We start from the raw sequence: 56,422 nt of genomic DNA on the forward strand, positions 1-56,422 counted from the left end.
ACGGACCACCGGTGGCGCCGGCATTGAGGTAGACGTTGTTCGGTGTCGAGCCGGCGGGAACCTCGACGACGATATCCGGCGCCGTCACCGAGCGTGCCTTCAGTTCCAGCGAATACGCCGCCGAACCACTGGCGCCGCGGCTGTCGACGACGGCGATGGTGAAGGAATAGGTATCCGGTGTCGCGTCCGCCGCCAGCGGCCCGGTCAGTTCGCCGGTGGAGACGTTGAGGACCATGCCCTTCGGCAGGGCGCCGCTCTTGACGCTGTAGATCAGCGCACCGACGCCGCCGGTGGCGGAGATCCGCGACGAATAGGCCTCGCCGACCATCGCATCCGGCAGTGCTCCGGCCGACGGGCTGAAGACGAAATTGCTGGAGAGGACGGCGATCTGATAGCTCGCCTGCCCCGTCGCGCCATTGGCGTCGGTCGCCGTCACCGTGAACTGGAAGTCGCCGTCGCCGGCCGGCCGGCCGGAGATGGTCCCGCTCGATGCGTCCAGCGCGAGGCCCCCCGGCAGCGCGCCGGATGTCACCGAATAGGTGAACATGCCAACACCACCACTCGCCGAGATCGACGTGTCCGTATAGGCAACGCCGACAGTACCTGCCGAAAGCGCTGTGCCGCTTGCCGGCGTCAGCACGATCGGCGGAGCGCCGACGCTAATCGTATAGCTGGCTGCAGCCGAACCGCTTGTCGCCGCCGTCGCGGTCACCGTGAAGGTCGCCGTACCGAAACCGGCGGCCGTCGGCGTGCCGGTAATCGCGCCGCTCGACGCGTTGAGGCTCAGGCCCGCCGGCAACGACCCGGATGTCACCGCATAGCTGATCGCACCGACGCCGCCGCTTGCCGCGATCGATGCGTCAGAATAGGGCGTACCCACTATGCCGGCCGAAAGCGCCGTGCCGGTTGCCGGCATGATGACGAAGGCCGGGGCCGTGGTGGCGACGGAATAGCTTGCGGAAGCCGACCCGGTGACGGCCGCAGTCGCAGTTATGGTGAAGTTGGCCGTGCCGAGTGCGGCGGCCGCCGGCGTGCCGGTGATCGCACCGCTGGTGGCGTTCAACGTCAGGCCATCGGGAAGCGCCCCCGCTGTGACCGCGTAGGTAATCGTGCCAGCGCCGCCAATCGCCGCGATCGACGTCTCCGAATAGGGCGCACCGACGATACCCGCGGCGAGCGCCGTGCCGGTCGCCGGCGTCAGCACCAGGGAAGGCGCGCCGACCACGATCGAATAGCTGGCCGAGGCCGAACCGCTGGTTGTCGCCGTCGCCGTCACCGTGAAGGTCGTCGTGCCGTATCCGGCAGCCGTCGGCGTGCCGGTGATCGCGCCGGTCGTTCCGTTGAGCACCAGGCCCGCCGGCAATGTTCCCGATGTTACCGTGTAGCTGAACGCACCAAGACCACCGCTCGCGGCGATCGACGTGTCCGAATAGGACGAGCCGACCATGCCGGCCGAAAGCGTCGCGCCCGTGGCCGGTGCCAATACCACCGGCGGAGCACCCACATTGATCGTGTAGCCGGCCGCAGCCGATCCGGCGGTTGCCGCCGTCGCCGTGACCGTGAAGGTCGCGGCACCAAATCCGGCGGCCGTTGGCGTGCCGGAAATCGCACCGGTTGAAGGATCAAGCGTAAGGCCCGCCGGCAGCGACCCGGATGTCACGGCAAAGCTGATCGCGCCGACCCCGCCTGTTGCCGAGATCGACCTGTCCGAATAGGAGGCGCCGACCGTGCCCGTCACCAAAGCTCCGCCAGCGGGGGCGAGCACCACCGCTGGCGCCGCAATCGTGATCGAATAGTTGACCGAAACCGTCCCGTTAATCGCCGCCGTCGCCGTCAGTGTGAAATTCGCCGTTCCGAGTGCCGCGACCGTCGGCGTGCCGCTGACCGCACCGGTCGACGGATCGAGGCTCAAGCCAGCGGGAAGTACGCCTGACGTCACCGCATAGCTGAGCGCGCCGATACCGCCGCTCGCGGAGAGCGAGGTGTCCGAATAGGGCATGCCGACCGTGCCGGCCGTAAGTGCCGAGCCGGCTGGCGGGTTCAGCACCACCGGCGGTGCAGCCACGACTATCGAATAGTTTGCCGACGCGCTGCCGCTGACCGCGGCCGTTGCCGTTACTATGAAACTCACCTGACCGAGTGCCGCGGCCGTCGGCATGCCGGTGATCGCACCGGTCGATGCGTCGAGGCTGAGCCCGTTCGGAAGTGAACCTGCCGAGATCGCATAGGTGATCGCACCGGCGCCGCCGCCCGCCGAGATCGATGTGTCAGAATAGGAGGAACCGACCGTTGCCACTGCGAGCGTCGCGCCGCTTGCCGGCGTCATGATCACGGATGTCGCCCCAACAGTGATCGAATAGCTGGCGGAAGCTGAGCCCGCAGATGCGGCCGTGGCCGTCACCGTGAAGTTGGATGTGCCGAAACCCGCGGCCGTCGGCGTACCGGAAATCGAACCCGTTGCCGGGTCGAGGACAAGCCCGGCCGGCACGGAGCCGGAAGTGACCGCATAGCTGATCGCGCCGACGCCGCCGGTCGCCGAAATCGACGTATCCGAATAGGACGAACCAACCAGGCCCGATGAAAGTACCGTGCCGCTCGCCGGCGTCAGTATCACCGGCGGCGGCACCACGTTGATCGTGTAGCTTGCGGATGCCGTGCCAGCGGTTGCCGCCGCCGCAGTTACCGTAAATGTCGTCGTCCCCAGTGCCGCGGCACTCGGCGTGCCGGTGATCGCGCCGGTTCCCGAATCGATCGCAAGACCGGCTGGAAGCGAACCGGTAGTGACGCTGTAGGTGAATGGACCCAAACCACCGCTCGCCGAGATCGATGCACCCGGATAGGACGCACCGACCATGCCGGCCGCGAGCACCGTGCCGCTTGCCGGCGCCAACGCCACAGGCGGCGCGCCCACCGCTATAGAATAGCTCGCCGACGCCGAACCGCTGGTCGCGGCAGTCGCCGTGATTGTGAAGCTCGCCGTGCCAAAGGCCATTGCGGTCGGCGTGCCGGTGATTGCGCCGGTCGTAGCGTCGATGACGAGACCATCGGGCAGCGTGCCACTGCTGACCGTGTAGGTGAACGCGCCGGCGCCGCCGGTTGCCGAAATCGTCTGCGAATAGGCCGAACCGATCGTACCGCCAGCAAGTGACGAACCGGTCGTGGGCGTCAGCACCACCGGTGATGCGCCGACGACGATGGAATAGCTGGCCGTCGCCGCACCCGTGACTGCGCCCGTCGCCTGCACCGAGAAGGTCCCCGTGCCGAAGCCGGCGGCCGTGGGCGTGCCGGAAATGGCGCCCGTTGCGGGGTCGAGAGACAGACCGGCCGGAAGCGAGCCTGATACGATCACGTAGCTGATCGTCCCCGCGCCGCCGCTGGCCGAGATCGACGTGTCCGAATAGGACGAACCAACCAGGCCAGGAGACAGCGTCGTACCGCTTGCCGGCGTCAATACCAACGGCGGTGCCAACACGGCGATCGTGTAGTTCGCCGTGGCAAGACCGCTCGTCGCAGCCGTTGCCGTGACTGTGAAATGCGATGTCCCCCAGCCCGAGGCGGCCGGAGTCCCGGTAATCGCACCGGTCGTCGAATCCAAGGTGAGCCCGGCCGGCAGCGCGCCGGCCGTGATGGCATAGGTGATTGCCCCCAACCCGCCGCTCGCAGAGATCGATGCGCCCGAATAGACGCTATCGACCGTGCCATCCGGAAGCGCCGTGCCACTTCCCGGCGTCAGCACGAGGGGCGGCGCCGTGATCACGATCGAATAGTTGGCTGACGTCGAACCCGCGGTGGCGGCTGTCGCCGTCACGGTGAAAGTCGCCGTTCCGAATGCGGCAGCCGTCGGCAAACCGGTGATTGCACCGGTCGACGTGTTGAGGCTGAGGCCCGCCGGCAGTGCGCCCGTCGTCACCGCGTAGGTGATGGCGCCCACCCCTCCGCTAGCCGATATCGAAGTATCAGAGTAGGCAAGCCCCACCGTTCCCCCCAGGAGCGCGCCGCTCGCGGGTGTCAGCACTACAGGCGGAGCAGACACCGCGATCGAATAGCTGGCCGAAGCCGAGCCCACGGTCGCAGCCGTCGCCGTCACCGTGAAGTGCGCGGTACCGACGGCCGCGGCTGTCGGCGTACCGGTGATTGCGCCCGTCGATCCCAGAGTGAGCCCAGCCGGCAACGAGCCCGACGTCACCACATAGGTGATCGGGCCCACGCCGCCGCTGGCCGAGATCGTTTGCGAATAGGCAGTGGCCACCGTGCCACCCGGCAAGGCGCCGGCAGCCGGGCTCAGCACCACTGGCGGCGCAGCCACCGCAATCGAATAGCTGGCCGAGGCCGAGCCCGCCGTCGCCGCCGTTGCCGTCACGGTGAAGTTCGCCGTGCCGATGGCCGCGACCGTCGGCGTGCCAGAGATCACGCCGGTCGCCGGACTGAGACTGAGCCCGTCGGGCAGCGAACCTGATGACACCGCATAGCTGATCGCTCCCGAACCGCCGCTGGCCGAAATAGTTCGCGAATAGGCAGCACCAACAGTACCCGCCACAAGCGGGCCGCCCACTGGATTGATCGTTACGGGGGGATAGGAATTGATGGTAACGGTGACGTTCTGCGTTATGAAATGAACCCCGCCTGTGGAGATCGTGGTGCTGTCCTGGACCTTCAGCCTGAATGTCGCGCTGCCCGCGGCCGTCGGCGTACCAGACAGGAGCCCGCCTGTCGAAAGCGTCAGGCCAGCCGGCAAGGTGCCGGTATCGGGCGTAAACGTGTAGGGTGCCGTGCCGCCGGAGGCGGAAAACTGAAGACTGTAGGGAACGTTCACCCCGCCATCTGGCGGATTGTCCGGGGTCGCATCGATCACCGGTGCGGCGATCGTGACGTTGTAGCCTTTGTCGACCACGATAGGCGTCGGCGCGGTCGAATCCGTCACACGCACGGTGAAATTGTACGGACCGGAGCCGGTCGGCGTTCCCGAAATCACACCCGTAGGCGAAAGCGCGAGGCCCGGCGGCAAGGCTCCGCTGATGCGCGTATAGCTATAGGGCGCAACGCCCCCGGCCGTGCTCAGCGTCTGGCTGTAGGGGCTGCTGATCGCCGGCGTCGGCAAGCTTGCAGGCGTCACTGTCAACGGTGAGCTCGACGGTGCAATGGTCACAGTGAAGGTGACCGGGGTGGCGTCGTCGTCCTTGACGATGAAGGTATCGGACGTCGCGCCATCGCCGTTGTTCGTGTAGACGAGCTGATTGAGGAGAGGGATGTTGAACGTCAGGCTTCCGTGGGAAGGCGACTGGACGGCAGGCTGAATGAAGCCCCAATCGGAACAGGTGATGGTGACACTGCCGCCGGACGGAACCGAAATGCTTTGCGAGGTGCCGCAGAGACCCGCTTGCGCCGAAGAGGCGGGGGCCAACGTTGCCAGGCAGAGCAACACCAGGAAGCCAAAAAAGAAGGCCAGATGGCCACGCACCCGGCGCGCTCGACCTAACGATTGCTGAAACATTGCCCCGCCCCTGTGCGCACTGCGCGCCACATGGATCGAAGTCCATCGTCGCGATCAGTCCGTTCGCTGCCTCACCCACTGACTGACACGAAATTTTGAGTCACACAACCCAAGCTAGTGCGACCTATGCGAGAATTCGGGGTAGGAAGAACACGCAACCGCTCTTCCCAAGATGCTCGTTATGAGAGAAGGTACCGCGCAGGGGCAAATTCAGAGTCGTCAGATTATTGGGGGCAGCGATGACCGAAGTCTATCTCGGGCAGATCATGATGACCGGATTCGGCTTTGCGCCGAAGACCTTTGCGCTCTGCAACGGACAGTTGATGTCCATCAGCCAGAACCAGGCGTTGTTCTCCTTGCTGGGCACCTATTACGGCGGCAACGGTACGACCAACTTCTCCCTGCCGAACCTGCAGGGCCGCACTCCGATATCCTACGGCAATTCGGTGGACCAGAGATGGCAGCCCACCTATGCGATGGCGGAAGTCGGCGGCGCTGAAGCCGTCACTTTGAATTCACAGCAGATTCCCGCCCATTTTCATCAGGCGAACGGCACGACGTCCAATGGCGACCAACGCGCCCCGACGGGTGCGCTCTTCGGCAAGACGGCCCTGGCGATCTATGCGCAGACCGGCGGGCCGCAGGTACCCTTGTCGCCACAGAGTGTGGCGCCCAATGCCGGCGGGCAGCCACACGACAACCTGCAGCCCTTCAACGCCATCAACTTCTGCATTGCGCTTTCGGGCGTATACCCGTCCCGCAGTTGAACCCAGCCACCGGAGGTCAAGGATGAGCACGCCCTATATCGGGGAAATACGGATGTTCGGTTTCCCCCGTGTGCCGACGGGATGGCAGGCCTGCGACGGTTCGCTGATTTCGATAGCCCAATACGAGGCACTCTACATGCTGATCGGCACCACCTATGGCGGTGATGGCCAACAGACATTCCGTGTGCCCGACCTGCGCGGTCGCGTGCCAATGCACTGGGGCACCGGGCCAAGCCTGTCGCCACGTGTACTCGGACAGATTGGCGGCACCGAAAACGTGACGCTGACGAGTGCGCAGCTAGCGGCGCACAGCCATACGATATTTGCGACGACCACGACGGCGGAGGCAACGTCGGTCGGGCCGACTGTCGAGTTCGGTGCGGTGGCGAGCGATACGTTCTATGCCACGGACGTGACCGGCCTCAGCGGGCGTACGACCTCGTCTGCCTCGACCGGCCCTTCAGGGGGCACTCAGCCTCATGACAACACGATGCCCACGCTCACGGTGCAATTCTGCATCGCGCTCGATGGCATCTTCCCGCAGCAAAGCTGATCCGGACCTTCACGATAAGGGGATAGAAATGACAGAGCCTTTCATTGGTGAAATCCAGCTTTTCGGCTTCAACTTCGCACCTTATGGCTGGGCGCTCTGCAACGGCACACTGCTTCCTATCCAGCAAAATACTCCCTTGTTCGCCCTGATTGGCAACTCCTATGGTGGCGACGGACGAAGCAATTTTCAGTTGCCCAATTTTGCCGGCCGCGCCGGTTGCGGTCAGGGCAGTGGTCCAGGCCTAACGCCCCACGCCATCGGGGAGGTCTTCGGATCGGAGAGCGTCACACTGCTCTCCACCGAAATGCCCGCCCACACCCACGCGTTGACGATCTACAACCAGACTGACGTCTCGAAGAGGGCGAGCACGCCGTCTGCCGGGAACTCGCTGACCCTGCCGGCTCAAAATACGGTCATGGCGGCGGTCGCCGCAAAACCGGATGCCCAGTTTGCACCCAGCATGATCGGCCCCACAGGCGGGAACCAGCCGCATGAAAACCGCCAACCTTTCCTCGCCGTCAATTTCTGCATTGCCCTTCAAGGCGCGTTTCCGTCGTTCCCGTGATACCGCACGACATTGCCGCGATCAGCTTTCCGACGCGGCTTGCGCCTGCTCGCCTGTCGGTCACACATTTCGTGCTGCGTCATGCCACATCGGCGGACGTTCCGTTTCTGCTCGGTCTCTATCGCTCGTTTCGGGCAGACGAACTGGCAGCGATACCCTGGCCGGACGAGCAGAAGCATGCCTTTCTCGACCAGCAGTTCGCCTTCCAGCACCGCCACTACATGGCGACCTTTCCCGAAGCGGATTTTCTCGTCGTCGAGCTTGAAAGCAGGCCCGTCGGCCGCCTCTATCTGGATTTCACGCGAGACAACTGGCTCATCATCGATATCGGTCTATTGCCGGAATGGCGCGGATGCGGCAGAGGAAGCGCCATCCTGTCGGCCATTCTCCGGCAGGCACGCCAGTCGGGCGCCGTTTCGGTGACCCTGCATGTCGAACAGCACAATGTCCGCGCGCGAGCGCTCTACCAGCGTCTTGGATTTCGCGTAGAAGCCGATGGCGGATCACATATCCGGATGGGATGGCCTTGCGACGATGTCCGTTGCTGAAAGCTGAGGCTCCGTCAGTTGAAGATCGCCTGATAGACGATGCCCTGTTTGTCGCGGGCGACCGGCACGAGGAAGATCTCCAGAGCGCCGAGCGACGCGTTGTTCAGCTTGTAGATCTGCTGCGGCAGCACCACTGCCGAACTGCTGCGGAACATGAGGGAGAAAGGCGCGCGGCGCATGCCGGGCAGAATCTGGGTCGCACCCGGCGTCGCCTCCGCCAGGGTCAACGGCATCGTGCTTTCGCCAAGAGAGAGATCGAACGCCTGGCCGACGCAACCCGCAAAATGTTGAAGCGTCAACAGTTCCATTCGCCATCCCCTCAGTGATTCCCGCTTAGGTCGATGGCATCATTGCTACATCATTATGGTTGCGCGCAAAAGCGACAAAGGCGGGGCCCAAGGAGAGATCGACACCAACCAGCGCGTGTCGAACGCGGATCGGCGCGGACATCGTATTCGGCCACGCCAATGCAGTGCGGGGCCGGTTCGCTCCGGCCCCGCATGGGTTCAGATTACCATGTCTTGCTGAGCTTGAGCGTGACGGTCCTTGCGTCGCCATAACCGCAGACGAGCACGCCGCTGCAACCGCTCACATACTTCTTGTCGAAAAGGTTGGTGACGTTCAGGGCAGCACCCCAGCCGTCTTTTTCATAACGCAGCCCCGCATCGAAGACCGTCGCGGAGGGCACCTTCGCCGTGTTCTCCTTGTTCGCCCAACTCTCGCCGCGATAGCGAACACCGGCACCGAGGCTGACGCCCTCAAGCGCGCCCTGCCGCACGGTGTAGTCGATCCATAACGAGGCCTGCGTGTCGGGGACGAGATAGGGCGATTTGCCGACCAGTGCCCGGTTCGCGTCCTCGGTCACCTCGATATCCATGAAATCGAGGCCCGCGATCACCTTCCAGCTTTCGTTGAGATTGACCTTGCCCTCAAGCTCGATGCCGCGGGAGCGCACTTCGCCGGTCTGGGTGGATATGCTCGTCAGCGGGTCGGTCACGAGCGCGTTGCGTTTGGTCAGCTGGTAGATGGATGCCGTCAGCATGCCATCGAAGAAGGTCGGCTCGTACTTGACCCCGGCTTCGAACTGCTCGCCTTCCTCCGGCTTGGTGTTGCCGGTGGCTGTCACGGCCACGACCGGATTGAAGAAGGTGGCGACGCTCACATAGGGGGTCAAGCCATTGTCGAATTCATAGGCAAGCCCGGCGCGGCCGCTGACGGCGCCTTCGCTGTAGCCGAAGCTCGAGTTTTGCGTCGGAGCCCAGAAGGTGGGGTCGTTGTTGGTCTTGGTGTCGACATAGTCGTAGCGGCCATTGAGCGTGACGAGCCAACCGTCGCCGAAGCGGATCTGGTCTTGAGCGTAGACGCCAAGCTGCTGCTGGGTGATCACCTGGTTGATATAGATGGCATTGGCCGGCTGCGGCGCGCCGTAGACGGGATCGGTGGCGCTGATCGGCGTTCCCGCCGAGGACGCCTGCACGTGGTCCAGGCGGAAGAGCTTGTAGTCGAGACCGACCAGCAGCGTGTGGCCAAGAGCGCCGGTTTCGAACTCACCTTCGAGGCGATTGTCGACGCCGAATGTATCGACCTTGGAGGTCGCCTCGAAGCCGAGCCGATAGAGCAGATTGTCGGGTGTGGCAGGCGCCGGCGAAACCGGGAAGGGCAGGCCCGGATCGTAATAGCCGTAGGTATAGGGGCCGTTCTCGTGCTTGTAGAGATGGCTGTAGCGCAGGTTCTGGCTGAACTGCCAGCCGCTGTCGAACTCGTGCTTGAACTCGTAGCCGAGCATCTGCTGCACATAGGTGCCGGTATCGATGGCTGGTTCGCCGAAGAAGGCCTTGCGATCGATCTTGCCGAACGGCGCATCGACGACGGTACCGACATAGGGCAGGAAGCCGCCACCGGTGTGGACCTGATCAAGGCCCTGCAGCAGGCCGTACACCGTCAGGCTGGTCGCGTCGTCGGGTTGATAGGTGATCTGCGGCAGGATGAAACCGCGCAGGTCTTCCGAGTGGTCGGTGTAGTTGTTGCCGCCGGAGACCTTGCCGGTGACGCGGTAGTTGATCGCATCGTCCAGCGGCCGGTTCACATCGATGCCGAGGAAGGCATTGCCGTTGTTGTTGATGCCGGTCTCGACATAGGTCGAGGTCTCCTCCGTCGGCCGCTTGCTGATGAGGCTGATGATGCCGCCGGGATTGGCGCCACCATAGAGCACCGAAGCCGGCCCTTTCAGCACCTCGACGCGCTCCAGCATGAAGGGATCGATCTGAAAGCCGCCGAAGCCGTAGGAGAACAGGTTGAGGCCGTCGAGGAAGACGCCGGTCTGCGTCGCATCGAAACCGCGGATATAGAACCAGTCGGTATCCGGATCGACGCCGAAGGGCTCGGCCATCACGCCGGGCGTATAGCGAAGCGCCTCGTCGACCTTGTTGACGCCGCCGCGATCGTCAAGCTCGTCGCGGCCGATGACCGACACGGATTGGGGAATTTCGCTGATCGGGGTCGCCGATTTCGAACCGGTAGTCGTGGCCTTGGCGACGTAGCCTTCGACCGGGCCGGTCGCATCGTCCTTGGTCGTCCCGGCCTGCACCTCGATCATTTCCAGCCGGGTCGCCGGCGCATCCTGCGCCATCGCGGCGCCCGCCGCCAGAATTGCAATGCCGGCTACTCCTCCAGCCAGCCATTCGGCCAAACCCGCCGCCCTGCCACGTACCATCATCTCTTTCATCACCCCGAGCCGCCATCGCGCCAATCCCCCGGGCGATCTGCAGCGTTTAAAAGTAAACATCAGATAAGATGAGTGTTTATATCAACTATTATGCCGGCGCTTGGAGCGATCCACGATAATTGAACGATCCTGGGCTATTCACAGCGAACATTCGCTCGCACGTAGGACGATTTGCTCAGGCCAAGCGGCTCCGCCTCCATTGCGCCGGCGTGGTGCCGACGACCTTGCGGAAGACCCGGGTGAAATGCGCTTGGTCCGCGAACCCGGTTTCGACTGCCGTCGCCGTCAGCGACGCGTCGTTCCTCAGCAGGAGTTGCTTGGCCCGGTCGATACGTGCATTCGTCTGCCACTGATGTGGCGCCATTCCGGTCGAGGCCTTGAAGGCGTGGCTGAAATGCGATTGCGACAATCCCACAAGCGCCGCCAACTCCTCGAGCCGAATGCTTCGGCCGAAGTTCTCCGCGATGTAGTCGGCCACGCGGCGCATTTGCCATGCGGCAAGCGGGCTGCGCTTGCGCGGATCGGTACGGTTAAGCTTCATCAGGTCGATGAACAGCGCGACCGTTAGACCATCACCATATAGATCATGCAACGGCTGCGGATTGAGGCACTCCGCAGCGATGAGCCGGGCGAGTTGCAGGAAACGCTCATCATGAAACATCAGCCGGGGCGCGTCGCAACGGCTGGCGTCGAGATCCTCCATCAGCCGCCGGCTGAGGACCTCGAGATTGAAGTGCAGATCGAGATGGCGGATGTATTGCACGTCGACGACATTGGCCCAGACCTCCACGCCCGCCGGGATGTAGGAAAGTCCCTGTTCGCGGTAGTTCTGCACCGTCCCGGGGCCGCCGGGCGAGAGTTTGACATTACAGCGGCTGCCACCTTGCGCATCGAGCACGATGAACATGCGCGGATCGTCGGACACGTAGTGACCGCTGGCGCGCGCCTCGCACTCGACATCCCAGACGTCGGCTATGATCCCGTTCCATTCGCGACGGTGCAAACCGCCGAGGACCTTGAACCCGGAGATCCTGTTCTGCATCCGTGGCTGGAATGTCATCAATTGCCCAATGCTCGGGAAGCCTGAGGCTGCGCCTCGATCTTTATTCCTTCCTTCTTTACTCATCTTTAATGCGCAGCGGAAGCCCCGATAGGGGCACGCTTTGAAGTCCGCTAACGCAATCGGATCAGGCCGGCGTCGGTGGGGACAAACTTGCAGGCTTCAAGATAGAAATCGCGAAGATGGGGCTCGAAGTCGACATGCAGCCATTCGCAGCCTGATTGCCTTGCGTTTGCCACCGCCTCTTCGACGAGCCGGCGCGCATAGCCCCTTCGCCGCCACGGCGCCGAGACCATGGTGTCGAGCAGAAAGGCGTGCACGCCGCCGTCCCAGGCAACATTGACGAAGCCGGCAAGATTTCCCTCGAGACGCAGGCAAACCCAGCCTAGGCTGAAATTGTTCACCTGTTTCCTCCAATCGTCATCGAGTACGGCGTGTTCGAAGCACTCGGCATGCAGCGCGTTCAGCTCGGCATTCGTGAAGTCGCCACGCCATAGGAAGTGCGGATCGTCAGCGCTATTTTCGGTCGTCATCTCTTCCATCTTGAGGCGGGTGTCTGTCGACCGACATGGCCTGCTCGGCGATTAGCGATAACCTCAGCTTTGCAAACTCGTCCAGCAATGCGCTCTCCGCCTTATCGAAGGCCCGCACCAGGGCGGCATTTGCTGCCCGCTCCACCGGACAGGTGGGATGATCCTCCGAAACACCTGCGGCCAGCACCTCGCCTTCATCCAGCGCCTTCTGGATATCGAGGACGGTGAGATCGTCGAGCGGCCGCAGTAGCACCCATCCGCCGCCTCGCCCTCCCTCGGAACCAACCACGCCCTTGCGCTTCAGGGCTGCCATCGTACGGCGCACGACCACCGGATTGGTGTTCAGCATCTTCGCAATGGTTTCCGAGGTCTCGCGCCCGCCCAGGAGCCCCATATGGATGAGCACATGGATCATCCGCGCCAGCCGGCTGTCTCGTTTCATATGCACCCCTATAGCGTAACTATTAATGTTACACACACTTGACCTCGCCCTATTCTGTAACTTATATGATTACAGAATCAAGGACCCAAGGATGAAAAGACGAACGATGTTGGCCGCTCTGCTGGCGGCCGCATGGCCGGCCCATGCCGCGCCGGGTACCATCCAAGCCACGATATCAAGAGCGGAAGGACCGAGTATGGCTGCTCGCACCATCGAAACGAGAACGATCCGGATGAATGTCGTCGACCAGGGAGAAGGGCCGCTCGTCCTTTTCTGCCACGGCTTTCCGGAAACCTCCCATGTCTGGCGCCACCAGATTGCGGCGCTCGCCAAGGCCGGATTTCGTGCGGTTGCGCCGGACATGCGTGGATACGGGCACACGGAATGCCCCTTGGCGATCGACGAATACACCCTGTTTCACATCGTCGGGGATATGGTCGCACTCCTGGATGCGCTCGGCGCGGAGACGGCCATCATCGTCGGCAACGACTGGGGTGCCTCGGTCGCGTGGCAGGCGGCACAGATGCGGCCGGACCGCTTCCGCGGCGTGGTCGCGATCAGCGTGCCTATGATGGCTCCGCCGCCCGTGCCGCCGACCCGCATCTTCCCGCAGACCGACGAGGCGCAGCTTTACACGCTCTACTTCCAGAAACCCGGCGTCGCCGAAGCGGAACTGGAGCGAGACATTCGACAGACGCTCCGCAAGATCCTCTTTGCGGCTTCGGGAGACGCCGGCCCCCGGCAAGCCGGGGACCAGACGCCAAATCCGTTCGGGATTGTCCCACGGCGAGACGGACTGCTCGCACGCCTCCCCGATCCGAAAGCGATGCCGGACTGGCTGACGGCTGCCGACCTCGACGCCTATGCCGAGGCATTCGCCCGTTCCGGTTTTCGCGGCGGGCTCAACTACTACCGCAACCTCGATCGCAACTGGCAACTGCAAGCATCGCTCGCCGGCGTGACGGTCGATGTGCCGGCCCTGTTCATGGTCGGCGAACGTGACACCGGGCTCAGCATCCCGGGGATGCGCGACATCATCGACGCTATGCCCCGTCTCGCACCGCAACTCATGGGCAAAGTTGTCGTGCCCGGCAGCGGGCACTGGCTCCCACAGGAGCGTGCGGACGTTGTGAGCGATGCGATCATCGATTTCGCCCGCCGCATCTGACGGCGTGAGAGCTGCGCGCCGCACCCGCGGGCGCGCAGCTGTCCATCGGCTCAGTCCGCAAGCGCGCCCGCCAGACGCAAGACGTCCTGGAGCGGAATGAGACCTTTCATCGAACCGTTGCCGGCGGCAGGCTCACCGTCTTCGATCGCCAGCGCGAAGCGGAACGCAGGGTCGGCCTCAATGCGTTGGCGCAGCGCATGGACGCGCGGGTAGTTGCGCGCGTAGTCCTCGGGCGCGATCGCCTCGTGAAAGTCCACCCAGCGTGCGACGCCGACGAACACTGCATCGGCGAGCGTTGGGCGGTTGCCCAGCAGATAGTCACGATCACCCATCATCGCCTCAAGCTGGGCATGGCGCCTGGCGACGAATTCGCGGCCGAAGACGCGTAGCGTCTCACGGTAGTCCTCGGTCGCCTCTTCCGCTTCCAGCGCCACCCACAGGGGGAAGAAGGCTCCGGTGAAGCCGGTATTGAGGAAGGCGATGAACTGGTGCATCCGGTCCGCCTCGTACGTGCCCGGCGCAAAGCTGATGCGACGCTCATGGTCGCGCGCCTCGAGCCATTGGGCGATCGCCATCGTCTCGGTGATGACGCGCCCTTCGCCGGTCACGAGCACAGGCGTTTCCACCCGGCCATTCAGGCGCTGGTAGGCGTCCGTGCGCATTTCTCCGAGCATGTCGACGCGGGTAAGACGGTAGGGCTGGCCGAGCCATTCGAAGGCAGTGACCAGTCCTGCGGAACTACCGAGCGGGAAGCCCGCGGTGAAGATCGGTTCAGCGATAGTGTGCATTTCGGTTCTCCATGGTTGATGCCATGGATGTAGATGAATGGACGCTATCCCTGTAGCCGGCCAGAACAGGACTTATCGTCTATGAATGTGGACGATAACTTCTGACATCGCTCGCTCGGGATCAGATCCTTCCTGAAGGATGGAGGCCACCTTCGTCGGCATCGACCGTGATCGACAAGGTCACGTGCCGGGGACGCGTCAGCGCAAACAGCACGGCGTCGCAGACGTCACGATTGGTCGCCGCCTCGCCCTTCTTTCGCGCGCCGGCTTCGTGCCACGCTTCCACCAGTGGCGAGACGTCATCGAGATAGGGCGGATGAACGACGATCGAGCGCACGGGCGTGCCTGCGAGTTTCTGGCGCAGGCCGTCCGCCAGCGCGGCCTGTGCGCGCTTGGCGGCGTAAAACGGTACGGACACGGTCTGCACCGGCGCATTCGGGAGACCGCTGATCGAACCGATGGTGACGATATCGGGCCGAGGCGATTGGTTGAGCAGCGGCAGCAGGCCTTGGGTCAACAGGAACGTTCCGGTGACCGCCGCATTGACGACGCCGAACACTTCGTCGGCCGAATGATCCACCTCGCTATCCTCGAGCCACATCGCGCCGTTGTTGACGAGGATGTCGACGCAGGCGTTTTCCGCCTTGATGCGCGTAACCGCTGCCGCCACGCTCTCCGCATCGGAAAGATCGAGTTCAACCGTTTGCACGCGCCTTCCGAGATTCTGGATGATCGCCTGGGTCACCTCTCCAAGCGCGTTCGCGCTACGCCCGCAAAGCACGAGATCGCATCCTGCTTCGGCGAGCGTATAGGCCAATGCAGCGCCGAGGCCGCGGCCCGCTCCCGTCACCACGGCAAGGGTTCCATCCATCTGATTCATTTGAATTCCTTTGAAGCATGCGTTGGCGATCTCGCGCGGGCGAGCATCGAACCGTTCATCTAGGGATTGCAGCGCGGCTTTCCTAACAGATGGCTACGCGATCGAACAGATGCGCACCAAAGCAAAGTCACGTGGTCGTCATCATGCATGCTCAGCCAAGCGCGCTAGCACTTTCGGGCTGGAGAAAACCGGGCCGCTACCTATTTCGTAGGAGACCCCATGAAGAAGGCGGCAAGCCTTCAACGCGAAAGGAACACGTTATGGCAAAGAACACGATCTGCCTCTGGTACGACAAGGACGCCGAATCCGCCGCGCGGTTCTACGCCGAGGTCTTTCCCGACAGCCGTCTGACCGCAGTGCACCGGGCACCCGGCGACTACCCGTCCGGCAAGGAGGGCGATGTGCTGACGGTTGAGTTCACCGTTGCCGGCGTCGCCTGTCTCGGACTGAACGGCGGTCCGATGTTCAAGCACAACGAGGCCTTCTCATTCCAGATCGCCACCGACGATCAGGAAGAGACCGACCGCTATTGGAATGCGATCGTCAACGATGGCGGCGAGGAGAGCGCCTGCGGCTGGTGCAAGGACAAGTGGGGGATCTCCTGGCAGATCACGCCTCGCGTTCTGACGGATGCGATGGCGGCTGGCGGCGGCGAGGCAAAGCGCGCCTTCGAGGCCATGATGACCATGCGGAAGATCGACGTGGCTGCGATCGAGGCGGCACGGCGCGGTTGACGCTTCGCCACGACGGGTGATCGACCACCGCCTGTTCTGCGCCGGCCAAAAAGGCGAGTGCGAGCCGAAGGCATTGCGCTTCTTCTGGACTTGCTTGCTAGTGCGTGCGCAGGAAGCGAAACCGTTTTTCTGGAAGGCACGGAAAGGACGGTATAGAACAGCGCGAAGCAGCAGGCCGACACCCAATGTTTGTGGCGTCGCTTGCCCGTTGGACGTGCCCTTTAGACGACAAGGATTGATTTCATGACCGAGAAGTCCCCCGCCGACAGTTTCCCCGCCGGCTATCAACCTCCGAAAGTCTGGAGCTGGGAAAAAGGCAATGGCGGCGCATTTGCCAGCATCAATCGCCCGATCTCCGGGCCGACCCACGACAAGGACCTGCCTGTCGGGAAGCACCCGCTGCAGCTCTACTCGCTCGCAACGCCGAATGGCGTGAAGGTCACGATCATGCTCGAAGAGCTTTTGGCCGCCGGCCATTCGGGCGCCGAGTACGATGCCTGGCCGATCCGTATCGGCGATGGCGACCAGTTCGGTTCCGGCTTCGTCGAGATTAACCCGAACTCAAAGATCCCGGCGCTGACGGACCATAAGCCGAAGGGCGGCGGCGCACCCGTCCGCGTCTTCGAGTCGGCCTCCATCCTCACCTATCTCGCTGAGAAATTCGGCGCCTTCCTGCCGAGCGAGCTTCGCGCCCGCACCGAGACCTTGAACTGGCTGTTCTGGCAGATGGGCTCTGCGCCCTTCCTCGGCGGCGGTTTCGGCCATTTCTACGCCTATGCGCCGATGCACATCAAATACGCCATCGACCGCTACGCCATGGAAGTGAAGCGCCAGCTCGACGTTCTCGACCGTCATCTTGCCGACCACCGGTTCCTGGCCGGCTCCGAATACACCATTGCCGACATGGCCACCTGGCCCTGGTATGGCAACCTGGCACTTGGCCAGGTCTATGGCGACGCCGGTACCTTCCTCGAGGTCCAGAGCTACGAGCACGTCCAGCGCTGGACGGCCGAAATTGCCGCTCGCCCGGCGGTCAAGCGCGGCCGCATGGTCAACCGTCTGAGCGGCGATCCGGCCGAGCAATTGCATGAGCGTCACGACGCCTCCGACTTCGACACGAAGACTGAGGACAAGATCGTCGAGAAGCAGACCGCGTAAGGAGAACAGAATGGCCAAGCTGGCTGATATGACGAAACATCGGGGTTTTCCCTACGCCATGCCGGGCACGGGCATCCAGTTCGTCATCCGTCGGGCCAATCCCAAGGGGGCAACGCCGATCAAAGCGCTGCCTCGCCATGCCCGGCCGGGATCTGGGGCCCACCGCATCGATGCGGCCTTCCTCCACGCTCTCTGGCATCATTTCGGTGCGGAACCGTTCGAGCGCGGCAATCTCGATGCCGCCCGGCTGAACCTCCTGTTCGGGCGCGAAGTGCTACCGGTGGACAAGGATTTCGATCCCGTGTCCTATGAAGCCTTGCTCGTCATCAATGAGAAGGTTGCCCGCCAGAGCTTCCCGGAATCGTTCGAGGACGTCTTCGAGGTATGACCGCTGCGATTGGGCCCTGAGCGTCTGATCGCCTGAGCCCGATCTGCCACCTCCGCCTTTTGGCACTCTTCGTTCCCGTCTTGCTACGCGCTGACGGGAACGCGCCTCTCGGCTCTCCAACTGCAGCGATGTGGCGATCGGATCGCCTGAGAATTTCCTACCCCGACCGACGGGGTGCCGCAGGAAAATCGTTCTTACATAATACACAAAATACATGGATTTTATGTGTATTGTAGTTCTCTTCTGCCGCATGATGCTGAAGCAAGGTCGAAAGGTGCACCCCATCGCCGACCGCCAGAACTCAGATCTCGACGGAGGATCCCATGTCCAGTTCCATTTTCGGCCAGGCCTATCGCCGCCGCAGCGTGCTGAAATCGCTTGCCGCCGTGGGTACCCTGCCCTTCATCACACCGCTTGCTTCCTCGACGGCGCTTGCCTCCGGCAACAAGTACGCCGGGCGCACGATCAATCTCCTGATCATCCAGCCGCATGTCGTCACCGGCAAGAAGATCGCCGAGGACTTCGAGCGGCTGACCGGCGCCAAGGTCAACGTCACGGCGGTGCCCTACGACCAGGTCAGCGTCAAGGCGACACTGGACGTGCAATCGGGCGCAAACCAGTTCGACATCATCGACTACTTCTACACCTACAAGGGCCAGCTTGCCGAAGACGGCGTGATCGAGGACGTGACGGATCTGGTCGAGCGCGACAAGGCCGAGATCCAGCCTGATGATTTCATCCAGACGATCTACGACCAGTACACGCTGCATGACAGCCGCCGTTATGGCCTGCCCTATGACGGCGACAGCCATCTGCTGTTCTATAACCGCGAACTCTTCGACCGCTACGGCCTGAAGGCACCCTCCACCTGGGACGAATACAACGAGAACGCCAAGGTGATCACCGAGGCCGAAGGGAAGAACGGCATCTATGGTGCGGCGGTTCTCGGCGCCAAGATCCCCGTCATCATCCTGTCGACCTATGCCAACCGCCTGACCGGCTTCGGCGGCAATTTCCTGAAGCCTGACGGCACCTCCGCACTCGACAGCACCGAGGCGGTCGAGGCCTTGAAGTCGCTGCTTGCGTCGGCATCCCACGCGCTGCCGACCCCACTCGAAACGCGTTTCGAGGAAGGGCTTCCCGCATTTCTCAACGGCAAGGCGGCGCAGATCGATTTCTGGACTGACCTTGGCGGCTACGCCCAGGATCCCAAGGGTTCGAAGATCGTCGACAAATGGGGCGTGGCCCGCATTCCGACCGGCGGCAGCAACAAGACGCCGCGCCTCGCCTTCAACGCCGGCTTCGGCTTTGCGATCACCAGCGGCTCCAAGAACAAGGAGGTGGCCTGGGACCTGATCAAGCTTGCCACCAGCAGGGATTATCACGAGCAACTGCTGGCCTTGACCGGCTCGGGCATCGACCCGGACCGCCAGTCGGGCCTGAAGTCGGAGAAGTTCAAGGCATTCCAGCCGCTCGTGCAGCCACTGCTCGACGACGGCGCATTGGAAAACAGCCTCGCCTGGCCGACCGCCGTCTATGCGCCGAAGCTCGAAAACGTGCTGACCGACGAGCTGGCACTGGCGCTTGCCGGCAGCAAGAGCGCGGAACAGGCGATCGCCGATGCCCACCAGGCCTGGACCGAAATCATCGAGACCAACGGCTGATTGCTCCGTGGGGGCGCTCGCTTCCTCCCGGCTGCGCCCCCTCCTCTATTCAAAGGTGAAGACCATGACCTCCGAAACCTTACCGAAGCGCAGGCTCGGCCACACCGGCTTCGATATCACCCCCGTCGGCTTCGGCGCCTGGGCAATCGGCGGCCCCGATTGGGGATGGGGCTGGGGAAGCCAGGACGACACGCAGTCGATTGCAGCGATCCGCCATGCGGTTGAGCGCGGCATCAACTGGATCGACACGGCTCCGGTCTACGGCCTCGGTCATTCCGAAGAGATCGTGCGAGAAGCGCTATCGACGATACCGAAATCCGAGCGCCCGCTGATCTTCACCAAGGCCGGACTGGTCTGGGACCCGGACAATCGCAACGCCCTTCCGGCCCGCATCGGCAATGCCCGGTCGCTGCGGCGCGAGGTCGAGGCTTCGCTCAAGCGGCTCGACGTCGAGATCATTGACCTCTACCAGATGCACTGGCCGGCCGATGACGGCACCCCGGTCGAAGACTATTGGGCAACCTTTGCCGACCTCAAGAAAGAGGGCAAGGTCCGGGCGATCGGGCTTTCGAACCATGACCGGGACCTGCTGCAGCGCGCGGCAACGGTCGCGCCCGTCGATGTCGTGCAGCCGCCCTTTTCCGCAATCAAGCGCCAGTTCGCCGAAGCGGACCTGCCCTGGGTTCGGTCGCATGGCGGCGGCGTCATTGCCTACAGCCCGTTGCAGTCGGGCCTGCTCACCGGCGCCTTCACGCCGGCCCGCGCCCGGGCGCTTCCGGCAAACGACTGGCGATCGCGCGACGAGGAGTTTTCCGGCGAGGCGCTGCACCGCAATCTCGCCTTCGCCGAGGGGCTGAGACCGATCGCCGCGCGCCACGACACGACAGTTGCAGCGATCGCTGCCGCCTGGGCGCTCTCCTGGCCCGGCGTGACCGGGGCGATCATCGGCGCGCGACAGCCCACGCATATCGACGGCTGGATCGCTGGAGCAACCGTCGCGCTCACCACCGGCGACCTCGATGATATCGAGGATATGCTGCTTGCCACGCGGGCCGGCAGCGGACCGACGCGCCCGGTTCTGGCAGAGGCGGCATGACCGTCGTCACCCTCGACGCCGTTGGGCCAGACGCCAATCGATTTTCCGCGCGCCGGGGCGACCCATGGGAACGCTTCGGCCGCGCCCTGTGGATCGCCCCCGTCGTGTTCGCACTTGCCGTCACGACGCTCTACCCGACGGTCTTCCTGCTTGGGCTCGCCTTTAGCAAGAGCACGCTTGGAAAGCCGTTCCGCGGCTTCGTCGGCGTCAGGCATTTCGCCACCGCACTGCAGGATCCGATCTTCCTGTCAGCGGTCGGTAGAAGCGTCGCCTATGCGCTTTCGACTTCGCTGCTGCAGCTCGCTCTCGGTTTCCTGATCGCGTTGCTGTTCACGTCGTTGCTGAAGGGCGGCCGGTTCCTGATGAGCCTCGTCCTGCTGCCATTGATGACGCCACCCGTCATGGTCGGCATCGCCTGGAAGCTGATCTTCGCGCCGGCGGGCGGGCTTCTGAACGGCACGTTGATCAACTACGGCGTGATTTCCCAGCCGATTTCCTTTCTTGGCCACCCCCTATTGGCCTGGCTCGCGATCGGCGTCGCCGATCTCTGGCAATGGACGCCCTTTATCGTCATCCTCTGCTTCGCGGCGCTTTCGACGATCCCGGAGGGCGTGAGGGAAGCAGCACTCGTCGATGGGGCCAATGGCTGGCAGCGCTTCTGGCACATCACGCTGCCGCTGGTCGCAGCACCGCTCTCGTCGATCTATCTCCTGAAACTGATCCTCTCGTTCAAGCTCTTCGACCTCGTCTACATCCTCACCTTCGGCGGGCCGGGTTTTGCGACGACATCCGCCGGCTTTGCCATCTATCGCCGTGCGATCGAGCAGTTCGACGTGGGGCGAGCGGCGGCCGAGACGATCGTCTATGCGCTCGTCATCGGGCTCGCCACATTCCCGGTCGTGCGTCTGCACCAGCGTTTCGAAAGGCGCGACATATGAGGTTTGCCGGACGGCATCTCTGGCTGGGCCTGGCGACGGCGCCGATCGTCGGCTTCTTCGCCTTGCCCATCCTCTATCTCCTCGCCGTTTCCCTGAAGACCAAGGACGACGTGCTGAACGGCGCCTTCTGGCCGACGGCACCAACGCTTGCCAACTGGCCGGCGGCCTTCGAGGCGGCCAATGTCGTCGGCTTCATCGTGAATTCCGTGACCGTGTCGCTGCTGGCGGGCTTTCTCACGATCGTGCTCACGCTGCCGTCGGCCTACGCGGTCCTGCGGTTAAAGATCGGCGGCAAATGGCTTTCGGATGTAACGCTCTCAAGCTACATGGCGCCGCCGATCGTGGCGCTCATACCGCTGTTTTTCCTGCTGAAGACGAGTGGACTGCTCGACACGCGGACCGGCCTCGTTCTCATTTACGGGCTTGCCAACGTGCCGGTCGCCTTCTGGCTGCTGACACCGTTCCTGCGCCGGATGCCGCTTGAGATCGAGCAGGCCGCCGCGATAGACGGAGCCGGGCCGTTTCGCATTCTGTTGCAGATCGTGGTTCCGATCATTTCTCCCGGCATCGTGGCGACCTTCATCATCGTCACGGTGCTCGCCTACAACGAGTTCCTTTTCGCCTCGGCCTTTACCTTTTCCGACGCCACCCGAACGTTGCCGGTCGGCATTTCGCTCTTCCAGGGCGACAGGCTGGTGAATTTCGGCCAGATGGCCGCAGCCTCGCTCGCAGGCATCGCCCCGGTCTACCTGATCGCCCTGTTCATGCAGCGCTATCTGGTCAGCGGGCTGGCGCATGGCGCGGTGAAGTAGAAGACCGCCTGCGTTTACTGTGCCTTCTCCACCTGACCGCGGATCTCGCCGTCGGGGAATTTCGCCGTGTGGATGTTGAGATACCATTTTCCGCCTTGCAGATCGGCGAGCTGCTGATCGGTAAGCTCGGCAGAGCCCGACTTCATCGATGTCGTGATGTCGACGACCGGATCGGCTTTCTCGCCCGCGGCTGCCGGGCCGTGGAAATGCGCGGCGGTCGCGTCTCCCGAAGGGCCCGTGGCGGTCACCGTCCAGGTCACCTTCTTCGTCGTCGTGTCGACGGTGAGTTCGCCGGTGCCCTTGCCCGCGCTTTCGTTGGGCGGCACCTCACCCGATCCCGTCATATCCGCCTTGAACTTCAGGGTTTCCGCCGAAACGCCGCCGGCCGCCAGGATAGCAATGGCCGCGAGGCCAGCCAGAAGGGAATTCTTGTGGATCGGTTGCATCTCGCATCCTCCAGAACAGGTGTTGAGCAGACCTTCCAACCCCGGAAACCGGTTTGGGTTCCGATTGCCGGACCCAGACGGAATGTGGGCTCTATCGTTCTCGGAAATCCGGCGCCTCAGGGCGCAGGTTTCGATGCCAGCGACGCCGTCACCAGGCGCTCGACATGCGCCGCATTCGGCGCGCCGCCAAAGAGGATTCGGTACATGATCGGCGCGACGACCCCGTCCATGACGGTCTCGACATCCGGAAAGACTTCGCCACGCTGCTCGGCGCGCTCCGCGATCACCTCGATCTGCTGCCGGGTGAAGTTGCAGCACTGGTAGGCGCCGGTCCCATCCTGTGCTGCAAGCACGTCCCGGATCATTTCGCGGCCCGGCCCCGAGGACATTTCCTCTGCATATTGCTCGGCCCAAGCCAACAGGTCACTGCCGAAGCTTCCGGTGTCCACCGGCACCATGTCCGGCCGCAGCCGCTCGACCGCGACGTCGGCAAGCAGTTCCTGAAGGTCGCCCCAGCGACGATAGATCGTCGAAGGCGTGACACCCGCTTCCGCCGCGATCAGCGGCACCGTGACCTCGGTGCGCTCAAGCGTCGTCAGCAAGGTCTGCACGGCCTTGTGAACCGACGCCTGAACCCGGGCGCTTCGGCCGCCCGGCCGCGGACCTTCCCTTGTCGCCATTCGCTCCAACTCCGTCCTTCTTCGGCCGATCGGCCGATGCTTCAGAAATTCTCACAACAGCATAAAAGCAAATTATTTGCTTTTAGCGCGAAACGTACCTAAATCTGCCAAACGCAACGATTTAGCTTTAAGGGTTATATAGATGTCATCCTCCTCCGAATCCAGAGAGAGCGCGCGCCCGGCAAATCCCATTGTCTTCTACGCCGTCACGCTCGCGACATTCTTCGGCGCGTCCTCGGCGCCAACCCCGCTCTACCGCTTCTATCAAGAGCACTTCGCCGCCAGCCCGGTGGAGATGACGGTCATTTTCGCGGTCTATGCCTTCGCACTTCTGGTGGCATTGCTGATCGCCGGCTCGATCTCGGATCATCTCGGTCGCAAGCCGGTGATTTTCGGAGCGCTGATCGTCGAGATGGCCGCCATGGCGCTGTTCGTCCTTGCCGACGGAACCGGCTGGCTGATCGCGGCACGCATCGTGCAGGGGCTTGCGACCGGCGTTGCCGGCGCGTCGATCGGTGCGGCGCTCGTCGATGTCGATCACGCCAGAGGGCAGCTCGTGAACTCGCTCGCACCGTTGATCGGCCTTGCCGTCGGCGCGCTCGGCACCAGCGCGCTGATCCAGTACGGCCCGTTTCCCCTTCACCTCGTCTATGTGCTCCTCTTCGTCGGTTTCATAGCGCAGGCGGGGACGATCTGGCTTATACCTGAAACCGGCGCGCGCCGTCCCGGCGCCCTGTCCTCGCTCATGCCGCGGGTCGCCATTCCGCAGCGCGCCAAGCGGCCGCTGGCGCTGGTCACGCCCGTGAACATCGCGAACTGGGCGCTTGGTGGCTTTTATCTCTCGCTTGTCCCCTCGCTGGTCGCCGCCACCACGGGCAGCAAGAACCCGCTCACCGGGGGCGCAGTGGTCGCGGCGCTGATGACCGCCGGCGCGCTCGGCGTCTTCTTTCGCCGCGCCCGCGCCCCTCAGGCAAATCTGATGTTCGGCGTCTTGAGCACCACCCTTGGCATGCTAACCGTGGTTGCCGGAACGCACCTCGCCCATGTGCCGGTCCTGATCGTCGGCACGCTGGTAACCGGCGTGGGCTTCGGTACCAGCTTCCTCGCCACGATCGGCTCGGTCATGCCGCTGGCAAAGGCGGATGAGCGCGCCGGTCTGCTCACCACCATCTACATCCAGAGCTACCTGGCCTTCAGCCTTCCCGCGATCCTCGCAGGCTTTCTGGCAAAGGCGCTCGGCTACCAGCTGACGACCGACATTTACGCGGCAGCAATCATCGGCATCGGTATCCTGGGCCTCATTGCCAGCCGGACGTCTCCGGAGAAAGAACCAAGCATGGCCTGACCAGCGGCTAAATCCGCACCCGCGAAAGCCACTCCTCCGTCGTCGTCACCTCCACCTGGACCGAGAAACGGCTGCCGAGGAGGTCGAGCGCGGCATTGTGTGTCTGATCGACCGAACTGCAGACGGCATCCTTCAGCAGGATCACCCGGTAGCCAAGGTCGATCGCTCCGAGAGCGGTCGCCAGCACGCAGACGTCCGTTTCGCCACCCGTCACCACGACGGTTCCGACATCCTGATGGGCGAGCACGCTTTCGAGCTTGCCGCTCAACCAGGGCGAATAGGTGCGCTTGTCGAGAACGCGGGCAGGCGGCACCAGGCGCTGCAGGGGAGGAATGAGATCGACCAGACCCGGATCCAGCCGTGTAGCCGTCATCATTGGCCATTTTTCATAGTAGGGTCGCCACATGCCCGGCATTTCGGCCGGCGTGTGTGGGGGGACGAAGCGGGTAAAGACGGTGCGGTCAGGAACGCGGCTCGCAACCTCGACCACCTGATCAGAGATCGTCGCCATCCAGTCCGTCTGCCACGGCGTTTCTTCGCTGAACATTCGCTGCATGTCGACGCAAATATGAATCCAGCGTTCGGCGTTCATGATCACAATCCACCCGACACATTGGGCCGCCCGACGTATTCGGGTCCGACGAACAAACGCCGCGGGATGAAATGCGGTTCCTTATCCCGACGGTGCTCAATCGACGCATGCATCACCAGCCAAGCCCGGCCCCGGCCCTTCACGAGGGGCTCCCTTCGAAAAGGGCCTTGAGCGCCTCCACCAGTGCGGCACTGGCGAAGGGCTTGGAGAGGATTGGAGCCGCATGATGCGTTCCGCTCAGGGCCGTTTCGCCATAACCGCTCAAGATGAGAAAGGGGATCGATCTTTCATCGCAGGCGTCCGCGACCGGGAGCCCGCTATGCCCCTGGAGGTTCATATCCAGAACGACGGCATCGATTTTCGCCTCGTCCCGCAGAAGCCCCAATGCCTGCCCCACGGTGGGGGCTGGGCCGATCACTTCACCGCCGGCATCGAGCAACGTGTCCTCGATCGACATGGCCACCAGCATCTCGTCTTCGACGACAAGGATCCGGTGCCCCGCCAATATGCCAGACATGCTCACTCCCCCCTGTCGTCCATGCCGGCGTGCTTACCGTCGACGAAGTCCATCCCGATCGTGCAGCTGACACCCTCCGGCTCGAATCGGAGATCGACGGGATGCCCGAGTTCGTTGGCGAGGCCACGATTGAGAACGCGCAGCCCGAAACCCTGGCGGCGAGGGGGCGAAGCCGGTGGCCCGCCGCGCTCTTCCCATCGGACCGAACACACTCCGTCGCAATGCCACGAAAGTCCGACGCGGCCACCGGGGCTCGATAGAGAACCGTATTTGATCGCATTGGTCAGCAACTCGTTGAACGCCATCGAAAGGGCGAGCGCCTGTTTCGGGCTGATGCGGATCGCAGGTCCGTGGAGAGACACACGCCCGTCCTCGATCCAGGCCGCGAGCACCGCCTGAACGATGTCGTTCAGGAACACCGCCTGCCATGCCTCGCGGGTCAGGAGGTCGTGCGCCTTCGCAAGCGCAAGCAGTCGGCTATTGAAGGCTTCGGCAAACGCTTCCGGCGTATCCGCACATTTCAACGTCTGATCGGCAAGGGATTGCACGGTCGCAAGCGTGTTCTTCACACGATGATTGAGCTCGCCGATCAGCAGCTTCTGGCGCTTCTCCGCCCTGCGCTCCTCGGTTCGATCCCTGAAGATCTTGAGGTAGCGATCGGGTCCGCTCTCTTCGACTGGAAGCATGACGCCCGAACCCCAGAAACGGGATCCATCCTTGCAGTAATGCCAGCGTTCGTTGGTTGCGCGGCCCTCTTCTCGCGCCGTTCGCATTTCCTGTTCGGGGACATCAGACGCGCGGTCTTGCGGGCTGAAGAAGATGCCGCCCGGCTGGCCAAGGATCTCGGTGTCGCGATAGCCGAGAAGCCGTTCGGCGCCACTGTTCCAGCTTGCGATCCGCCCGGCACCGTCGAGCGTAATGATTGCGTACTCGCTGGCACTATCGAGGATGACCCGCAGCCGCTCATTGCTGCGGCGAAATCCCTCTTCGGCTCGCTGGTGCGCCTCCTCGATGCGCCTGCGCTCGATGCTGAAGCCCAGTTGCCGCGCGATGGTCAGGGAGAGGACGGCTTCCTCCTCCGTGAAGACGTGCGGGACTTCCCGGTAAGTCATGAACTTTCCGATGACCACGCCGTTGTCAGTCAGGGGGATGAAGGCGAGCGCACGGATACCCTCCCCCCTGATGGTGTCCTTGAGCGCCTGGGGTTCGTCAGCAAACTCGATATCGCTGACGAAGATGGGTGTGGCGTCGCGGTCGCCGGGCCGCCACGGCGAGTGACCGTCGACGGCCCGTCGATAGCCCTCGGAAAGCCCACGTGAGGCAACGAAACGCATCACCCCTGCCTGGTCGAAAAGCAGGATCGAAGCGCGGCTGCAACGCAACGCCCGCTCGATCGCATCGAATGTGGCGTCGAATGTGTCGGCGATCGAATTGGCGCGGTAGAGCGCATCCGTGAACTGGAACAGAGCCGCCAGCTCATCCGCCTTCTTGATCCAGGAACTGTCGACGCCGGATGAGTTTTGCCTCATGTCTGCACCCCGATTCCCGGCGAGAGGTCTGCCGGGATCGACCCCTTGCAAGGTTGCCACCACGAGTCCGCTTGTGAGGTTGGTCCCACGCCGGTGGCCAAAAGAAAACAACTGTGGCGGGGCGCCTCGATTTCAAGCCTGCTGCGGCGGTCGACCGGGCAAATCACGGACAAGTGCAATGAGTAGCCAGCGCGCGCGGCCTGCCGATATCCGCAGCCAGCATCCTTGAATCTGCTCGAAGAATTGCATGCTCATGTTCCTTCTCAACGGTGCGCACCACTGGTTCACCGGCAGGTTATCCAGGTTGACGGCGGGCGCGCGCGTTGATCCGAGCGCCCCAGCACCGCTGAACGCCCGCGTCAGGGCGCCTCGACAAGCGACTTCAGCCGGCCGAGCGCCTTGTCCCAGCCCTCTGCGATCGCCGCGAGGAACGCGCGCGCCTCCTCGATACGATGCGGATCGACAGCGTATAGCACCTCCTTGCCGTGACGCCCGTGCACCACCAGCCGCGCCGCGACCAGCACCTGAAGGTGCTTCACGATCGCCTGCCGGGTGATTGCCTGCCCGTCGGAGAGCGCGGTCGCCGACAGGGCGCCAGCCGCCAGAAGCCGCGTGACCAGCGCAAGGCGGGTCGTATCGCCCAGCGCCGCGAATACGCCCGCCAGTTCCCGCTCAGGCGTGTTCGACATGGCGCTTGATGTTTTCGATCTGGGCGCTCCAGCCGCCGTCATTCATCAGGAAGGCGCGCTTGCGGCGATGCGCCGGCACGGCCTCGAAGCCGGATTCGGTAACCGTCACGCGCGTATCGCCGCCAACCGGTTCCAGCCGGAATTCGACGAGCGTGGTCGGCTCCCGCACCGGATCGCATTCGGCATCGAGACCATAGGGGATCCAACGGAAGCTGAAGAGCCGCGGCGCATCCATCGCCTCGACCGTGCAGAAGACCGCATTCGGCTCGGGCTGGCGGATCGGCGCCGGCTCAAGACCGATCGAGGCCTGATACTTGGCGATGTTTTCTTCCTTGAACTCCCCTTCGAAGGAGCCGGTTATGGCCCGCCCGGGCGCAAAGGGCTCGTTCAGCCTTACACCGAACCACTGCCCGAATTCGGTGACATCGGTAATCGCCCGCCAGACACGCTCGATCGGCGCGCGCAGCAGGATTGCCTTTTCGATACGATCGAATGAGCTCATGTCGCTTTCCTTTCGTGCAACGATTTGGTTGCAATATAGAGGTCGTTGGCGGATGCGCAACCAAATCGTTGCACATCATGCCTATTGCCCCGACGCGGCGGCGTCACTCACTTCGTCGGCGCAACCCGCCACACCTTGTTGCCGACATCGTCGGCGACGAGCAGCGCGCCGTCACGGGCGATCGCGACGCCGACCGGCCGCCCCAGCGCCTTGCCGTCGTCGGTCAGGAAGCCGGTCAGGATATCCCGCGGCGGGCCTGCGGGTTTGCCGTTGGCGAAGGGCACGAAAATAACCTTGTAGCCGCTGCGCGGAATCCGGTTCCACGAGCCGTGCTGCCCCACGAAGGCGCCGTTCCTCATCTCCGGCCCGAACAGGGCAGCGGCGTTGAAAGTCAGGCCGAGCGAGGCGGTATGCGGGCCGAGCGCATAGTCCGGCTTGATCGCGCGCGCCACCAACTCGGGGTTCTGCGGCTTGACCCGTGGGTCGATATGCTGCCCGTACCAGCTGTAGGGCCAGCCGTAGAAGGCACCATCCTTGACCGAGGTCATGTAATCGGGAACGAGATCGGGCCCGAGTTCGTCGCGTTCGTTGACGGCAACCCAGAGCGCGCCGCTATCCGGCTGCCACGAGAGGCCGTTGGGGTTGCGAAGTCCGGAAGCGAACTGCCGCATCTGCCGGGTGGAAAGGTCGATCTCGTGCACGGCGGCCCGTCCCTTCTCCTCGACCATGCCGTTTTCGCCGACATTGGAATTGGAGCCGACGGTGACGTAGAGCTTGGTCCCGTCCGGGTTGGCGATGATGTCCTTCGTCCAATGGTAGTTGCGGCCCGCGGGCAGGTCGACGATCTTCTCCGCCGGCGTCGCAATATCGGTCACACCCTCCCGATAGGGAAAGGCGACGATCGCGTCGGTATTGGCGACGTAGAGCTTGCCGCCGGCCAACGCCATGCCGAAAGGCGAATTGAGCCCGATAATGAAGGGTGTCTTCGTTTCCGCCACACCGTCACCATCAGCGTCGCGCAGCAACGAAATGCGATTGGCGCTCTGGCTTCCGGCGCCCGCCCTGCCCTGGATGAAATGGGCAGCAAACGCGCGAACCGAAAAGCCGGGCTCGGGCTTTGGCGGCGCGTTGCTCTCGGCAACCAGCACATCGCCGTTCGGCAGTACATGCAGCCAGCGCGGATGATCGAGGCCGCCCGCAAATTCCTTGACCGATAGACCCTGTGCGGCCGTCGGCATCGTGCCCGGAGGCCAGGGCGTGGCCTCCGCGACATTCACGGACGGTACGAGCTCCACCTTTGGATCGACCAGAGCCGGATCAGAGCCATAGGTCTTTTCGATCGGCACCGTTGCCTGCTGTCGCGACAGGTAGGCGAAGCTCGCTCCGCCGGCGGCCAAAAGCACGCCGAAGATCAGAAGGACGACGAGAAGCTTTTTCATGCGGTTTCCTTCGATGTCCAAACCTAACGACAGCCGGCTACAGGCGTTCCAATCGCCGGAGGAAAAGTGCTGAAAAATTCACACGGAATCAACGTCGGCGGATCGTCTCCCGGAACGATTGATCGCGGATGCGGGACGACCACGATGAGCGTTGCTGCGCAATTGGCTGCCCGGCGCGAAGCGCCCTGTTGATGCGGCTGAAAAAGCGCTGGACGAACGCCGCTCGCTCAAGCTTTAACGGAGGCCGAGGAGAGCTCCTTCGGGGGCTGCAGTCTACCGATCGGAATACCATGCCAATTCATGAACTCGCCGCGCTTGGCGCCGCGACCTGCTGGGCGCTCACGGGGTTGATCTCGGCCGGGCCGGCCGGCCATCTTGGGGCACCTGCCTTCAACCGCCTCCGGCAGATCTTCGTCACAGGACTTTTGGCGATCTATGTGCTCTCCACCGGGACGTGGCGTGAGCTGGATGCCACAAGCGTCACACCGCTGCTCCTGTCAGGCTTGATCGGCATTTTCATTGGCGACACACTGCTCTTCGCTGCGCTCAACCGGCTCGGTCCGCGCCGCTCCGGCATCCTCTTTGCCCTCAATGCGCCGATCGCCGCGTTTCTCGGCTGGCTGGTGCTCGGCGAAGCGCTTTCGCCCACAGCGGTTGGCGGCATCGCGCTCACGGCCACGGGCGTGTTCCTTGCCATTCTCTTCGGCAAGCGCCGGGCGCAGATGCATGAATGGGAAAAGATCAAGGGACCGCTTTGGATCGGCGTCCTGCTCGGCCTTGGCGCTGCCACCGGCCAGGCGATCGGCTCGATCATCGTCCGCCCGGTCATGGCCTCCGGCATCGATCCTTTTGTCGCCTCCATGCTGCGCGTCGGCATTGCCGCCTTCTGCCTGAGCATCCTGCTCCAGCTCCCCATTCCATCGGTCAAGCCGAGGGCGCCGCTGACCCTCAAGGTCGCGGCAATGACGGCGCTCACCGGGGTACTCGCTCTTGGCATGGGGATGACGCTGCTGCTCTTTGCGCTCTCCGGCGGCAAGGTGGGCATCGTATCGACGTTGTCCGCAACGTCGCCGGTCATGATCCTGCCGATGCTGTGGCTCAGGACAGGCGAACGCCCCGCCGCCGGCGCCTGGGCCGGCGCTGCCCTCGTCGTCTGCGGCATGGCGCTGATCTTCATTCGATAAGGCCTCGCGCCCCCTACCGAGGCGCATGCGAACACGGTGCGCGGCGGTGCGCTATCGCTCAACGCGACGACAACCCTTGCGGTCAGCGGATTTTGCGATGGCGCGCTCCGAATTCGCGGAGTATGGCGTCTCGATCCTTGATCATGCCATTGAATTTATTTTTATATTCTCAGCTTCGACCGCCGATGCTCAAGCGGTGGTAGCGAATCATTAACCATGATTAGATACCCACAGCCTCCTAAACCGCTGGCTGATTCGCGAGCGTTCGTTAGCATCGGCAGCATCCAATGCGAAAATCACCGCTCGCGGTCCACTCCCGACGTCTCGGCCTTTTCACGGCATTGGCCTCTTTCGCACTGACGGTGCCCTCACTTGCCCAGTCCGTCTGGACAGGCAGTGCCGACAATGAATTCAGCAACGGCTCGAACTGGTCTCCCGGCTTGCCCGGCACCGGCGACGCTGCCGAAGTGGAAAATGGTTCGCCGCAAGTTACCAACGACGCTGAGATCCGCACGCTCTACGTCGACGGCGGCAACGTCACGATCTCCAATACCGGCGCGCTGACCGTCGCCAACGGTACTGCGATCAACACGGGCAGCGTCAGCATCAACGCCGGCGGCGCTCTGAACTCCAACGTCGACCTGAACGGCGGCAACCTTTCGGTCGACGGCGATCTCAACGGCAGACTGACGCTGAACAACGGAAACGTATCCGTAAACGGCACGCTCGGCAGCGCCGTCGTCGGTGCGACGACATCGCTCTCCAACAACGGGCAAACCGGCGACCTCGACGTTTCCCAGGGCGGGACCTTCGTCAACAACAGCGGCGCCGAGGCCGGCGCCACCACCAATGCCGGGACCACGTCCAACGCGGGAACGATTGCCTCGCTGACGAACACGGCCGGAAATTTCACCAACAACACCGGCGGCACCGTCACCGGCAAGACGACCGTCTCGGGCGGAACCGTCACCAACAACTTCGTCGTGACCGACGCGGACGTCGCGGCCGCTGCCGCCTTCGTCAACAACAACGGCGCAACCGCTGGAAGCGTCAGGAACTCCGGCACCCTGTCAAACGCCGGCACCATCGCATCCGTCCAGAACGACGCCGGAAGCTTCACGAACAATTTTGGCGGAGAAGTCACCGGTGAAACGACGGTGACCGGCGGCAGCGTAACCAACAACGCGACGCTCGGCTCCGTCACGATCGGCCAAGGCGGTACGTTCGCAAACACCACCGGCGCCAAAGCCGGCGCGGTCACCAATGGCGGCGCCGCATCGAACGCAGGCACGATCGCCTCACTGACGAATACGGCGGACAACTTTGCCAATAATGCCGGCGGCACCATCACCGGGAAGACGACGGTTGCCGGTGGAACCGTGACGAACAACTTCGTCGTGACCGACGTGGACGTCGCGGCCGCCGCCGCCTTCGTCAACAACAATGGCGCCATCTCCGGCAATGTCAGCAACGCCGGCACGGTCTCGAATGCCGGAACCATCGCGTCCCTGGATAACCGGGCCGGTCATTTCACCAACAATGGCGACGGCAAGGTCACCGGTACGACGACGGTCGCCGGCGGTACCGTCGTCAACAATGCCGTGCTCGGGGACGTGCAGATCGGTGCCGAGGGCACGCTGACCAACAACAGCGGCTCCAGCGCCGACAACGTGACGACGGCCGGCAACGGCTCGAACGACGGAACGATCACCTCGCTGAGCGTCAGCGACGGGCGGTTCGCCAACACCGGCACGATCAGCGGGACAGCAACGGTCAGCGGCGGTTTGCTGGTCAATGACGGCACGGTCGGCGGCCGGATCGACGTCTATGACGACGGCCTGCTCTCTGGCAGCGGCGTGGTCGGCGGCCTGACGGTCGGCGCAGGCGGCGTGCTTTCCCCGGGTCCGGGCATTGCGGTCACCACGGTCAACGGAGACGTGACGTTCCGCTCCGGCTCGGTCTACCAGGTGGAGTTGGACGCGACCGGCCTTTCCGATCGCATCTCCGCCTCCGGTGCAGTCACCATAGAGGGCGGCCGGCTGGACATCCTTGCCGGCACCGGCGGCTACGGCCCCGCAACCGACTACAGTATCCTGACCGGCAGCAGCGTCACCGGGACGTTCGAACAGGTGACAAGCAATTTCGCCTTTTTGTCGCCGACGCTGAGCTACGGCCCGACGAGTATCGATCTCCGGCTTGACCGCAATGCTGTTTCCTTCGCCGAACTGGCCGAAACGGCAAACAGCCGGGCAGCGGCCGGTGCCATCGAAGCCCTGGGGCCAACGAACCCTCTTGCCATGGCCGTGCTGTCGCTGGATGCCGATACGGCCGGCCGCGCCTTCGCGCAGTTGAATGGGGAAGTGCATGCCTCGCTGAAGAGCGAAGTCCTGTGGGAGAGCCGTTTTCCGCGGGAGGCAATACTCGACCACACGGCCGCCACACGCACGAGCCGCACCCAAAAACCGGACGACGGCGCGTTCTGGACCTCGGCCTATGGCGCAACGAACCGGCTATCCGGCGATGGCAATGCGGCAGGTGTCGACGCCCATACCGCCGGCGTGGTGTTCGGCGCTGATGCGGAGATCTCCAGCGAATGGCGTCTTGGCGGCATCCTCGGCTACAGCCATCTCACCATGCAGCCGCAAGCCACGGTCGTTTCCTACCACGCCGGCCTCTATATCACCGGCGAAGCCGGGCCGCTCGACCTCACGGGCGGCGCGATCTATTCGCGCAATGAAGTGGCGACGCGGCGCGACATCGCCTTCGGGCAGTTCTCCGATCGGCTGCGGGCCGACTACGAGAGCGATACGGCGCAGGTCTTCGCGGATCTTTCCTGGACGCTGGAAGCCGACCCGCTCAAGCTGCAGCCGTTCGCAAACGTCGCCTATGTGCATCTCGATACCGATGCCTTCCGTGAATCCGGCGGCGCGGCCAAGTTGTCGTCGAGCGATGCATCGGACGAACTGACCCTATCGACAATCGGCATTCGCTGGTGGGCCGACCTTCCGGCCGCCGAGATGCCGGTCGAACTCTCCGGCATGTTGGGTTGGCGACACGCCATCGGCGACCTGTCGCCCTCGGCTCGGCTCGCTTTTGCCGACCCCGGCTTTTTCACGATCGCCGGCGTGCCCTTGCCGCGCGATGCGCTTGTGGTGGAGGCAGGCCTTTCCGCCAGGATTTCGGAAACGGCCTGGTTGGCACTCACCTATGTCGGCGAATTTGCCGACGGCGTTCAGTCGAGCGCCGGACGGGCAAGTCTGCTCGTAAACTTCTGAGCCGCGGCGCACTTCCTTGCCGCCAAACCCCTGCTGCCTCGCGCTTGACGCCTCAGGCTCGGCAAGGGCATTCTCCACAAGCTGCATTCGGAATTGACTGCAACCATTGAGCAAGCACGAATTGCAGTGGCCGAACGTCCGCGGGAGTACTTGTCTGCGGCGTGAATGGATTGCGGACGAACCCTCGACTTGGTGGCGGGCCGGTATCTCGATGGGAACGTTATCGCCAGCTTCGGGAGCGAGGGCGCCATGACTGGAATAGCATCCACGGACAGGGCAAGGGAAAGCACTGGTGCTGCTACCGAGCCCAACATGGCCGCAGCACCGACAAAGATCGCCGAATTTCTCGCCGCGCATGGCGGCCCGTTCTACGAACTTCAAGCCCGGCTGAAGCTGTTGCATGCGAATGCCTTGCAGTCGGGCAGGCGGGCGGTACTCTTCGTTGCCCTTGCCTGGGGCGGGCCGTTTCTGCTTGGTTTGCCGCTAAGCCTGTCGATCGACCAGGGTGCCTACCTCGCCGATCCCGGCGCCTGGGCGAAATTCTTCGTCGCGATTGCCGCCTTCGTGCTGGCGGAGCAACAGGTGGAACGCGGATTGCGCATCAAGCTCGGGCAGTTTACCCGGGCGCCGCTCATTGCGCCGACCTCCATGCCGGCCGCCACCCACGCGGTCTCGGTCGCACTTCAGCGACGCGACTCGTGGCTTGCCGAACTTGTCTGCCTGGCCCTCGCCGCGATCGCCGCGCTGCTGTCCTTCCTCAATTTCCATATGTCCGACGTCTCGTTCTGGGCGGTCGAGCATTCGGCGGAAGGCAACCGGATCACGGCAGCGGGCTGGTGGTCGATCTGCGTCAGCCTGCCGCTGTTCGTTTTCCTGTTCCTGCGCGGCGTCTGGCGGCACTTGGTCTGGGCACAGCTTCTGCGCAAGATCGCACGGCTGGAACTTCGCCTGGTGGCAGCCCATCCGGATGGCAAGGGCGGGCTCGGTTTCCTTTCGCAATACCCGAATGCCTATGTCTTCTTCGTCTTCGGCATGAGTGCGGCGATCGCGGCCGCCGTCATGAAGCATCTGCTGCAGCAGTCGTTGTCGATGACCACGTTCAGCATGATCATGAGCGGCTGGCTCGCAATCGTGATCGCGTTCTTCGCCTATCCCCTGTCGGCCTTTTCCAAACCGCTGGCACGGCTGAAGGAGGCGGGGCTGCTGATGCTCGGTGTGCAGGCGACACGCTTCCACCGTGCCGCCGAACGCAAGGTGCTCGGCCGCAACGTGCTCGCCGACACCGCACCGGAGCCGGACGAGGAGACGGCGGACCCGAGCAAGCTCTTCGATACGACCAACAAGCTCTCTTCCGTCCTCGTCAGCCGTACCTCGGTCGTGCCGGTCGCGGCCGCCGCCCTCATACCCTTCGCATTCGCCGGCGCAACCAGATTGCCTTACAAGGAAGTCTTCTCGGTGCTGAAGAAGCTCCTGCTGCTGTGACCGGCCAATTTCGGGCGCCGCAGTCAAAACGCAGGACCGATGGCGCGGGCTGGCGAAAAACCTACCAGCGCCACCGCGCCGCTCGCCCGACTGCATTTGGCGAGGCCTGCAACACGCGTTCGATGGCGCCGCCGAGCGACAGCACCTCTTCATCGGCATAACGGCGGCCGACGATCTGCAGGCCGACGGGCAGGCCGTCTTCGGCCAGGCCGGCAGGCAGCGAGAGAGCCGGGCACTGCGGCAAAAGGTTGAACGGGCAGGTCATATCCAGCCCGAGAAAACGCCCGTCCGGCATATCGCCGACGTAGTCATTGTCGTCAGCCTCGGCCGCCGGGGCCGTGACCGCGCATGTCGGGCACAGCAGCGCATCGTAGCGGGCAAGGATGGCGGAGAGATCACGCCACATCCCGCTCCGCAGCAGCTCCACCCGCTTGTAGTCGACGGCCTTCATGCCACGTCCACGCTCGATCAGTTCGACCACGATCGGGTCCATGCGGTCGCGATAGCCATCGATCGCGTCACCGAAAAATGCGGCCATGAACACGCACCAGAGATCGTACCACTGGTCGTTGACGGCTCTGGACCAGCCGATATCCACGAGGTCCACGGTGGCGCCCGCCGCGCGAAGCTGCTCGACCGCCGCAAGGATCACGGCCTGCACGGAGGCATCGACGCTGTAGTAGCCAAGATCCAGCGAAAACGCGAAGCGGCGGCCCACAAGGGAGCCTGCCCTTGCCCGCTCAGGTGCAAAGGAGAGCGGCACAGACGAGATATCCGCATCGTCCGGTCCTGTCGTCACGGCCATGAAGGCGATCGCGTCGCCGACGGTGCGCGCGAGCGGACCGAAATGGGAGATGTTGTCGAAGACGCTGGGCAGGATCGTCATCGGGATCCGGCCAAGGCTGGGCTTGAGGCCGACGGCGCCCGAGAGCGCGGCAGGGATACGTATCGATCCGCCCATGTCCGTGCCTTCGGCGAGGGGGACCACCCCGGTCGCGACTGCGACGGCCGATCCACCGGACGAACCGCCGGAGGTACGCTCCGGGTTCCAGGGGTTGCGGGTTACGCCCCAGCGCGGGCTGGCCGTGAAACTGGAATGGGCAAACTCCGGCGTCGTGGTCTTGCCGATGAGGATCGCGCCGGCAGCTTCGAGCCGCGCGATGCAGAGTGCGGTCTCCTTGGGAATCCAGTCCCCACGCGTCCAGGAGCCGAGCGTGGTGAGATCGCCCCTGGTCGGCGTCAGGTCCTTGGCCGCGAAGGGAACACCGAGAAGTGCGGGCGCCTCGCCTCCGGCAACGATCAACGCGTCAGCCGCCCGCGCCGAAGCGACTGCAGCCTCTTCGCGCAGCAGCGTGAAAGCGTTCAGCTCCGCATTGACGATTTTGGCGCGGCGCAGCGATTCGACAACGACCGCTTCGGCCGAAAAATGGCGGGCGCGAATGCCGGCAGCAATCTCCGTTGCGGAGAGGTCGAGCGGATGGGTGGGCGCCGGGGCGCGAGAAAGCGTCTGCATGGCTGCGGACTCCGTGCTAGGTCTTCTGTTCGACAGGTGGGGATTGGACGTGGCAGCAACATCCGGCGGAGCGAGCGCCTATATCGATGCCTGGAACGCCGGGCTTGCCAAGGCCGTGTCGACCCTCGGCGAACCCGGTTTCCCGGAGGCTCTGGAGCGGGCGCTGCGACAGCTCGTCTCCTTCGAGATGATGAACGGCTTTGCCTATTCGCCGGGCGGCAAGGCCTTCGATCTCCATAACGAGCGCATCGTCGGCGATCGCGACACGATCGTCGATCACTACCTTGCCGGCGCCTACATTCTCGACCCGTTCTACGATGCCGTCCGCAACGCAAGACACGACGGCGACGTGCTGGTGATGCGGCGGTTGGCGCCCGACCGTTTCACCGAGACGGAGTACTTTCGCCGCCACTATCAGGCGACCGGCATCGTCGACGAGATCGGCTTCATTCTGACGCTTCCGCATGTCGATGCGGTGCTGTCGCTTTCGCGTATCGGCGACGTGCCTGGCTTCCCCCGCCGCGACATCGCACGGCTGGAAAGTGCGGCGCCCGTCGTGCGGGCACTCGCCGAACGGCACTGGCGCACGCGGTTCGACCCGCCGCGCGAGGAGGATGGTGCCGCAGCGACGATCAGCCATCCGTTGCTTTCGAAACGGGAACTGCAGATCGTGACCCTCATCCTCAAGGGCCACTCGACCTATTCTATCGCTGCAACGCTCAGCCTGTCGCCGAACACGGTCAAGGTGCATCGTCGCCAGGCCTATGCCAAGCTCACCATATCCAGCCAGGCGGAGCTCTTCCATCTTTTCCTCAGCCGCCGCTGATCACTCGACGAACTCGACTTCCGGCGGTGCAAGCTGGAAGAACCGGGTGAGATAGGCGAGATAACACACGCCGACCGCCAACCAGATGATACCCAGCAGCTTGGCGTGGCCATCGAGATTCCACAGCAGGAACAGGTCGCAGACCGCACCGACCGCCGGCACGACAAGCCCGAGCAAGGCGCCGAGCGGCCGCACGATCGCGTTGCCCTGCAGATAGAGCGCGATCACCGAGACATTGACTGCGGTGAATGCGAGGAAAGCGCCGAAGTTGATGAAGGACGTCGAGGTCGTCACGTCGAGCGTGAGCGCAAGCAGACCGACGATGCCGACGAGCACGAGATTGAACACGGGCGTGCGCCATTTCTCATGCAGCCTGCCGAAGACCCCCACCGGCAACACGCCGTCGCGACCCATGGCGAAAAGCAGCCGCCCGACACTCGCCTGTGCCGCAAGCCCCGACGTGAACTGGGCCACGACCAGAGTGGCGAGGAACAGTGTCACGAAGAGATCACCGCCGATCATCAGGGCGATTTCCGTAGCGGCGGAATCGACCGAGGTGAATTGGCCGCCGGGATGGGCAAGCTGCGTGACATAGGCCGATCCCGTAAAGAGGATCCCGCCGATGACCGCGATGATCATGATCGCCTTCGGCATGGTGCGGGTCGGGTCACGGGTCTCCTCCGTCAGCGTGGAAACAGCGTCGAACCCCAGGAAAGAATAGGCCGCAATCGCCGCGCCGGCGACGGATGCGCTGAACGGCACGTTCGCCTCGAAGAATGGCCGCACCGACGCGAGCCCGCCGGCACCATTGATCGCCGCGACATAGCGCGCCGCGAGCGCGACGAAGGCCACCAGCACGGTGAGCTGCACCAGCATCAGCACGACATTCACCCGGTTGGCAAAGGCGATACCGATGACATTCACGGCCGTTGTCAGCACGATGAAGCCGACGATCCAGAGCCACGCCGGAACGGTCGGAAAAGCCGAACTCAGATAGGCGGCGCCGATCAGCCATATGACCATCGGCAAGAAGAAATAATCGAGCAGGACGGCCCAGCCGACGAGGAAGCCCGCGCCGGAATTCAGCGACTTGCGAGCATAGGTGTAGGCGGATCCGGCGACCGGATAGACCTTTGCCATGATGCCGTAGCTTACGGCCGTCAGGAATATCGCAAGCGCGGCAATGAAATACGCCATCGCGGTCGTTCCCTGGCTTGCGGATGCGAGCGCCCCGAACGTGCCGAACACGATCATCGGCGTCATATAGGCAAGCCCGAACAGCACCACGGACCACAGGCCAAGGGTTCGATCGAGTTTAATGTTTTGCGTCATGTTCCCCTCCTCCAACGAACAGACCGGAAGCGTCGGGGAAACCGGGGGCTATGCCAATAACCCTAGGGTGTTATGGCAGTCGACCGTGCCGCAACGCGGATGGGAGAGGTGGCCGACTGACGCAGAAAGCGCAGCCGTTCACCCCTTTGGTCCGCCGCCGCGCTCACGCCGAAAGCAAGGTTCGCGTCAGCGGGTGCCTGGCGTCGGAAAGGCCGTCGATGACATTGAAGTGGTGCCGGTCCGGCTCCACGACGGTCGCCGTGGTCGCGCCCAGCCCGGTCCAGATATTGGCGAGCAGATCGTTCTGGCGCAGGAACTCCGCGCGCTCGCCGCCGCCGACCCAGCAGGTGATGCGGGCATCTTTCATCGGTCGCAGCAGCGCCGGGCTCTCCGAAAGAGCCTCGGCCTCGTCGATCGCGAGCTTCTCGTTCATCCCGGTCGACATGATCGGACGCAGATCATGCACGCCTGAGATCGAGACGACGTTGCGGATACGCCCCTGGACATCGGGCGAAAGCGGCGCGGTCGCCGTGATCATCCGGCTGACGAGATGGCCGCCGGCCGAATGGCCGGTCAGCATCACCGGACCATCGACCAGTTTCGCCGCCTCACCGACGGCGGCCGCCACCTCCTCGACGATCCCCGCGATGCGGATGTCCGGGCAGAGTGTGTAGGACGGCATGGCAACGGCATAGCCATTGGCGACGGCGCCTGCGGCAAGATGCGACCAGAAGCTCTTGTCGAGTTGCAGCCAGAAGCCGCCATGCACGAAGACGACGAGGCCTTCGGCCGGGCCATCCGGGAAGAAGAGGTCCATGCGGTTCCTGGGCCGCTCGCCATAGGCAACGTCAAGTTTCGCCAGCCCTGACGCGGAAAGCGCATTGCGGAATGCTTCCGATGGCCCGGTCCATGCCTCCGGCCAGCGATCGCCGCGCGCAATGTTCACGCCGTTGGCATAGGCGTCATTCCAATCGGAAACACGGTGTTCCAGCATCGATGCAATCCTCCCTCGGATGTCTCCCCAAGCATAGAAATCGCCTGCCACACCAAGAAACGCAATGCATCATTCGAAAAAACTTTAGGCTTGAAATAATTTTGGACTGGTGCGATGCTGCCCCATGTTCAGCCGAGAAGTGGAGGTCTCGCTGTGCCTGTCTCGATCCCTGGAACCGTCGCCGCGACGGCACGCCCCATCGGCATCGATGCGGCGATGGCCGCGACCTGCACGCACGCCAGGGTTTCGCATCACCGCAAGACTTTTATCCGGCTTTGAAAGATGCCTGGGCAACAGGCAGGAACTGAACAAGGGAACAGCCGCCACATGCTTGGACCGACTTCGCACGTCGATACGTTCACACGCGACCACCTGCCGCCACCGGAAGAATGGCCGGAATTCCTTCTCGAAGGCTTCGACTATCCGGACCATCTCAACGCCGCCGTCGAATTGACGGACGCCATGGTCGCCAAGGGTTTTGGCGACCACACCGCGCTGATCGGCAACGGACGCCGGCGAACCTATAAGGAACTGTCCGACTGGACGAACCGGCTCGCCCATGCGCTGGTCGAGAACTACGGCGTGAAGCCCGGGCACCGCGTGCTGATCCGCTCGGCGAACAATCCGGCCATGGTCGCCTGCTGGCTGGCCGCCACCAAGGCCGGCGCCGTCGTCGTCAACACCATGCCGATGCTCCGCGCCGGTGAACTCGCCAAGATCGTCGACAAGGCCGAAGTCAGCCTGGCGCTTTGCGACACGAGGCTGATGGAAGAGATGATCGCCTGCGCCAAGGACAGCCGCTTCCTGAAACAGGTCGTAAGCTTCGACGGAACGGCGAACCACGACGCCGAACTCGACCGCATCGCGCTCGACAAATCAGTGGTGTTCGAGGCGGTGCATACCGGTCGCGACGACGTGGCATTGCTCGGCTTCACCTCGGGCACGACGGGGATCCCGAAGGCAACCATGCACTTCCATCGCGATCTCCTGGCGATCGCCGACGGTTATGCCCGCGAAGTGCTCGGCGTCACGCCTGACGACATCTTCGTCGGCTCGCCGCCGCTCGCCTTCACCTTCGGCCTCGGCGGCCTTGCGATCTTTCCCTTGCGCTTCGGTGCGGCGGCAACGCTGCTCGAGCACGCGACACCCGCGAACATGGTGGAGATCATCGAGAAATACAGGGCGACGATCTCCTTTACCGCGCCGACCGCGTACCGGGCGATGATGAAGGCGATGGACAACGGCGCCGATCTTTCATCACTGCGCGTTGCGATCTCGGCCGGCGAGACCCTGCCCGGCCCGGTCTTCGAGGAATGGACGGCCAAGACCGGCAAGCCGATCCTCGACGGCATCGGCGCGACCGAGATGCTGCACATCTTCATTTCCAACCGTTTCGAGGACCGCAAACCCGCCTCGACCGGAAAGCCGGTCGGCGGCTACGAGGCGCGGATCGTCAATGACGACATGCAAGAGGTGCCCCGCGGCACGATCGGCAGGCTTGCGGTGCGGGGCCCGACCGGCTGCCGCTACATGGCCGACGGCCGCCAGCGCGACTATGTCCGCGACGGCTGGAACCTGACCGGCGATGCCTTCTACCAGGACGAGGACGGCTTCTTCCATTTCGCCGCCCGCTCCGACGACATGATCATCACCGCCGGCTACAACATCGCCGGCCCCGAGGTCGAGGCGGCGCTGATCGCGCATCCGGAAGTCGCCGAATGCGCCGTCGTCGGTGCGCCCGATGCGGAGCGCGGCCAGATTGTCGAAGCCTATGTCGTTCTGATATCTGGCGTGTCGGCGGACGACGCAACGATCAAGCGCCTGCAGGATCATGTGAAGGCGACGATCGCACCGTACAAATATCCGCGATCGGTAAAGTTCCTGGACAACCTGCCGAAAACAGCCACGGGCAAGATCCAGCGGTTCCGATTGCGGTCGGAGAACTGAAAACATGAGCAAATCATACGACCCTTCGAAAGAAGGCGCCCAGATGTCGTTCAAGGGACGCATGTCCTATAGCGACTACCTGATGCTTGAAAAGGTGCTGGACGCGCAGGAGCCGCTTTCCAAAGCCCATGACGAGATGCTGTTCATCATCCAGCATCAGACGTCCGAACTCTGGATGAAGCTCGCGCTGCACGAGATCAACGCGGCAGTCCGATCGATCCGCGACGACCGGCTGGAACCCGCATTCAAGATGCTGACGCGCGTCGCCCGCATTTTCGAGCAGCTGAACAGCGCCTGGGACGTGCTGCGCACGATGACCCCCAGCGAATACACCACGTTCCGCGAATCGCTCGGCCAATCCTCCGGCTTCCAGTCGTGGCAGTATCGGGCGATCGAGTTCCTCGCCGGCAACCGCAATGTCGCGATGCTCGGGCCGCATGCGCACCGCCCCGACATCATGGAAAAGCTGGAAGCGATCCTTGCCGCGCCGTCGCTCTACGACGAGGCGATCCGGCTTCTTTCGCGCAACGGCTTCGATGTCGGCGCCGAAGCAGACAAGACCGATTGGCGCGAGACGCGCACCGAAAGCGACAAGGTCTTTGCTGCCTGGCAGACCGTCTACCGCGATCCGGAGCGCTACTGGATGCTCTATGAGCTCGCCGAGAAGCTGGTCGATTTCGAGGACTATTTCCGCCGCTGGCGCTTCAACCACGTTACGACGGTCGAGCGCATCATCGGCATGAAACGCGGAACCGGGGGAACATCCGGCGCGTCCTATCTGAAGAAGATGCTCGAAGTGGAACTCTTCCCCGAGCTCTGGCACGTGCGCACGGGTCTCTGATAGAACACAACTCATAAGGGAACCTATAAAGAGGAGAACAGCATGAACCGCATTCTGGCAGCGAGCCTTCTTGGCCTCTCGCTCGCGACGTCAAGCCTTGCCCATGCCGAGCCGGTGAAGATCGGCGTCATCACCACGCTTTCAGGCGGCGGCGCCGGCCTGGGCATCGATATGCGCGACGCGTTCACACTGGCGATCAAGCAGTCGGGCAACAAGGACGTGGAACTGGTGATCGAGGACGATGCCCAGAAGCCGGAACTTGCGGTACAGATCGCCGAGAAGATGATCCAGGGCGACAAGGTCGACCTGATGACGGGCATCATCTGGTCGAACCTCGCAATGGCCGTCGTGCCGAACACGGTGGCGCAGGATGTGATCTATCTCTCGCCGAACGCCGGTCCTTCGGCGCTTGCCGGTGCGAACTGCAATCCGAACTATTTCAACGTCGCTTACCAGAACGACAATTTCCATGAGGCGATGGGCCAATACGCCAACAAGGACTACAAGAACGCCTTCATCCTCGCCCCCAACTACCCCGCCGGCAAGGACGCGCTGACCGGCTTCAAGCGCTACTACAAGGGCGCACTGGCTGGCGAGATCTACACCCAGGTCGGCCAGACCGACTATGCGGCTGAAATCGCACAGATCCGCGCGTCAGGCGCGGACACGGTCTATTTCTTCCTGCCGGGCGGCATGGGCATCGCCTTCATGAAGCAGTATGCGCAATCGGGCGTAAACATCCCGGTCATGGGCCCCGGCTTCTCCTTCAGCCAGGACGTCCTGCCGGCGATCGGCGATGCGGCGCTTGGCGTCAAGAATTCGGCGACCTGGTCGAAGGACCTCGACAACGAGGCCAACAAGAAGTTCGTCGAAGCCTTCAAGGCCGAATACAAGCGCCTGCCGTCGATCTACGCGGCGCAGAGCTGGGATACGGCAAACCTGATCCTTGCCGCACTTTCCAAGGCAAGTGTCAAGGACAAGGACGCCTTCCGCGCAGCACTCAAGGCGGCCGACTTCCAGTCGGTGCGCGGCAAATTCGTCTTCAACAACAACAACCACCCGATCCAGAACATCTACGTTCGCGAGGTGGTGAAGGAAGCCGACGGCGTGCTCACCAACAAGATCATCGCCACCGCCTTCGAAGACCACAAGGACGCCTACGCCGACAAGTGCAGCATGTAGTGCTTGACACCCGTCACCCGGATGCCCGGCTCCGCCGGCATCCGGTCGATGATCCATGTCCTCCTGACATCAAGCTTGGACCGGTCTCTTGTTCACCGCACTTCTGATCGAACAACTGCTCAACGGGCTCCAGCTCGGTGTTATGCTGTTTCTGATGGCCGCCGGCCTGACGCTGATCTTCGGCGTCATGGGCCTCATCAACCTGGCGCACGGCTCGCTCTACATGATCGGCGCCTTCGCCTGCGCGACGGTCGCAACCGCCACCGGCTCCTTCTGGATCGGGCTGATCGCGAGCCTTGCGGCCGCCGCCGGCGTCGGCGCGATCATCGAGGTCGCCGTCATCCGCAGGCTCTATGATCGCGATCATCTCGATCAGGTGCTCGCCACCTTCGCGCTGATCCTGATCCTGTCTGAAGGTGCGCGCTGGCTGTTCGGCTCGTTCCCGCTCTATCTCGACATTCCGCCCATGCTGCAGGGCGCGGTGCCGCTTCCGGGCGGCGGCCAGTACCAGCTCTACCGCCTGGCGATCATCGGCGTCGGTATCGCCGTCGCCATCGGCCTCTATCTCCTGATCTCGCGCACCCGGCTCGGCATGCGCATCCGGGCGGGCGAGTCCGATCGCGAGATGATCGGGGCTCTCGGCGTCGACATCGGCACGCTCTATACGGTCGTCTTCGCACTCGGTGCGGCGCTTGCCGGGCTTGCCGGCGCACTGGTGGGCGCGTTGCAATCGGTGCAGGTCGGCATGGGCGAACCAGTGCTCATCCTCGCCTTCGTCGTCATCGTCATAGGCGGTATCGGTTCGATCAAAGGAGCGCTGGTCGGCGCCATCATCGTTGGCGTCGTCGACACGATGGGCCGTTTCCTGCTTCCCTCCCTGCTGGCACTCACCATGCCCGCCTCACAGGCAACCACGATCGGTGCTGCTCTCGCCTCGATGCTGATCTATGTCGTCATGGCCCTCATCCTCGCCTTCAGGCCGAGCGGCTTGTTTGCAGCGCAGTCGTGAGGCCAAGATGACCCGCGAAACCACCATCAACCTGCTGCTTGCCCTTCTGCTTCTCGGCACGCCGATCCTCGCCGTAAGTCTGGGCGAACCCTTCTACGTGACGCTCGCAACCCGCATCGCGGTGCTGGCCCTTGCCGCCGTCGGCCTCAATCTGGCGCTCGGGCTCGGTGGGCTGCTCTCCTTCGGCCACGCAGCTTTCTTCGGCCTCGGCGGTTACGTCGCCGGCATACTTGCGACCCACGCCTTCAATGCCGAGCCGCTCTTTGCCGGCATTCCGGCGACGACATCGATGCCGCTGATCTGGATTACGGCGATCGCGGTCGCCGGTCTCATCGCGTTGCCCATCGGCGCGATCAGCCTGCGCACGTCGGGCGTCTATTTCATCATGATCACCCTCGCCTTCGCGCAGATGATCTACTATTTCGCGATCTCCTGGCCGGCCTATGGCGGCGAGGACGGCCTGTCGCTGTCGATGCGCAACGCCTTTCCCGGCGTCAACACCGCCAAGCCCCTGCCCTATTTCCTGATCTGCTACGCGGCCCTGATGGCGGCGCTGCTTCTGTTTCGCGTGGTCGAGGGTTCACGCTTCGGCAGCGCCCTGCAGGCGGCGAGACAGAACGGCACACGCCTTGCCGCAGTCGGCATCGCACCTTTCAACATCCGCCTCGTCGCCTTTGCCGTCTCGGCGATGATCACCGGCTTTGCCGGCGCGCTCTATGCCGACCTCAACCGCTTTGTCGGCCCCTCGATGCTCTCTTGGCACATGTCCGGCGAACTGATCGTACTCATCATCCTCGGCGGCAAGGGCCGGCTGTTCGGGCCTGTCGCCGGCGCAATGATCTTCGTCTTCTTCGAATATGTGCTCGGCGGTATCACCGAGCGCTGGCAATTTTTCCTCGGCCTCATCCTGCTCGGCATCGTGCTCTTTGCCCGCGGCGGGCTGCTGGGGCTCCTCTCCGGAAAGCCGCGCCATGTCTGAGCCCGTTCTCGAAATTCGCGATCTCAGAAAATCCTTCGGCGCGCTCAAGGCGACCGACGGCGTCAGCCTTGAGCTTCGCCCCGGCCAGATCCATGCGCTGATCGGCCCGAACGGCGCCGGCAAAAGCACGCTGATCCACCAGATCGCCGGCTCGCTCAAGGCCGACAGCGGCACCATCCGCTTTCTCGGCCAGGATATCGGCGGGCTCGACATGGCCGCCCGCGCAAGGCTCGGCCTTGCCCGCAGCTTCCAGATCTCGTCGCTCGCGCAGGAGTTCTCGGCGCTTCGCAACGTCATGCTGGCAGTGCAGGCGCGACAGGGCAGCAGCTTCCACTTCTTTCGCCAAGTCAGCAACGACAAGGACCTGACCGAACCGGCGATGGCGATGCTGGAGCGTGTCGATCTTGCCGCCCGCGCCCATGTGCCGGCCGCAGAACTCTCGCACGGCGAACGCCGGCAACTTGAGATCGCCATCGCATTGGCGTTGTCGCCGAAGGCCTTTCTGTTCGACGAGCCGATGGCCGGCATGGGACCGGAGGGTTCAAAACGGCTGACTTCGTTCCTCGACGGCCTGCGTTACGAAGCGCCGATGCTCCTGGTGGAGCACGACATGGACGCGGTCTTTGCGCTGGCGGACCGCATCTCGGTGCTGGTCTACGGCCGCATCATCGCGTCAGGCACAGTCGATGAAATCCGCAGCGATCCGGATGTGCGCCGGGCCTATCTGGGAGAAGCCGCGTGAGCCTGCTCGAACTCAAAGGTCTAGAAACCTTCTACGGGGCATCCCAGGCGCTCTTCGGCGTCAACCTCGATGTACGCGAGGGGGAGGTCGTCGCGCTCATGGGCCGCAACGGCATGGGCAAGACGACGACGATCAATTCGATCCTCGGCCTCGTGCGGCCGCGCTCAGGCGCCATCTCCTTCGCCGGCAAGGCGATCTCCGGCCTGCGGCCGCACCGGATTGCAAGGCGCGGCCTCGGTCTCGTGCCTGAAGGGCGGCGCTGCTTTCCCAATCTGACCGTCATGGAGAACCTCGTTGCCACCGCCCGCGGCAACGAATGGACCTTCGAGAAAGTGACCACACTCTTCCCCCGCCTCGGCGAGCGACGTGATCAGTATGCCAACACGCTTTCGGGCGGCGAGCAGCAGATGCTTGCGATCGGCCGGGCCTTGATGACCAATCCGAGCCTGCTCATTCTCGACGAGGCAACGGAAGGGCTTGCGCCGGTCATTCGCCAGGACATCTGGTCGGCGATCCGCACGCTGAAGGCAGCGGGGCAATCGATCCTCGTCGTCGACAAGACGCTTTCGGAACTGCTGCCCGTTGCCGACCGCTGCTTCGTCCTGGAAAAGGGCGCTACCGTCTTTGAGGGCGCTCCAGCCACGCTGACGCCAGAACTTCAGGACCGCTATCTCGGCGTTTGATCTGTCGCTCAGGCCGAGGGAATGCCACCGCCGAGCACGGTGGAATAGGCCGCGGCATCGATGTTGCCGCCCGAGATAACGCAGACGATGTTTCCCTTGAGATCCGGCCGGGCGATTGCGGCAGCGAGCGAGGCAGCCCCGGCTCCCTCAGCGACGACCTTTGCCTTCTTGAAGAGCAGCCGCATCGCGTCGCACACCTCTCCCGGGCTGACGGCAATCGCCCCGTCGATCAGCTCCCGCGCCACCGGCCAAAGCTGCGGCACCAGCGACGGCGCGCCGATGCTCTTGATAAAGGACGGGCGGGTTTCGATCGTCACGAGCTGCCCGGCCGCAAGGGCTGCCGAAACCGGCGCTGCGCTGTCGTCCTCGACCGCAAAGACACGGCAGCGGTCGGAAGCGGCCTTAAGAGCGCTGGCCACCCCGGTGGTCATGCTGCCGCCGCCATAGGGAGTAAGCACGACATCGACGTCAGGCAGATCCTCGATGATCTCCATGCCGATCGAGCCGTTGCCGACCAGCACCGCCTGATCGATCACCGGATTGATCAACAGCTCCGGCGCATCCGGACGATCGGTGCCAGTGATGTAGTCCCACCAGGTCTCGGCACTGACGAAACGCACTTCGCCGCCGAGCGCGCGCACACCGTCGATCTTGGTCTGGGGTGCGCCGCGATACATGTAGGCAACCATGGGCACGCCGACGAGGCGTGCCGCCCAGGCCATGCCGTAGGCCATATTGCCGGAACTGGTGACTGCGACGCCCCTTGCGAGCGCGGCGGCATCACGCGACAGCATGGCGTTCAAGGCGGGGCGAAGCTTGAAGGCGCCAATTGGAGAAAGCGTCTCCAGCTTCAGGAAGATCTGGCGGTCCGGAAACCCAAGATCGAGCCTGACCAGCGGCGTGCGCGCGAAATGCGGCGCGATGCGTTTACGAGCATCGGCGATTTCGTCCGGGGTCGGGCGGTGTGGCGCGGTCATTGCTTAAATCCCCCGTTAGCCGTCCTCTCGCCACAGGGCACAATGGCTCTGAACAAGCCCGCTGCGGGACGGCGACCTCGGCATGCGTCTGGAGAGGAAGCAGCGGACGAAAGGCCGCCCGCTGCACTTTGGTGCCATCAATCAGGTCACGGCCGCACGGACCGCGAAGCGCGCATCCTGCCATGCACCGGTCTTGAGGATGTCTTCCAGGAAATCGACCGCCTGCCAGACGTCGGCATAGCTGACATAGAGCGGCGTAAAGCCGAAACGCATCGTCGTCGGTGCACGGAAATCGCCGATGACGCCGCGGGCAATGAGCGCCTGCATGATTTCGTAGGCGTTCGGGTGCTTGAACGACACCTGGCTTCCACGCTTCGTCCCATCGCGTGGGCTTTCGAGTTCCAGCCCAAATGCACCGCATTTCGCCTCGACCAACGCGGTGAAGAGATCTGTGAGGCCGATGCTCTTTTCGCGCAGCGCCTTCATGTCGACCTCGTCCCAGACGTCGAGCGCGCCCTTCAGCGCCCGCAGCGACAGGATCGGCTGCGTTCCACAGAGGAAACGGCGGATGCCCTCACCGGCGGCATAGTGCTTCTCGAAGGCAAAGGGACGGGCGTGACCCCACCAGCCGGTGAGCGGCTGGCGGATATCGCCATGGTGGCGGATGGCAGCATAGATGAAGGCGGGGGCTCCGGGGCCACCGTTCAGGTACTTGTAGGTGCAGCCGACGGCGAAATCGACATTGGCGCCATCGAGATCAACCGGCAGGGCACCGGCCGTATGGCAGAGGTCCCAGATGACCAATGCGCCATGTTCGTGCGCCTTGCGGGTCAGCGCCGCCATGTCGCGCAGCTCGCCGGACTTGTAGTTGACGTGGTTGACCAGAACCACCGCGACGCTACCGTCGATCAGATCCTCGATCTCGGGCGCATCGACCCCTTCGAACCTGAGCGAGGCGCCGGGACGCGTCGAGACGACGCCTTCGGCCATGTAGAGGTCGGTCGGGAAACTGCCGCCCTCGCTGACAATCACCGACCGATCGGGCCGCAAGGCCATCGCCGCATGGAGGGCCTTGTAGATGTTGATCGACGTCGTGTCGCAGACGACGGTCTGGCCGGCGGCCGCCCCGATCAACCGCCCGACCCGGTCGCCGAGGGTCAGCGGCATCTCGAACCAGCCGGCCGTATTCCAGCTGCGGATGAGGTCCTGCCCCCATTCCTCGGTCGCGGCCTTGCGAAGCTCGTCGAAGGCGGCGGTCGAGGCGACGCCGAGCGAGTTGCCGTCGAGATAGATGAGACCCGGCGGCAGGATGAAACGCTCACGCATGGAGCTCAGCACATCGGCCGCATCCATGGCCTTTATCGCGGCAAGATCAGGAACTGCATTCATGAAGTTGGTCCTCATTTATTCGCGAACGGTTTCGCGGGCGGGCGCGGGGCCGCGGCTTCGCTTGAGGCTCGGAAGAGCCAGCATGGCCAGAACGAACAGGCCGGTCGCAAGTTTCAGGTCCGGCGGCGGCATGCCGGCGGCCAAGCAGAAGGAGACGAGCTGGTAGTAGACGATCGCACCAACGAACGGCGCGGCGAGCTGACGCGCCACGCTCTGCTTGCCGACGATCGCCTCGCCGATCATCAGCGCCGCAAGGCCGTTGATCAGGATGCCGAGGCCCATGTTGACGTCGGCAAAGCCCTGCGACTGCACCATCAAAGCACCGCCGGCGGCCGAAAACGCGCCCGCAAGCCCGACGCCGCCAATCGTCGCCATCCAGACATTGATGCCTTGGGCTTCGGCCATATCGGGATTGGCGCCGACGGCGCGAACGGCCGTGCCCTTCTCCGTCCGGAAGAAGTGATAGAGCAGGAAGAAGACGATGAGCGCGATCAGCCCGGCGACGACGATCTTGCTTGCCGGGAAGCCCGGCTGCAGCCCAGGCGCCCAGTCGAACACCGTCGGCGCACCGAAAACGGAGAGGTTCGAGCGGCCCATGATCCTGAGGTTGATCGAATAGAGCATCGTCATCATCAGGATACCGGCAAGCAGCGTGTGGATCCGGAACCGCAGATGGATAAAGGCCGTGCAGCAGCCGGCAACGAAGCCAGCGAGAAGCGCGATGGCAATCGCCGCAAGCGGCGACATACCGGCCGCCATCAGCACGCCACAGACGCAGCCGCCGAGCGGGAACGCGCCTTCGCTGGTCAGGTCCGGAAAGCTCAGCATGCGGAACGGGATCATGATCCCGAGCACGACGAAGGCGAGGATCAGGCTCTGCGCGAGCGTGACGGGCACGAGCGAGATGAAACTCGCGACGGTGTTTTGAAGAATATCCATGATCGTCAGCTCGCCAGGAACATGCGGTCGGTTTTGACGGAGAAGTGGCCGATCAGGTCCGGCACGGTCGTCTGCGCCTTTTCCTTGCCGTCGATTTCGAGGCGGACGCGCCCGGCGTCGAGCATGATGACCTTGTGACCGAAGTCGACGGCATGCTGCATGTTGTGCGTCACCATCAGCGTTGTCAGCTTCAGGGCTTCGACCGCACGGATTGTCGCCTGCATGACGATATCGGCGGTACGCGGATCAAGTGCTGCGGTGTGTTCGTCGAGCAGCAGCAGTTCCGGCTCACCGCCGACCGCCATGATCAGGGACAGCGATTGCCGCTGGCCGCCGGAAAGCAGCTCCACGCGCGTGTCGAGGCGGTTCTCGAGGCCTAGCCCCAGGAGCGACAGGCGTTCCCTGTAGGTGGCGAGCCGCGTCGCATTCAGCCCGCGCCGCAGCGTACGTTTGTTGCTGCGCAGTTCGGCAAGCAACATATTTTCCGCCACCGTCATGCTGGCGGCGGTGCCGCGCATCGGGTCTTGGAAGACGCGAGCAAGCCGCATCGCGCGCTTGTGCACGGGCGTCGCCGTCACGTCGTCGCCATTGATGACGATCTGGCCACTATCGAGCACCAATGCACCCGAGATGGCGTTGAGCATGCTGCTCTTGCCGGCGCCATTCGAGCCTATGACGACGCCGAATTCGCCCGTGGCAAGGCTGAGATTGAGGCCGTCCAGCGCGACCTTTTCGTCCGCCTGCCCCTTGTAGAAGACTTTGCGGGCCGATCTGATTTCCAGCATTGGCTCCCCCTAACCATGGAGTGACGGCGCCCTTGGCGCCGTCACTGTTGAGACCAACTGGAAATCAGTCGACGACGCAGTTGCACTCGGTGGCGAGTGCTGCCGGCACTTCGATGCCGAAGGCGGCCGCAGCCTTCTTCGAGATCAGCGGTGCGTGATCTTCATAGGCCGGGCGCGACGGCGCGATGGTCTTCGGGTCTGCACCCTTCAGGATCTGCGCGGCGATCTTGCCGGCATTGACGCCGACCTGCTCGTAGTTGACGGCAAAGCTTGCCGGCACGACGCCGTCACGCACGGCACCGTCGTCGGAGTTGACGATCGGGATCTGTGCCTGGCGCGCGGCTGCCGAAACGGCGCCGATCGCCGGCTGCAGCAGGTTGGATGCCGGCGTATAAATCACGTCGGCCTTGCCGGCGAAGGAGGCGATGCGCTGCTGGATGTCGTTGACGTTGTCTACGCCGACCTCCACGACCTCGAAGCCTGCAGCAGGGGCTGCTTCCTTGATCTTGTCGAGCAGGGCCTGGTCGTTCGCCTCACCCGGATTATAGGGCACGCCGAAACGCTTGGCGTTCGGCAGCAGCTTGTGCGTGAAGGCCATGACGGCGGCCACGTCCTGAAGGTCGGTCGCACCGGTCATGCCGTCGTCGCCCGCCTCCCAGGACGGAACGAGCTTGGCGGCCACCGGATCGGTGACGGCGGAGAAGACCACCGGAATGCCGGAGCCGGCGAGCGCCTTCTTGGCGATCTGCGACACCGGCGTGGTGATCGTGTAGACCAGCTTCGGCTGTTCGGCCTGTAGTTTGGCGATCATCTGCGGAACCAGCGAGGCGTCGAAATTGGTGTGGCTCTCGGTGTAGACGACATCCTTGCCTTCGACGAAGCCGTTTTCGGCCAGCGCCTTCTTGAAGCCGGCGATCGACGCATTCAATTGCGGATGTTCGCCGAAATTGGCAATGCCGATGCGGATCGGATCGGCGGCAGCCACGCCCAGTCCCCATGCCATTGCGCCGGCGACGACCAATCCCGAAAGCCAAGTGCTCTTAAGCATGCTCATACATCCCTCCCAGAATTTGACGAGCGTTACCGCCCTCCTCGGCGGCGTGCGGGGATGATGGCGAGGGTCGGAGTTCTTGTCAAACAAATATATATATTTTCATCTTCATCGCGGAACTATATATATTTGTGTCGATCCGACGCGGGCGTTAAGGGAACTTGATGCAAGACCACGAACAGTCGACCAAAACCGAATCGGCCTACCGGCTGCTCCGTCGCGACATCCTTGCGACGCGGCTCCAGCCCGGTGCGCCGATGAAGCTGAGCGCGCTGCGTGAAAGCTATGGCATCGGCTGGACGCCGCTCCGCGAGGCGCTGTCGCGGCTGGAGGCAGAAGGACTGGTCACGGCGATCAGCAACCGCGGCTTTGCGGTCGCACCGGTTTCACGCGACGCGCTCGACGATCTCACCAAGGCGCGACAGGTCGTCGAAATTCCGCTGCTGATCGAGTCGATCGAAAATGGCGACAGCGCCTGGGAGTCCGCCGTCGTCACCGCCCACTATCGTTTGTCCCGCTGCAAGATCGCCGTCGAAAACGTCACCGAAGGCGAGATCGACGAGTGGGACGAGAAACACGCCGCCTTTCACACAGCCCTGATCGGCGCGGCAAGATCGAGCTGGCTTTCCCGCTTCCAGGCGACGATCTCCGACCAGCTCCGCCGCCACCATCGCTTCCTCAGTCTCGCGCCCACGTTGCGTGCTGCCGCCGGGATGAGCGAGGGCTACGAGGAAGCAGTCGCGGCCCTTGAGGACGCAATGGCGATCGAGCACCATACGGAACTGATGGAGGCCGCACTCGACCGCGATGTCGAGCGCGCCCGCAAGCTGATGACCGACCACATCGGCTTTACCGTCAATGTCTACGACCAGTCCGAAGATGGCGGCCGTACCGCACCGCCGTTGCCGCGGCATGCGGCCAAATGACGACGCGTGACAGCCTGTCCAAGAGCCGGAAACCTCTCTAAAAGCAAAGAGACAAGGAAGTGCCTGCCTTTTTGGCGCAGGATAGGAAGCGGGCGTTTGCAATGATGGGTGAAGACAAGTTCGATACTTCGCCGGATTGGGTGGATGGCGAGACCAAAGCGCTCGAAGCGCCGGGCGATCACCGCGCCGAGCTCAGGCTATGGCTGCGCCTGCTGACCTGCTCGACCCTGGTCGAGAGCGAGATCCGCCGCCGGCTGCGGGAGGAATACGATTCGACCCTGCCGCGCTTCGACCTGATGGCTCAGCTCGAGCGCGCTCCTGACGGCATGGTGCTTGGCGAAGTCTCGAAGCGCATGATGGTTTCGCCAGGCAACATCACGGTTCTGGTGGAACGCCTGACCGAAAGCGGCCACATCAGCCGCACGACGCTTCCGACGGATCGGCGCGTGCAGGTCATCGCGCTAACGCCCTTTGGCCGCGCCGAATTCGAGAAGATGGCGGCAACGCATGCCGACTGGATCTCCGACCTCTTTGCCGGCGTTTCGCCGCAGGACGGTGGCGTGCTGATGGATGAACTGGCCAAACTCAAGCGCTCGATCATCGCCGCACTGGCGCGCAATTCCTGAAGCCCACCCCTTCCCCCTTTTGCCAGGATCTGAAACGGCGCAACGGCCGCGCGCCGTCCTCTGACCGCGCATACACGCGTCGCATCCGGTCAAAACAATTTTAAGCTTGAAATTTCTCTGGAACGAGTCCACCTTGTTTCCAGCAGTCCGGGATGACGGCCAACGGCATCTCGACGGCGACACGCGCAGCCGGAGCTCGGGAGGAGAACCAAATGCGGATCGTCTGTATCGGTGGCGGGCCCGCGGGCCTCTATTTTGCGCTGCTGATGAAGCGCCAGCACCCGGAGCACCACGTTACCGTGGTCGAGCGGAACCGCGCCTTCGACACTTTCGGCTGGGGCGTCGTCTTCTCCGACGCGACCATGCAATCGATGCGCCAGTGGGACCCGGAGACTGCCGAGGCGATCGAGGTTTCCTTCAACCATTGGGACGATATCGAGCTGGTCTTCAAGGGCCGCAAGATCAGGACGACCGGCCACGGCTTCGTCGGCATCGGCCGCAAGAAGATGCTCAACATCCTCCAGGAGCGCTGCCTTGAGCTCGGCGTCGAACTGGTGTTCGAACAGGACGTCGAGAGCGACGAGCGGTTCGGCGACGCCGATCTGATCATCGCCTCCGACGGCGTCAACTCAAGGATCCGCAACAAATACGCCGACGTCTTCAAGCCGGACATGGTGATCCGGCCGAACCGCTATGTCTGGCTCGGCACGGACAAGAAGTTCGACGCCTTCACCTTCGATTTCCAGCGCACCGAACATGGCTGGTTCCAGGCGCATATCTACCGCTTCGACGAGAACACTTCGACCTTCATCGTCGAAACGACCGACGACGTCTTCAAGGCCCATGGTCTCGACCAGATGGACCAGGACCAGTCGATCGCATTCTGCGAGAAGCTGTTCGCCGGGACACTCGACGGCCACAAGCTGATGACCAATGCGCGGCACTTGCGCGGTTCCGCCTGGCTGAACTTCGGCCGGCTGATCTGCGAGAAGTGGAGCCATTTCAATGGCCGCAGCCATGTCGTGCTGATGGGCGACAGCGCCCACACGGCCCATTTCGCAATCGGCTCAGGCACCAAGCTTGCGATCGACGACGCGATCGAACTGACCCGCCAGTTCGACATTCTCGGCCACGACAAGGCGAACATTCCCGCGGTGCTCTCGGCTTACGAGGAGGTGCGCCGCGTCGACGTCGCCCGCATCCAGAACGCGGCCCGCAACGCCATGGAATGGTTCGAAGTGGTCGGCACGCGCTATGCCGACACCCTGGAGCCCGAGCAGTTCATGTATTCGATGCTGACCCGCTCCCAGCGCATCAGCCACGAGAACCTTCGCCTGCGCGACAAGGACTGGCTCGAAGGTTTCGAGCGCTGGTTTGCCGAACGCGCCGGTGTCGGGCCGGCGGCGAACGGGGCGGTTCCGCCGCCGATGTTCACGCCGTTCAAGCTTCGCGGCCTGACACTGAAGAACCGCATCGTGGTTTCGCCGATGGCGATGTATTCGGCGACCGACGGCGTGCCGAACGATTTTCATCTCGTCCATCTCGGCGCGCGCGCCATGGGCGGCGCCGCCCTCGTCTTCCCGGAAATGACCTGTGTGTCGGCCGACGCCCGTATTACGCCCGGATGCCTGGGGCTCTGGAACGACGAGCAGGCCCAGCCCTTCAAGCGCATCGTCGACTTCGTGCACCAG

General features: G+C 63.5%; 51 protein-coding genes (1 of these 51 cut by a window edge). 27 read left to right on the top strand and 24 right to left on the bottom strand.

The genetic code is table 11. The features are described from left to right. Positions 1-5,458: beta strand repeat-containing protein (locus AB4Z53_RS11010; RefSeq protein ID WP_441595836.1), on the bottom strand; the 5,458-nt coding region annotated here is incomplete at its 3' end. A 272-nt stretch (positions 5,459-5,730) separates the two neighbouring features. On the opposite strand from AB4Z53_RS11010, the gene AB4Z53_RS11015 reads away from it, so the two are divergent. The 4 genes from AB4Z53_RS11015 to AB4Z53_RS11030 are packed head-to-tail and all read left to right on the top strand — an operon-like array spanning position 5,731 to position 7,924. Next, the gene (locus tag AB4Z53_RS11015) at positions 5,731-6,258 is read left to right on the top strand and encodes a phage tail protein (protein ID WP_441595837.1); all 528 of its coding nucleotides are present in this window, start codon (positions 5,731-5,733) and stop codon (positions 6,256-6,258) included. 22 nt (positions 6,259-6,280) lie between these two features. Continuing rightward, positions 6,281-6,811, top strand: coding sequence for a phage tail protein (locus AB4Z53_RS11020; protein WP_113538507.1), 531 nt, complete (start codon positions 6,281-6,283; stop codon positions 6,809-6,811). Next, a complete protein-coding gene (locus AB4Z53_RS11025) occupies positions 6,786-7,376 on the top strand; it encodes a phage tail protein (RefSeq protein WP_441595838.1) in 591 nt (196 codons plus the stop codon). The genes AB4Z53_RS11020 and AB4Z53_RS11025 overlap by 26 nt, the downstream gene beginning before the upstream one ends. Continuing rightward, positions 7,373-7,924, top strand: coding sequence for a GNAT family N-acetyltransferase (locus tag AB4Z53_RS11030; RefSeq protein ID WP_441595839.1), 552 nt, complete (start codon positions 7,373-7,375; stop codon positions 7,922-7,924). Before AB4Z53_RS11025 ends, AB4Z53_RS11030 begins: the two co-directional genes overlap by 4 nt. A 14-nt stretch (positions 7,925-7,938) precedes the next feature. On the opposite strand, the gene AB4Z53_RS11035 is transcribed toward AB4Z53_RS11030, so the two are convergent. The 5 genes from AB4Z53_RS11035 to AB4Z53_RS11055 form a co-directional block, all read right to left on the bottom strand. Next, complete coding sequence (locus AB4Z53_RS11035; protein ID WP_113538505.1) at positions 7,939-8,232, bottom strand: DUF6916 family protein; 294 nt, start codon at positions 8,230-8,232, stop codon at positions 7,939-7,941. A 203-nt stretch (positions 8,233-8,435) separates the two neighbouring features. Then, entirely contained in the window at positions 8,436-10,649 is a 2,214-nt protein-coding gene (locus AB4Z53_RS11040) for a TonB-dependent siderophore receptor (RefSeq protein ID WP_441595840.1), read from the bottom strand. Positions 10,650-10,824: 175 nt separating this feature from the next. Continuing rightward, positions 10,825-11,709 (bottom strand): helix-turn-helix domain-containing protein, encoded by an 885-nt coding sequence (locus AB4Z53_RS11045; protein WP_441595841.1) that lies wholly within the window; start codon positions 11,707-11,709, stop codon positions 10,825-10,827. A 113-nt stretch (positions 11,710-11,822) separates the two neighbouring features. Next, complete coding sequence (locus tag AB4Z53_RS11050) at positions 11,823-12,242, bottom strand: GNAT family N-acetyltransferase (RefSeq protein ID WP_441595842.1); 420 nt, start codon at positions 12,240-12,242, stop codon at positions 11,823-11,825. Beyond that, a complete protein-coding gene (locus AB4Z53_RS11055) occupies positions 12,226-12,684 on the bottom strand; it encodes an Rrf2 family transcriptional regulator (protein WP_441595843.1) in 459 nt (152 codons plus the stop codon). Before AB4Z53_RS11055 ends, AB4Z53_RS11050 begins: the two co-directional genes overlap by 17 nt. 196 nt (positions 12,685-12,880) lie before the next feature. Here AB4Z53_RS11055 and AB4Z53_RS11060 point away from each other — a divergent pair, with 196 nt between their 5' ends. Next, a complete protein-coding gene (locus AB4Z53_RS11060; RefSeq protein ID WP_441595844.1) occupies positions 12,881-13,852 on the top strand; it encodes an alpha/beta fold hydrolase in 972 nt (323 codons plus the stop codon). A 50-nt stretch (positions 13,853-13,902) separates the two neighbouring features. On the opposite strand, the gene AB4Z53_RS11065 is transcribed toward AB4Z53_RS11060, so the two are convergent. Beyond that, complete coding sequence (locus tag AB4Z53_RS11065; protein ID WP_441595845.1) at positions 13,903-14,640, bottom strand: glutathione S-transferase family protein; 738 nt, start codon at positions 14,638-14,640, stop codon at positions 13,903-13,905. Between the two features lie 121 nt (positions 14,641-14,761). Beyond that, positions 14,762-15,520: an SDR family NAD(P)-dependent oxidoreductase gene (locus AB4Z53_RS11070; protein ID WP_441595846.1), complete on the bottom strand. Its 759-nt coding sequence runs from the start codon at positions 15,518-15,520 to the stop codon at positions 14,762-14,764. Between the two features lie 260 nt (positions 15,521-15,780). Here AB4Z53_RS11070 and AB4Z53_RS11075 point away from each other — a divergent pair, with 260 nt between their 5' ends. The 7 genes from AB4Z53_RS11075 to AB4Z53_RS11105 all read left to right on the top strand — a co-directional run bounded on the left by AB4Z53_RS11075 (position 15,781) and on the right by AB4Z53_RS11105 (position 22,310). Beyond that, positions 15,781-16,254, top strand: coding sequence for a VOC family protein (locus tag AB4Z53_RS11075; protein WP_441595847.1), 474 nt, complete (start codon positions 15,781-15,783; stop codon positions 16,252-16,254). A gap of 243 nt (positions 16,255-16,497) precedes the next feature. Continuing rightward, positions 16,498-17,412: a glutathione-dependent disulfide-bond oxidoreductase gene (gene yghU, locus AB4Z53_RS11080; protein WP_441595848.1), complete on the top strand. Its 915-nt coding sequence runs from the start codon at positions 16,498-16,500 to the stop codon at positions 17,410-17,412. A 10-nt stretch (positions 17,413-17,422) separates the two neighbouring features. Further along, positions 17,423-17,800, top strand: coding sequence for a hypothetical protein (locus AB4Z53_RS11085; RefSeq protein ID WP_113538495.1), 378 nt, complete (start codon positions 17,423-17,425; stop codon positions 17,798-17,800). A gap of 323 nt (positions 17,801-18,123) precedes the next feature. Further along, positions 18,124-19,464, top strand: coding sequence for an ABC transporter substrate-binding protein (locus AB4Z53_RS11090; RefSeq protein ID WP_441595849.1), 1,341 nt, complete (start codon positions 18,124-18,126; stop codon positions 19,462-19,464). Positions 19,465-19,528: 64 nt separating this feature from the next. Continuing rightward, entirely contained in the window at positions 19,529-20,560 is a 1,032-nt protein-coding gene (locus AB4Z53_RS11095) for an aldo/keto reductase (RefSeq protein ID WP_441595850.1), read from the top strand. Further along, entirely contained in the window at positions 20,557-21,498 is a 942-nt protein-coding gene (locus AB4Z53_RS11100; protein WP_441595851.1) for a carbohydrate ABC transporter permease, read from the top strand. Before AB4Z53_RS11095 ends, AB4Z53_RS11100 begins: the two co-directional genes overlap by 4 nt. Continuing rightward, positions 21,495-22,310: a carbohydrate ABC transporter permease gene (locus AB4Z53_RS11105; RefSeq protein WP_441595852.1), complete on the top strand. Its 816-nt coding sequence runs from the start codon at positions 21,495-21,497 to the stop codon at positions 22,308-22,310. The genes AB4Z53_RS11100 and AB4Z53_RS11105 overlap by 4 nt, the downstream gene beginning before the upstream one ends. A 14-nt stretch (positions 22,311-22,324) precedes the next feature. Here AB4Z53_RS11105 and AB4Z53_RS11110 read toward each other — a convergent pair whose 3' ends face one another. Together AB4Z53_RS11110 and AB4Z53_RS11115 are read right to left on the bottom strand one after the other, a co-directional pair. Next, positions 22,325-22,756 (bottom strand): CHRD domain-containing protein, encoded by a 432-nt coding sequence (locus AB4Z53_RS11110; protein WP_441595853.1) that lies wholly within the window; start codon positions 22,754-22,756, stop codon positions 22,325-22,327. A 116-nt stretch (positions 22,757-22,872) separates the two neighbouring features. Continuing rightward, positions 22,873-23,436 carry a TetR/AcrR family transcriptional regulator gene (locus AB4Z53_RS11115; RefSeq protein WP_441595854.1) on the bottom strand — a complete coding sequence of 188 codons (564 nt, stop codon included), beginning with the start codon at positions 23,434-23,436 and terminating at the stop codon, positions 22,873-22,875. Between the two features lie 142 nt (positions 23,437-23,578). On the opposite strand from AB4Z53_RS11115, the gene AB4Z53_RS11120 reads away from it, so the two are divergent. Beyond that, on the top strand, positions 23,579-24,781 hold the full coding sequence (locus tag AB4Z53_RS11120) for an MFS transporter (protein WP_441595855.1): 1,203 nt from the start codon (positions 23,579-23,581) through the stop codon (positions 24,779-24,781). Positions 24,782-24,788: 7 nt separating this feature from the next. Here AB4Z53_RS11120 and AB4Z53_RS11125 read toward each other — a convergent pair whose 3' ends face one another. The 6 genes from AB4Z53_RS11125 to AB4Z53_RS11150 all read right to left on the bottom strand — a co-directional run bounded on the left by AB4Z53_RS11125 (position 24,789) and on the right by AB4Z53_RS11150 (position 30,049). Further along, the gene (locus AB4Z53_RS11125; RefSeq protein WP_441595856.1) at positions 24,789-25,373 is read right to left on the bottom strand and encodes a cysteine hydrolase family protein; all 585 of its coding nucleotides are present in this window, start codon (positions 25,371-25,373) and stop codon (positions 24,789-24,791) included. A 139-nt stretch (positions 25,374-25,512) separates the two neighbouring features. Continuing rightward, complete coding sequence (locus tag AB4Z53_RS11130) at positions 25,513-25,890, bottom strand: response regulator (protein WP_223727981.1); 378 nt, start codon at positions 25,888-25,890, stop codon at positions 25,513-25,515. A 2-nt stretch (positions 25,891-25,892) separates the two neighbouring features. Continuing rightward, positions 25,893-27,419, bottom strand: a complete 1,527-nt coding sequence (locus AB4Z53_RS11135; protein ID WP_441595857.1) for a sensor histidine kinase — start codon at positions 27,417-27,419, stop codon at positions 25,893-25,895. 359 nt (positions 27,420-27,778) lie between these two features. Continuing rightward, on the bottom strand, positions 27,779-28,108 hold the full coding sequence (locus AB4Z53_RS11140) for an ArsR/SmtB family transcription factor (protein ID WP_441595858.1): 330 nt from the start codon (positions 28,106-28,108) through the stop codon (positions 27,779-27,781). Further along, positions 28,092-28,610 (bottom strand): SRPBCC family protein, encoded by a 519-nt coding sequence (locus AB4Z53_RS11145; protein WP_113538483.1) that lies wholly within the window; start codon positions 28,608-28,610, stop codon positions 28,092-28,094. Before AB4Z53_RS11145 ends, AB4Z53_RS11140 begins: the two co-directional genes overlap by 17 nt. Before the next feature lie 107 nt (positions 28,611-28,717). After that, positions 28,718-30,049: a PQQ-dependent sugar dehydrogenase gene (locus tag AB4Z53_RS11150; protein ID WP_441595859.1), complete on the bottom strand. Its 1,332-nt coding sequence runs from the start codon at positions 30,047-30,049 to the stop codon at positions 28,718-28,720. A 290-nt stretch (positions 30,050-30,339) separates the two neighbouring features. Here AB4Z53_RS11150 and AB4Z53_RS11155 point away from each other — a divergent pair, with 290 nt between their 5' ends. From AB4Z53_RS11155 to AB4Z53_RS11165, 3 genes are all read left to right on the top strand, one after another. Further along, positions 30,340-31,233, top strand: coding sequence for a DMT family transporter (locus AB4Z53_RS11155; RefSeq protein WP_223727976.1), 894 nt, complete (start codon positions 30,340-30,342; stop codon positions 31,231-31,233). A 287-nt stretch (positions 31,234-31,520) separates the two neighbouring features. Next, a complete protein-coding gene (locus AB4Z53_RS11160; protein WP_441595860.1) occupies positions 31,521-34,508 on the top strand; it encodes an autotransporter outer membrane beta-barrel domain-containing protein in 2,988 nt (995 codons plus the stop codon). Positions 34,509-34,757: 249 nt separating this feature from the next. Then, on the top strand, positions 34,758-35,990 hold the full coding sequence (locus tag AB4Z53_RS11165; protein ID WP_291148926.1) for a hypothetical protein: 1,233 nt from the start codon (positions 34,758-34,760) through the stop codon (positions 35,988-35,990). 61 nt (positions 35,991-36,051) lie between these two features. Here the strand turns inward: AB4Z53_RS11165 and AB4Z53_RS11170 are convergent, their stop codons facing one another. After that, positions 36,052-37,503, bottom strand: coding sequence for an amidase (locus AB4Z53_RS11170; protein WP_441595861.1), 1,452 nt, complete (start codon positions 37,501-37,503; stop codon positions 36,052-36,054). Here AB4Z53_RS11170 and AB4Z53_RS11175 point away from each other — a divergent pair. Further along, the gene (locus AB4Z53_RS11175; protein WP_441595862.1) at positions 37,502-38,329 is read left to right on the top strand and encodes a helix-turn-helix transcriptional regulator; all 828 of its coding nucleotides are present in this window, start codon (positions 37,502-37,504) and stop codon (positions 38,327-38,329) included. The genes AB4Z53_RS11170 and AB4Z53_RS11175 overlap by 2 nt on opposite strands. Here AB4Z53_RS11175 and AB4Z53_RS11180 read toward each other — a convergent pair whose 3' ends face one another. Further along, the gene (locus tag AB4Z53_RS11180) at positions 38,330-39,661 is read right to left on the bottom strand and encodes an APC family permease (RefSeq protein ID WP_441595863.1); all 1,332 of its coding nucleotides are present in this window, start codon (positions 39,659-39,661) and stop codon (positions 38,330-38,332) included. 163 nt (positions 39,662-39,824) lie between these two features. Beyond that, positions 39,825-40,655, bottom strand: coding sequence for an alpha/beta hydrolase (locus tag AB4Z53_RS11185; RefSeq protein WP_441595864.1), 831 nt, complete (start codon positions 40,653-40,655; stop codon positions 39,825-39,827). Positions 40,656-40,982: 327 nt separating this feature from the next. Between AB4Z53_RS11185 and AB4Z53_RS11190 the strand changes: the two genes are divergently transcribed. The 7 genes from AB4Z53_RS11190 to AB4Z53_RS11220 all read left to right on the top strand — a co-directional run bounded on the left by AB4Z53_RS11190 (position 40,983) and on the right by AB4Z53_RS11220 (position 48,038). Continuing rightward, complete coding sequence (locus AB4Z53_RS11190; RefSeq protein WP_113538474.1) at positions 40,983-42,602, top strand: benzoate-CoA ligase family protein; 1,620 nt, start codon at positions 40,983-40,985, stop codon at positions 42,600-42,602. Between the two features lie 4 nt (positions 42,603-42,606). After that, positions 42,607-43,443 (top strand): tryptophan 2,3-dioxygenase, encoded by an 837-nt coding sequence (kynA, locus tag AB4Z53_RS11195; protein WP_113538473.1) that lies wholly within the window; start codon positions 42,607-42,609, stop codon positions 43,441-43,443. A gap of 42 nt (positions 43,444-43,485) precedes the next feature. Beyond that, positions 43,486-44,625 (top strand): ABC transporter substrate-binding protein, encoded by a 1,140-nt coding sequence (locus AB4Z53_RS11200; protein WP_441595865.1) that lies wholly within the window; start codon positions 43,486-43,488, stop codon positions 44,623-44,625. Between the two features lie 88 nt (positions 44,626-44,713). After that, positions 44,714-45,634, top strand: a complete 921-nt coding sequence (locus AB4Z53_RS11205) for a branched-chain amino acid ABC transporter permease (RefSeq protein WP_113538471.1) — start codon at positions 44,714-44,716, stop codon at positions 45,632-45,634. 7 nt (positions 45,635-45,641) lie between these two features. Then, a complete protein-coding gene (locus AB4Z53_RS11210) occupies positions 45,642-46,613 on the top strand; it encodes a branched-chain amino acid ABC transporter permease (protein ID WP_441595866.1) in 972 nt (323 codons plus the stop codon). Continuing rightward, positions 46,606-47,355 (top strand): ABC transporter ATP-binding protein, encoded by a 750-nt coding sequence (locus AB4Z53_RS11215; protein ID WP_441595867.1) that lies wholly within the window; start codon positions 46,606-46,608, stop codon positions 47,353-47,355. The genes AB4Z53_RS11210 and AB4Z53_RS11215 overlap by 8 nt, the downstream gene beginning before the upstream one ends. Next, positions 47,352-48,038, top strand: a complete 687-nt coding sequence (locus AB4Z53_RS11220; protein WP_441595868.1) for an ABC transporter ATP-binding protein — start codon at positions 47,352-47,354, stop codon at positions 48,036-48,038. The genes AB4Z53_RS11215 and AB4Z53_RS11220 overlap by 4 nt, the downstream gene beginning before the upstream one ends. Positions 48,039-48,046: 8 nt before the next feature. Here AB4Z53_RS11220 and AB4Z53_RS11225 read toward each other — a convergent pair whose 3' ends face one another. The 5 genes from AB4Z53_RS11225 to AB4Z53_RS11245 all read right to left on the bottom strand — a co-directional run bounded on the left by AB4Z53_RS11225 (position 48,047) and on the right by AB4Z53_RS11245 (position 53,182). After that, positions 48,047-49,015, bottom strand: a complete 969-nt coding sequence (locus tag AB4Z53_RS11225) for a threonine ammonia-lyase (RefSeq protein WP_441595869.1) — start codon at positions 49,013-49,015, stop codon at positions 48,047-48,049. Positions 49,016-49,156: 141 nt separating this feature from the next. Then, the gene (gene kynU / locus AB4Z53_RS11230) at positions 49,157-50,404 is read right to left on the bottom strand and encodes a kynureninase (protein ID WP_441595870.1); all 1,248 of its coding nucleotides are present in this window, start codon (positions 50,402-50,404) and stop codon (positions 49,157-49,159) included. Between the two features lie 15 nt (positions 50,405-50,419). Beyond that, positions 50,420-51,343, bottom strand: a complete 924-nt coding sequence (locus tag AB4Z53_RS11235; RefSeq protein ID WP_291148898.1) for an ABC transporter permease — start codon at positions 51,341-51,343, stop codon at positions 50,420-50,422. Between the two features lie 5 nt (positions 51,344-51,348). After that, on the bottom strand, positions 51,349-52,128 hold the full coding sequence (locus AB4Z53_RS11240) for an ABC transporter ATP-binding protein (protein ID WP_034796269.1): 780 nt from the start codon (positions 52,126-52,128) through the stop codon (positions 51,349-51,351). A gap of 64 nt (positions 52,129-52,192) precedes the next feature. Next, positions 52,193-53,182, bottom strand: coding sequence for an ABC transporter substrate-binding protein (locus AB4Z53_RS11245; RefSeq protein WP_113538465.1), 990 nt, complete (start codon positions 53,180-53,182; stop codon positions 52,193-52,195). 161 nt (positions 53,183-53,343) lie between these two features. Here AB4Z53_RS11245 and AB4Z53_RS11250 point away from each other — a divergent pair, with 161 nt between their 5' ends. From AB4Z53_RS11250 to AB4Z53_RS11260, 3 genes are all read left to right on the top strand, one after another. After that, on the top strand, positions 53,344-54,105 hold the full coding sequence (locus AB4Z53_RS11250; protein WP_441595871.1) for a GntR family transcriptional regulator: 762 nt from the start codon (positions 53,344-53,346) through the stop codon (positions 54,103-54,105). A gap of 101 nt (positions 54,106-54,206) precedes the next feature. Beyond that, the gene (locus AB4Z53_RS11255) at positions 54,207-54,731 is read left to right on the top strand and encodes a MarR family winged helix-turn-helix transcriptional regulator (protein WP_291148889.1); all 525 of its coding nucleotides are present in this window, start codon (positions 54,207-54,209) and stop codon (positions 54,729-54,731) included. Between the two features lie 212 nt (positions 54,732-54,943). Continuing rightward, positions 54,944-56,422 carry the 5' portion of a bifunctional salicylyl-CoA 5-hydroxylase/oxidoreductase gene (locus AB4Z53_RS11260; RefSeq protein WP_441595872.1) on the top strand. Its footprint extends 843 nt past the window's final position, so the window shows 1,479 of its 2,322 coding nt (coding positions 1-1,479); its start codon is at positions 54,944-54,946; its stop codon lies off the right edge, out of view.

It is taken from the genome of Ensifer sp. 2TAB8 (assembly GCF_052115125.1).
In the GTDB taxonomy this organism is placed as follows: Bacteria; Pseudomonadota; Alphaproteobacteria; order Rhizobiales; family Rhizobiaceae; genus Ensifer.

Bases quoted from the DNA above. Each gene is read 5' to 3' on its own strand.
- AB4Z53_RS11015 (WP_441595837.1), top strand. From the start codon at position 5,731: ATGACCGAAGTCTATCTCGGGCAGATCATGATGACCGGATTCGGCTTT.
- AB4Z53_RS11020 (WP_113538507.1), top strand. From the start codon at position 6,281: ATGAGCACGCCCTATATCGGGGAAATACGGATGTTCGGTTTCCCCCGT.
- AB4Z53_RS11025 (WP_441595838.1), top strand. From the start codon at position 6,786: ATGGCATCTTCCCGCAGCAAAGCTGATCCGGACCTTCACGATAAGGGG.
- AB4Z53_RS11035 (WP_113538505.1), bottom strand. From the start codon at position 8,232: ATGGAACTGTTGACGCTTCAACATTTTGCGGGTTGCGTCGGCCAGGCG.
- AB4Z53_RS11040 (WP_441595840.1), bottom strand. From the start codon at position 10,649: ATGAAAGAGATGATGGTACGTGGCAGGGCGGCGGGTTTGGCCGAATGG.
- AB4Z53_RS11045 (WP_441595841.1), bottom strand. From the start codon at position 11,709: ATGACATTCCAGCCACGGATGCAGAACAGGATCTCCGGGTTCAAGGTC.
- AB4Z53_RS11050 (WP_441595842.1), bottom strand. From the start codon at position 12,242: ATGACGACCGAAAATAGCGCTGACGATCCGCACTTCCTATGGCGTGGC.
- AB4Z53_RS11055 (WP_441595843.1), bottom strand. From the start codon at position 12,684: ATGAAACGAGACAGCCGGCTGGCGCGGATGATCCATGTGCTCATCCAT.
- AB4Z53_RS11060 (WP_441595844.1), top strand. From the start codon at position 12,881: ATGGCTGCTCGCACCATCGAAACGAGAACGATCCGGATGAATGTCGTC.
- AB4Z53_RS11065 (WP_441595845.1), bottom strand. From the start codon at position 14,640: ATGCACACTATCGCTGAACCGATCTTCACCGCGGGCTTCCCGCTCGGT.
- AB4Z53_RS11070 (WP_441595846.1), bottom strand. From the start codon at position 15,520: ATGAATCAGATGGATGGAACCCTTGCCGTGGTGACGGGAGCGGGCCGC.
- AB4Z53_RS11075 (WP_441595847.1), top strand. From the start codon at position 15,781: ATGGCAAAGAACACGATCTGCCTCTGGTACGACAAGGACGCCGAATCC.
- yghU (WP_441595848.1), top strand. From the start codon at position 16,498: ATGACCGAGAAGTCCCCCGCCGACAGTTTCCCCGCCGGCTATCAACCT.
- AB4Z53_RS11085 (WP_113538495.1), top strand. From the start codon at position 17,423: ATGGCCAAGCTGGCTGATATGACGAAACATCGGGGTTTTCCCTACGCC.
- AB4Z53_RS11090 (WP_441595849.1), top strand. From the start codon at position 18,124: ATGTCCAGTTCCATTTTCGGCCAGGCCTATCGCCGCCGCAGCGTGCTG.
- AB4Z53_RS11095 (WP_441595850.1), top strand. From the start codon at position 19,529: ATGACCTCCGAAACCTTACCGAAGCGCAGGCTCGGCCACACCGGCTTC.
- AB4Z53_RS11100 (WP_441595851.1), top strand. From the start codon at position 20,557: ATGACCGTCGTCACCCTCGACGCCGTTGGGCCAGACGCCAATCGATTT.
- AB4Z53_RS11105 (WP_441595852.1), top strand. From the start codon at position 21,495: ATGAGGTTTGCCGGACGGCATCTCTGGCTGGGCCTGGCGACGGCGCCG.
- AB4Z53_RS11110 (WP_441595853.1), bottom strand. From the start codon at position 22,756: ATGCAACCGATCCACAAGAATTCCCTTCTGGCTGGCCTCGCGGCCATT.
- AB4Z53_RS11115 (WP_441595854.1), bottom strand. From the start codon at position 23,436: ATGGCGACAAGGGAAGGTCCGCGGCCGGGCGGCCGAAGCGCCCGGGTT.
- AB4Z53_RS11120 (WP_441595855.1), top strand. From the start codon at position 23,579: ATGTCATCCTCCTCCGAATCCAGAGAGAGCGCGCGCCCGGCAAATCCC.
- AB4Z53_RS11125 (WP_441595856.1), bottom strand. From the start codon at position 25,373: ATGAACGCCGAACGCTGGATTCATATTTGCGTCGACATGCAGCGAATG.
- AB4Z53_RS11130 (WP_223727981.1), bottom strand. From the start codon at position 25,890: ATGTCTGGCATATTGGCGGGGCACCGGATCCTTGTCGTCGAAGACGAG.
- AB4Z53_RS11135 (WP_441595857.1), bottom strand. From the start codon at position 27,419: ATGAGGCAAAACTCATCCGGCGTCGACAGTTCCTGGATCAAGAAGGCG.
- AB4Z53_RS11140 (WP_441595858.1), bottom strand. From the start codon at position 28,108: ATGTCGAACACGCCTGAGCGGGAACTGGCGGGCGTATTCGCGGCGCTG.
- AB4Z53_RS11145 (WP_113538483.1), bottom strand. From the start codon at position 28,610: ATGAGCTCATTCGATCGTATCGAAAAGGCAATCCTGCTGCGCGCGCCG.
- AB4Z53_RS11150 (WP_441595859.1), bottom strand. From the start codon at position 30,049: ATGAAAAAGCTTCTCGTCGTCCTTCTGATCTTCGGCGTGCTTTTGGCC.
- AB4Z53_RS11155 (WP_223727976.1), top strand. From the start codon at position 30,340: ATGCCAATTCATGAACTCGCCGCGCTTGGCGCCGCGACCTGCTGGGCG.
- AB4Z53_RS11160 (WP_441595860.1), top strand. From the start codon at position 31,521: ATGCGAAAATCACCGCTCGCGGTCCACTCCCGACGTCTCGGCCTTTTC.
- AB4Z53_RS11165 (WP_291148926.1), top strand. From the start codon at position 34,758: ATGACTGGAATAGCATCCACGGACAGGGCAAGGGAAAGCACTGGTGCT.
- AB4Z53_RS11175 (WP_441595862.1), top strand. From the start codon at position 37,502: ATGGCTGCGGACTCCGTGCTAGGTCTTCTGTTCGACAGGTGGGGATTG.
- AB4Z53_RS11170 (WP_441595861.1), bottom strand. From the start codon at position 37,503: ATGCAGACGCTTTCTCGCGCCCCGGCGCCCACCCATCCGCTCGACCTC.
- AB4Z53_RS11180 (WP_441595863.1), bottom strand. From the start codon at position 39,661: ATGACGCAAAACATTAAACTCGATCGAACCCTTGGCCTGTGGTCCGTG.
- AB4Z53_RS11185 (WP_441595864.1), bottom strand. From the start codon at position 40,655: ATGCTGGAACACCGTGTTTCCGATTGGAATGACGCCTATGCCAACGGC.
- AB4Z53_RS11190 (WP_113538474.1), top strand. From the start codon at position 40,983: ATGCTTGGACCGACTTCGCACGTCGATACGTTCACACGCGACCACCTG.
- kynA (WP_113538473.1), top strand. From the start codon at position 42,607: ATGAGCAAATCATACGACCCTTCGAAAGAAGGCGCCCAGATGTCGTTC.
- AB4Z53_RS11200 (WP_441595865.1), top strand. From the start codon at position 43,486: ATGAACCGCATTCTGGCAGCGAGCCTTCTTGGCCTCTCGCTCGCGACG.
- AB4Z53_RS11210 (WP_441595866.1), top strand. From the start codon at position 45,642: ATGACCCGCGAAACCACCATCAACCTGCTGCTTGCCCTTCTGCTTCTC.
- AB4Z53_RS11215 (WP_441595867.1), top strand. From the start codon at position 46,606: ATGTCTGAGCCCGTTCTCGAAATTCGCGATCTCAGAAAATCCTTCGGC.
- AB4Z53_RS11225 (WP_441595869.1), bottom strand. From the start codon at position 49,015: ATGACCGCGCCACACCGCCCGACCCCGGACGAAATCGCCGATGCTCGT.
- kynU (WP_441595870.1), bottom strand. From the start codon at position 50,404: ATGAATGCAGTTCCTGATCTTGCCGCGATAAAGGCCATGGATGCGGCC.
- AB4Z53_RS11235 (WP_291148898.1), bottom strand. From the start codon at position 51,343: ATGGATATTCTTCAAAACACCGTCGCGAGTTTCATCTCGCTCGTGCCC.
- AB4Z53_RS11240 (WP_034796269.1), bottom strand. From the start codon at position 52,128: ATGCTGGAAATCAGATCGGCCCGCAAAGTCTTCTACAAGGGGCAGGCG.
- AB4Z53_RS11245 (WP_113538465.1), bottom strand. From the start codon at position 53,182: ATGAGCATGCTTAAGAGCACTTGGCTTTCGGGATTGGTCGTCGCCGGC.
- AB4Z53_RS11250 (WP_441595871.1), top strand. From the start codon at position 53,344: ATGCAAGACCACGAACAGTCGACCAAAACCGAATCGGCCTACCGGCTG.
- AB4Z53_RS11255 (WP_291148889.1), top strand. From the start codon at position 54,207: ATGATGGGTGAAGACAAGTTCGATACTTCGCCGGATTGGGTGGATGGC.